At 46.6% G+C, this 57,671-nt stretch carries 55 protein-coding genes, 1 pseudogene and 1 riboswitch (1 of these 57 running past the window's edge); of the genes and pseudogenes, 32 read left to right on the forward strand and 24 right to left on the reverse strand.

Translation table 11 applies throughout. The features are described from left to right. Nucleotides 1-122: 122 nt before the first annotated feature. Both MO387_RS14605 and MO387_RS14610 read left to right on the forward strand, forming a co-directional pair. Nucleotides 123-569: pseudogene (locus tag MO387_RS14605) on the forward strand (FAD-binding protein); the annotation flags it as partial. A 27-nt stretch (nt 570-596) separates the two neighbouring features. Further along, on the forward strand, nt 597-950 hold the full coding sequence (locus tag MO387_RS14610) for a cytochrome c3 family protein (protein WP_107949719.1): 354 nt from the start codon (nt 597-599) through the stop codon (nt 948-950). A 156-nt stretch (nt 951-1,106) separates the two neighbouring features. On the opposite strand, the gene MO387_RS14615 is transcribed toward MO387_RS14610, so the two are convergent. Continuing rightward, entirely contained in the window at nt 1,107-1,976 is an 870-nt protein-coding gene (locus MO387_RS14615) for a LysR family transcriptional regulator (RefSeq protein WP_107949717.1), read from the reverse strand. A gap of 121 nt (nt 1,977-2,097) precedes the next feature. Between MO387_RS14615 and MO387_RS14620 the strand changes: the two genes are divergently transcribed. Further along, complete coding sequence (locus tag MO387_RS14620) at nt 2,098-2,751, forward strand: TetR/AcrR family transcriptional regulator (protein WP_107949715.1); 654 nt, start codon at nt 2,098-2,100, stop codon at nt 2,749-2,751. Here the strand turns inward: MO387_RS14620 and MO387_RS14625 are convergent. Both MO387_RS14625 and MO387_RS14630 read right to left on the reverse strand, forming a co-directional pair. Next, a complete protein-coding gene (locus MO387_RS14625) occupies nt 2,735-4,099 on the reverse strand; it encodes an ATP-binding protein (protein WP_199908770.1) in 1,365 nt (454 codons plus the stop codon). The two genes, MO387_RS14620 and MO387_RS14625, sit on opposite strands and share 17 nt — an antisense overlap. Then, entirely contained in the window at nt 4,099-4,785 is a 687-nt protein-coding gene (locus tag MO387_RS14630) for a response regulator (protein WP_107949713.1), read from the reverse strand. Before MO387_RS14630 ends, MO387_RS14625 begins: the two co-directional genes overlap by 1 nt. A 380-nt stretch (nt 4,786-5,165) precedes the next feature. Between MO387_RS14630 and MO387_RS14635 the strand changes: the two genes are divergently transcribed. The 4 genes from MO387_RS14635 (at nt 5,166) to MO387_RS14645 (ending at nt 7,850) form a co-directional block, all read left to right on the forward strand. Further along, the gene (locus MO387_RS14635; RefSeq protein WP_107403272.1) at nt 5,166-5,675 is read left to right on the forward strand and encodes a Spy/CpxP family protein refolding chaperone; all 510 of its coding nucleotides are present in this window, start codon (nt 5,166-5,168) and stop codon (nt 5,673-5,675) included. A 51-nt stretch (nt 5,676-5,726) separates the two neighbouring features. After that, nucleotides 5,727-6,617: a cation diffusion facilitator family transporter gene (locus MO387_RS14640; RefSeq protein WP_107949711.1), complete on the forward strand. Its 891-nt coding sequence runs from the start codon at nt 5,727-5,729 to the stop codon at nt 6,615-6,617. A gap of 14 nt (nt 6,618-6,631) precedes the next feature. After that, the gene (locus MO387_RS21340) at nt 6,632-7,084 is read left to right on the forward strand and encodes a hypothetical protein (protein WP_107949709.1); all 453 of its coding nucleotides are present in this window, start codon (nt 6,632-6,634) and stop codon (nt 7,082-7,084) included. Nucleotides 7,085-7,292: 208 nt separating this feature from the next. Continuing rightward, nucleotides 7,293-7,850 carry a porin family protein gene (locus MO387_RS14645; protein WP_071940491.1) on the forward strand — a complete coding sequence of 186 codons (558 nt, stop codon included), beginning with the start codon at nt 7,293-7,295 and terminating at the stop codon, nt 7,848-7,850. 175 nt (nt 7,851-8,025) lie between these two features. Here MO387_RS14645 and glnG read toward each other — a convergent pair whose 3' ends face one another. The 8 genes from glnG to MO387_RS14685 form a co-directional block, all read right to left on the reverse strand. Beyond that, nucleotides 8,026-9,438, reverse strand: coding sequence for a nitrogen regulation protein NR(I) (gene glnG, locus MO387_RS14650; RefSeq protein ID WP_006079736.1), 1,413 nt, complete (start codon nt 9,436-9,438; stop codon nt 8,026-8,028). Nucleotides 9,439-9,465: 27 nt separating this feature from the next. Beyond that, nucleotides 9,466-10,512: a nitrogen regulation protein NR(II) gene (glnL, locus tag MO387_RS14655; protein WP_107949707.1), complete on the reverse strand. Its 1,047-nt coding sequence runs from the start codon at nt 10,510-10,512 to the stop codon at nt 9,466-9,468. A gap of 153 nt (nt 10,513-10,665) precedes the next feature. Continuing rightward, the gene (locus MO387_RS14660; protein ID WP_107949705.1) at nt 10,666-11,172 is read right to left on the reverse strand and encodes a DUF4124 domain-containing protein; all 507 of its coding nucleotides are present in this window, start codon (nt 11,170-11,172) and stop codon (nt 10,666-10,668) included. Between the two features lie 191 nt (nt 11,173-11,363). After that, the gene (locus MO387_RS14665) at nt 11,364-11,990 is read right to left on the reverse strand and encodes a glutathione S-transferase (protein ID WP_107949703.1); all 627 of its coding nucleotides are present in this window, start codon (nt 11,988-11,990) and stop codon (nt 11,364-11,366) included. A 135-nt stretch (nt 11,991-12,125) separates the two neighbouring features. Beyond that, nucleotides 12,126-12,818: a type 1 glutamine amidotransferase domain-containing protein gene (locus tag MO387_RS14670; RefSeq protein WP_107949701.1), complete on the reverse strand. Its 693-nt coding sequence runs from the start codon at nt 12,816-12,818 to the stop codon at nt 12,126-12,128. A 71-nt stretch (nt 12,819-12,889) separates the two neighbouring features. Continuing rightward, nucleotides 12,890-14,047 (reverse strand): iron-containing alcohol dehydrogenase, encoded by a 1,158-nt coding sequence (locus tag MO387_RS14675; RefSeq protein ID WP_107949699.1) that lies wholly within the window; start codon nt 14,045-14,047, stop codon nt 12,890-12,892. 183 nt (nt 14,048-14,230) lie between these two features. Continuing rightward, nucleotides 14,231-14,827 carry a TetR/AcrR family transcriptional regulator gene (locus MO387_RS14680; RefSeq protein ID WP_107949697.1) on the reverse strand — a complete coding sequence of 199 codons (597 nt, stop codon included), beginning with the start codon at nt 14,825-14,827 and terminating at the stop codon, nt 14,231-14,233. A gap of 287 nt (nt 14,828-15,114) precedes the next feature. After that, nucleotides 15,115-15,426, reverse strand: coding sequence for a pyrimidine/purine nucleoside phosphorylase (locus MO387_RS14685; RefSeq protein ID WP_063884943.1), 312 nt, complete (start codon nt 15,424-15,426; stop codon nt 15,115-15,117). 358 nt (nt 15,427-15,784) lie between these two features. Here MO387_RS14685 and MO387_RS14690 point away from each other — a divergent pair, with 358 nt between their 5' ends. Then, complete coding sequence (locus MO387_RS14690; RefSeq protein ID WP_107949695.1) at nt 15,785-17,740, forward strand: methyl-accepting chemotaxis protein; 1,956 nt, start codon at nt 15,785-15,787, stop codon at nt 17,738-17,740. 139 nt (nt 17,741-17,879) lie between these two features. Here the strand turns inward: MO387_RS14690 and ovoA are convergent, their stop codons facing one another. Then, the gene (ovoA, locus tag MO387_RS14695; protein ID WP_107949693.1) at nt 17,880-19,994 is read right to left on the reverse strand and encodes a 5-histidylcysteine sulfoxide synthase; all 2,115 of its coding nucleotides are present in this window, start codon (nt 19,992-19,994) and stop codon (nt 17,880-17,882) included. Between the two features lie 362 nt (nt 19,995-20,356). Here ovoA and MO387_RS14700 point away from each other — a divergent pair, with 362 nt between their 5' ends. Next, nucleotides 20,357-20,752, forward strand: a complete 396-nt coding sequence (locus MO387_RS14700; RefSeq protein ID WP_012586505.1) for a hypothetical protein — start codon at nt 20,357-20,359, stop codon at nt 20,750-20,752. Between the two features lie 40 nt (nt 20,753-20,792). On the opposite strand, the gene MO387_RS14705 is transcribed toward MO387_RS14700, so the two are convergent. Further along, nucleotides 20,793-20,975 (reverse strand): hypothetical protein, encoded by a 183-nt coding sequence (locus MO387_RS14705; RefSeq protein WP_107950374.1) that lies wholly within the window; start codon nt 20,973-20,975, stop codon nt 20,793-20,795. 360 nt (nt 20,976-21,335) lie between these two features. Here MO387_RS14705 and MO387_RS14710 point away from each other — a divergent pair, with 360 nt between their 5' ends. The 4 genes from MO387_RS14710 to MO387_RS14725 all read left to right on the forward strand — a co-directional run bounded on the left by MO387_RS14710 (nt 21,336) and on the right by MO387_RS14725 (nt 25,190). After that, a complete protein-coding gene (locus tag MO387_RS14710; RefSeq protein ID WP_107949690.1) occupies nt 21,336-22,187 on the forward strand; it encodes a PfkB family carbohydrate kinase in 852 nt (283 codons plus the stop codon). A 317-nt stretch (nt 22,188-22,504) separates the two neighbouring features. Next, complete coding sequence (locus MO387_RS14715) at nt 22,505-23,965, forward strand: diguanylate cyclase (protein WP_107949688.1); 1,461 nt, start codon at nt 22,505-22,507, stop codon at nt 23,963-23,965. A 135-nt stretch (nt 23,966-24,100) separates the two neighbouring features. Next, nucleotides 24,101-24,796, forward strand: coding sequence for an MOSC domain-containing protein (locus MO387_RS14720; RefSeq protein WP_107949686.1), 696 nt, complete (start codon nt 24,101-24,103; stop codon nt 24,794-24,796). Nucleotides 24,797-24,833: 37 nt separating this feature from the next. Beyond that, the gene (locus MO387_RS14725; protein WP_006079751.1) at nt 24,834-25,190 is read left to right on the forward strand and encodes a DUF4870 domain-containing protein; all 357 of its coding nucleotides are present in this window, start codon (nt 24,834-24,836) and stop codon (nt 25,188-25,190) included. 75 nt (nt 25,191-25,265) lie between these two features. On the opposite strand, the gene MO387_RS14730 is transcribed toward MO387_RS14725, so the two are convergent. Next, on the reverse strand, nt 25,266-27,182 hold the full coding sequence (locus MO387_RS14730; RefSeq protein WP_107949684.1) for a methyl-accepting chemotaxis protein: 1,917 nt from the start codon (nt 27,180-27,182) through the stop codon (nt 25,266-25,268). A 348-nt stretch (nt 27,183-27,530) separates the two neighbouring features. Next, nucleotides 27,531-29,180: an electron transfer flavoprotein-ubiquinone oxidoreductase gene (locus MO387_RS14735; protein WP_107949682.1), complete on the reverse strand. Its 1,650-nt coding sequence runs from the start codon at nt 29,178-29,180 to the stop codon at nt 27,531-27,533. A 247-nt stretch (nt 29,181-29,427) separates the two neighbouring features. Then, a riboswitch (molybdenum cofactor riboswitch) is annotated at nt 29,428-29,561 on the forward strand. Between MO387_RS14735 and moaA the strand changes: the two genes are divergently transcribed. The 7 genes from moaA to MO387_RS14770 all read left to right on the forward strand — a co-directional run bounded on the left by moaA (nt 29,549) and on the right by MO387_RS14770 (nt 34,591). After that, on the forward strand, nt 29,549-30,529 hold the full coding sequence (gene moaA / locus MO387_RS14740; RefSeq protein ID WP_107949680.1) for a GTP 3',8-cyclase MoaA: 981 nt from the start codon (nt 29,549-29,551) through the stop codon (nt 30,527-30,529). It overlaps the preceding riboswitch by 13 nt. 97 nt (nt 30,530-30,626) lie before the next feature. After that, the gene (gene moaC / locus MO387_RS14745) at nt 30,627-31,103 is read left to right on the forward strand and encodes a cyclic pyranopterin monophosphate synthase MoaC (RefSeq protein WP_006079755.1); all 477 of its coding nucleotides are present in this window, start codon (nt 30,627-30,629) and stop codon (nt 31,101-31,103) included. Nucleotides 31,104-31,219: 116 nt separating this feature from the next. Beyond that, nucleotides 31,220-31,471, forward strand: coding sequence for a molybdopterin synthase sulfur carrier subunit (moaD, locus tag MO387_RS14750; RefSeq protein ID WP_006079756.1), 252 nt, complete (start codon nt 31,220-31,222; stop codon nt 31,469-31,471). 1 nt (nt 31,472) lies between these two features. Then, entirely contained in the window at nt 31,473-31,940 is a 468-nt protein-coding gene (gene moaE, locus MO387_RS14755; protein WP_063884948.1) for a molybdopterin synthase catalytic subunit MoaE, read from the forward strand. Nucleotides 31,941-32,017: 77 nt separating this feature from the next. Next, the gene (modA, locus tag MO387_RS14760) at nt 32,018-32,818 is read left to right on the forward strand and encodes a molybdate ABC transporter substrate-binding protein (RefSeq protein WP_107949677.1); all 801 of its coding nucleotides are present in this window, start codon (nt 32,018-32,020) and stop codon (nt 32,816-32,818) included. A gap of 8 nt (nt 32,819-32,826) precedes the next feature. After that, nucleotides 32,827-33,507, forward strand: a complete 681-nt coding sequence (gene modB, locus MO387_RS14765) for a molybdate ABC transporter permease subunit (protein ID WP_107949675.1) — start codon at nt 32,827-32,829, stop codon at nt 33,505-33,507. Then, nucleotides 33,488-34,591, forward strand: coding sequence for an ABC transporter ATP-binding protein (locus tag MO387_RS14770; RefSeq protein WP_107949673.1), 1,104 nt, complete (start codon nt 33,488-33,490; stop codon nt 34,589-34,591). The genes modB and MO387_RS14770 overlap by 20 nt, the downstream gene beginning before the upstream one ends. 14 nt (nt 34,592-34,605) lie before the next feature. Here the strand turns inward: MO387_RS14770 and MO387_RS14775 are convergent, their stop codons facing one another. Beyond that, a complete protein-coding gene (locus MO387_RS14775) occupies nt 34,606-34,767 on the reverse strand; it encodes a hypothetical protein (RefSeq protein WP_107949671.1) in 162 nt (53 codons plus the stop codon). Between the two features lie 492 nt (nt 34,768-35,259). On the opposite strand from MO387_RS14775, the gene MO387_RS14780 reads away from it, so the two are divergent. The 4 genes from MO387_RS14780 to MO387_RS14795 are packed head-to-tail and all read left to right on the forward strand — an operon-like array spanning nt 35,260 to nt 38,551. After that, nucleotides 35,260-35,781 carry a hypothetical protein gene (locus MO387_RS14780; RefSeq protein ID WP_006079762.1) on the forward strand — a complete coding sequence of 174 codons (522 nt, stop codon included), beginning with the start codon at nt 35,260-35,262 and terminating at the stop codon, nt 35,779-35,781. A gap of 60 nt (nt 35,782-35,841) precedes the next feature. Further along, nucleotides 35,842-36,519, forward strand: a complete 678-nt coding sequence (locus MO387_RS14785; protein WP_006079763.1) for a response regulator transcription factor — start codon at nt 35,842-35,844, stop codon at nt 36,517-36,519. A 49-nt stretch (nt 36,520-36,568) separates the two neighbouring features. Continuing rightward, on the forward strand, nt 36,569-37,825 hold the full coding sequence (locus tag MO387_RS14790; RefSeq protein WP_107949668.1) for a HAMP domain-containing histidine kinase: 1,257 nt from the start codon (nt 36,569-36,571) through the stop codon (nt 37,823-37,825). Nucleotides 37,826-37,858: 33 nt separating this feature from the next. Continuing rightward, nucleotides 37,859-38,551, forward strand: coding sequence for a TIGR01621 family pseudouridine synthase (locus MO387_RS14795; RefSeq protein ID WP_107949666.1), 693 nt, complete (start codon nt 37,859-37,861; stop codon nt 38,549-38,551). A gap of 48 nt (nt 38,552-38,599) precedes the next feature. On the opposite strand, the gene MO387_RS14800 is transcribed toward MO387_RS14795, so the two are convergent. After that, nucleotides 38,600-39,769 carry a GGDEF domain-containing protein gene (locus MO387_RS14800; protein WP_107949664.1) on the reverse strand — a complete coding sequence of 390 codons (1,170 nt, stop codon included), beginning with the start codon at nt 39,767-39,769 and terminating at the stop codon, nt 38,600-38,602. A gap of 263 nt (nt 39,770-40,032) precedes the next feature. On the opposite strand from MO387_RS14800, the gene MO387_RS14805 reads away from it, so the two are divergent. Continuing rightward, nucleotides 40,033-40,200 (forward strand): YqaE/Pmp3 family membrane protein, encoded by a 168-nt coding sequence (locus MO387_RS14805; protein WP_006079767.1) that lies wholly within the window; start codon nt 40,033-40,035, stop codon nt 40,198-40,200. A gap of 72 nt (nt 40,201-40,272) precedes the next feature. Here the strand turns inward: MO387_RS14805 and MO387_RS14810 are convergent, their stop codons facing one another. Next, nucleotides 40,273-42,450 (reverse strand): TonB-dependent receptor, encoded by a 2,178-nt coding sequence (locus MO387_RS14810; protein ID WP_107949662.1) that lies wholly within the window; start codon nt 42,448-42,450, stop codon nt 40,273-40,275. Between the two features lie 380 nt (nt 42,451-42,830). On the opposite strand from MO387_RS14810, the gene MO387_RS14815 reads away from it, so the two are divergent. Further along, nucleotides 42,831-43,100 carry a DUF2986 domain-containing protein gene (locus tag MO387_RS14815; protein WP_325050860.1) on the forward strand — a complete coding sequence of 90 codons (270 nt, stop codon included), beginning with the start codon at nt 42,831-42,833 and terminating at the stop codon, nt 43,098-43,100. 133 nt (nt 43,101-43,233) lie between these two features. Here the strand turns inward: MO387_RS14815 and MO387_RS14820 are convergent, their stop codons facing one another. The 3 genes from MO387_RS14820 to MO387_RS14830 all read right to left on the reverse strand — a co-directional run bounded on the left by MO387_RS14820 (nt 43,234) and on the right by MO387_RS14830 (nt 45,829). After that, complete coding sequence (locus tag MO387_RS14820) at nt 43,234-43,746, reverse strand: M23 family metallopeptidase (protein ID WP_107949659.1); 513 nt, start codon at nt 43,744-43,746, stop codon at nt 43,234-43,236. A gap of 39 nt (nt 43,747-43,785) precedes the next feature. Next, entirely contained in the window at nt 43,786-44,376 is a 591-nt protein-coding gene (locus MO387_RS14825; protein WP_107949657.1) for a hypothetical protein, read from the reverse strand. 367 nt (nt 44,377-44,743) lie between these two features. Continuing rightward, nucleotides 44,744-45,829 (reverse strand): MBL fold metallo-hydrolase, encoded by a 1,086-nt coding sequence (locus tag MO387_RS14830; protein WP_107949655.1) that lies wholly within the window; start codon nt 45,827-45,829, stop codon nt 44,744-44,746. A gap of 156 nt (nt 45,830-45,985) precedes the next feature. On the opposite strand from MO387_RS14830, the gene MO387_RS14835 reads away from it, so the two are divergent. After that, on the forward strand, nt 45,986-46,597 hold the full coding sequence (locus MO387_RS14835; RefSeq protein ID WP_107949653.1) for a TetR/AcrR family transcriptional regulator: 612 nt from the start codon (nt 45,986-45,988) through the stop codon (nt 46,595-46,597). 67 nt (nt 46,598-46,664) lie between these two features. On the opposite strand, the gene MO387_RS14840 is transcribed toward MO387_RS14835, so the two are convergent. After that, the gene (locus tag MO387_RS14840) at nt 46,665-48,008 is read right to left on the reverse strand and encodes an anaerobic C4-dicarboxylate transporter (RefSeq protein ID WP_006086569.1); all 1,344 of its coding nucleotides are present in this window, start codon (nt 48,006-48,008) and stop codon (nt 46,665-46,667) included. A gap of 265 nt (nt 48,009-48,273) precedes the next feature. On the opposite strand from MO387_RS14840, the gene MO387_RS14845 reads away from it, so the two are divergent. Then, nucleotides 48,274-49,452 carry a monodechloroaminopyrrolnitrin synthase PrnB family protein gene (locus MO387_RS14845; protein WP_107949651.1) on the forward strand — a complete coding sequence of 393 codons (1,179 nt, stop codon included), beginning with the start codon at nt 48,274-48,276 and terminating at the stop codon, nt 49,450-49,452. A gap of 4 nt (nt 49,453-49,456) precedes the next feature. Further along, a complete protein-coding gene (locus tag MO387_RS14850) occupies nt 49,457-50,578 on the forward strand; it encodes an aminotransferase class V-fold PLP-dependent enzyme (RefSeq protein ID WP_107949649.1) in 1,122 nt (373 codons plus the stop codon). A gap of 179 nt (nt 50,579-50,757) precedes the next feature. Here MO387_RS14850 and MO387_RS14855 read toward each other — a convergent pair whose 3' ends face one another. Then, the gene (locus MO387_RS14855; RefSeq protein WP_105251113.1) at nt 50,758-51,081 is read right to left on the reverse strand and encodes a YceK/YidQ family lipoprotein; all 324 of its coding nucleotides are present in this window, start codon (nt 51,079-51,081) and stop codon (nt 50,758-50,760) included. A gap of 491 nt (nt 51,082-51,572) precedes the next feature. On the opposite strand from MO387_RS14855, the gene MO387_RS14860 reads away from it, so the two are divergent. Beyond that, a complete protein-coding gene (locus MO387_RS14860) occupies nt 51,573-52,445 on the forward strand; it encodes a hypothetical protein (protein ID WP_107949647.1) in 873 nt (290 codons plus the stop codon). A gap of 183 nt (nt 52,446-52,628) precedes the next feature. Further along, complete coding sequence (locus tag MO387_RS14865; RefSeq protein WP_107949645.1) at nt 52,629-53,501, forward strand: hypothetical protein; 873 nt, start codon at nt 52,629-52,631, stop codon at nt 53,499-53,501. Between the two features lie 316 nt (nt 53,502-53,817). Here MO387_RS14865 and glnA read toward each other — a convergent pair whose 3' ends face one another. Continuing rightward, nucleotides 53,818-55,227 carry a glutamate--ammonia ligase gene (glnA, locus tag MO387_RS14870; RefSeq protein WP_006079778.1) on the reverse strand — a complete coding sequence of 470 codons (1,410 nt, stop codon included), beginning with the start codon at nt 55,225-55,227 and terminating at the stop codon, nt 53,818-53,820. Between the two features lie 1,023 nt (nt 55,228-56,250). Between glnA and typA the strand changes: the two genes are divergently transcribed. Then, nucleotides 56,251-57,671, forward strand: partial view of a translational GTPase TypA gene (gene typA, locus MO387_RS14875; protein WP_012196535.1) — the 5' portion only. It continues 391 nt past the right edge of the window; only the first 1,421 of its 1,812 coding nucleotides appear in the window; the start codon lies at nt 56,251-56,253; the stop codon falls past the right edge of the window.

Genomic DNA, 57,671 nt, shown 5'->3' on the forward strand with positions numbered 1-57,671 from the left:
CGAGGTTACGAATAGCGATAGCTGGAGTAGTCATAATGATCTACCTGCAAAAAGTAGTAATAGATCAGAATGACCGATCGCCGTCAAGTTTTTTAAATCGAAAATTAGGTGCGGAATGACGGTTTAAAGACTCTAAGCAGCATCCTAATACTGCCAAAGTACTTAAATATAACGTGGGTTGGAAGTTCGACACTCTTGAGGAATTAGCGAAACACTTTGGCGTACCACTCGAACCATTAAAAGCGCAGATTGAAGAATACAACAGCTATGTCAAAACGGGTGTTGATAAGCAATTTAGCAAGAACATGACAAAAGCCAAGGATAAATATATTGAAGCGCCATTTACCGTAGTTCGTTTATGGCCAAAAGTGCATTACTGCCAAGGTGGTGTGCAGGTCAATACTAAGGCGGAAGTGAAAGATAGCCTTACAGGTCAGCCTATCCCTGGTTTGTATGCTGCAGGCGAAGTCTGCGGCGGTATTCACGGCGTTAGCCGTTTGGGTAGCTGCTCAATTCCAGAATGTATGGTGATGGGTATGACTGCCGCCCGTAGCATGATGCAAGCCTAAGTGGCCAGTAAATAAGAGGAATCAATAATGAAAATGCTAAATATTGTACTCGCGCTGGTCTTAGGTGGCTTGGTGAGTCTGTCAGCTCAAGCCGTTGAGCAACGCCCTTGGCATAAAGAAGTCATTGGCAAAGATTGTAAGGTATGTCACGACAATGGCATCAAACAGTTCCCGTCGGATCAAGCCTGTTTACAGTGCCATGATGTGGACGATTTAGCCAAGAAAACGGCTCGTAGTGAAGAGGATAAGTGGCAGAATCCACATAATAACCTTCACTATGGCAAAGACTTACCTTGCCAAGAGTGTCATGGTGAGCATAAAGCTAAAAAGCCATTATGCAGCAACTGCCATACATTTAAGTTTGATAAGCACCAAGAGTAATCTCTACCTCTAGGCCCATTGAGAAATGGGCCTATCTTCGATTTTCTCCTCCACCTCAGGAATGGGGTTTACTATAAAATGCAACGCCTTCCGCAACAGTCGTTTAAGTAAGCCGAAGTGCCCGATAGCGGCACTTCATCGTCTCTTACGCAAGGGCTAGTTGTCATTGGCTTCCGCTAGATTTTCGACGTTGGCTTTGATTAGTGTAATTAACTGCTGGGTAGCGTTAGTTTGCGTGTTGGGATTGAGATACAGGGCTTCGTTAAACACTGGTAGCACAGGCAGGTGGTGCTCGACAGGATCTAAGATCTGCATATTGTTATCAATGCGAAACTCGGCAATGGGCGCAATTGCGAGATCGTTTTCTACCGCCATACATAAGGCCTGTGGCGATGGTGTCGATAACAATACATTTATCGGCCGCATCGTGAGCTGATGATTCGCAAATACTTGCGCACGAATGGGGCAATTCTCTGGGTACAGTGCCATCGGAATCGTTTCGCGCTTGTGGGCATTGCCCGCTTTAGCTGCGACCCAGTGAAACTTACGCTCAAACAGCAGTTCACCATGGGCAGGTGGCAGCCAGTGAGTGGCTACAATTAAGTCAAATTCCCCTTGGTGGAGGCGTTTAAATAGATTACCACTGACATCGGTATCTATTACCAACTCTATACAGGTGAACTCTCGTATAAATTCCAATAAGCAGCTACTGAGGTAGCGCTTAATATAATCGGTCGGCACCCCAAGGCGGATTATCTCTCGGTTTTGGCAATCTTTAAGATCGTCTAGCGCTTGGGAGTTGAGCTGCATCATTTTGTATGCGTAGTTAAGTAGCGTTTTACCCGAATCGGTGAGCGTTACGCCTTTATTGTCGCGCAGCAATAGAGGCTGTCCGACACTCTCTTCCAGTTTTTTTATCTGCAAGCTTAATGTCGATTGCGTTCGACAGATCTGATCGGCAGCTTTAGATAAATTGCCGCATTCTGCAACAGCGATAAAACTTTCGAGTAATTCGATTTTTAACATGGGGTATTGAGTTTGCTCATAGTGGTATCAGTATTACTCAATATCGACTGGTCACAAACCCTGTTATCGTTTGATTGTGAGGTTGCAATGTTTTTGTTTATTGAAATGTGACGGGGTCGCTATGAGTAGCTGGGAACAAAGAACGGATTATCTTGTTGAGGTTGCGCAGCGATGCCTTAGGGGGCATCAAAGTTTTGATTTGTACCGTTCTCATCTTGTTGCTGCGAGTCAAATTTCCAAAGGAACCATCTATAATCATTTTACAACAGAGGCTGATCTAGTGGTCGCTGTTGCTTGTGCTCAATATCAGGATTGGTTGATTTCGGCAGCGCAGGATCGGCAACAATATAGTGATCCTTTTGAGTGTTATCTGTTTCATCATTGCCAGCGCTTACATGATGTTTTAGCCCATAAGCGTTTCGTGATAGAACGCGTAATGCCTAATCAAGAGTTGTTGCAGCAAGCCTCGGAGGTTTATCGTCATCGATTTAATGATTTGCTGGATCAATATAAAAAATGGAATAAAAACATAATTTTATCCGTTGGTGAACGCCCCGGGTTTGATCGTTATGAATTACTCAAAAATTATATTCGCGGTACGATGATCAACAGCGATGATGGCAGCAAACAGTGCGGCGATGTGCAGACCTATTATCAATTTAGCTATGCGATGGGTCAGCTGATGGGACATTCGGATAAGCGAATTCCCACCAAACAAAAATTTACCGATTGGCTATTACAGCTACATGGTCAAGCTGCTACCTCGGCAGCGTGATCGTCACTTTAAGGCCTGTTGGTATAAGGTTCTCGGCTTTAATCTTACCCTTGTGGGCGGTAATTGCCGCTTCAGTGATTGCCAGTCCAAGTCCCCAGCCGCCGCTCTCTCTCTGTCTTGCCGAGTCTGGGCGGTAGAAAGGTTTAAAGATGGCATCGAGTTCAGCGGCATCTATGCCTGGACCATCGTCTTTTATTGTAATTTGTACTTGATCATCAGTCGCACTCGCCTGCAGGTGAATGTCGCTTGCGGCATAACGAATTGCATTACGCAGCAGATTTTCAATCGCGCGGGAAAGTGATTTAGGAAAATGCGCTAACTCAATTTCTTCATCTATATCGATAGTAATGCTTTTACCTTGCTGTTCTGCTTCAAATTCCGCATCGTCTAAAACTTGGCTCAGGGATTCGGCCAAGCCTAAATGTACTTTGGTTTCGTTAGTGCTGAGCTTGACCCGCGAGAGTTCTAACAATTCACTGATAAGCTTTTCGAGTTGCTCTGCTTCATAGCCGATACGATCCGTTTCTGCCGTTTGCTGGCCCTTTTTACGGGCGAGGGCTAACGACAATTGTAAACGGGTGAGCGGGGTACGTAGCTCATGGGAAATATCGCCCATCAATCTCTGTTGATTGTTCATCATAGATTCGATGGAGTCGGCCATGCTATTGAAGGCCTTAGCTAATTGGCCTATTTCATCTTTACGCTGTGTAGTGGACTTATCGACTCGGTGACTTAAGTCACCCTCTGCGAGGGCATTAGCACTCTTTTTAAGTGAATTTAATGCCTTACCTAAATGCCACGCGAGCAGGCCACATAATAATCCCGATAGGAAAATTGCTAAGCTTAAAGTTAATAACTTATTTTCGGCGAAGAAGAAAAACCAAGGCCGCGGATGGTTATCCGGCAAGCGGCCGTAGAGTGAATAGGTTTCAGCGCCCAGATTAAATTGATAGGGACCAAACACCAACTCATCTTTAAATTGATGGCTAATCGGTTGTTTTTCTTCATCTGCCATCAGCATAAAGCTGCGCACACCGCGACTCACTCTGTGGGTGTTGACCACTTGACCTTGGCTGTTGACAAGATAGACCCGTAGCGGCTTGCCTTCCATGTCTCGATGTCTTTCCCAGCGGCGAAGAAAATCGGACTCCAGTAAGGCGGGGTTTTCTTGAATGCGCTTAGCTATAGTCGATAGGACTTTTTCAAGGTGAGGTGGCAGCGGCGCACGGTCGTGACTCTGTTGCAGCAATGGCAACAGACCGACCAAGGCAATGATCAGCGAGCTGCAGAGCCAGAATCCGAGCAATAATTTGATAAATAAACGATTAGGCACAGTCGATACCGCCATTAAGGGAGCCAAATATAACCTTTGCCACGGATGGTTTTCACCCTTGGCCGACCATCGCTACGCTCGGGGAGTTTTTTACGTAGATTCGATAAATGCATGTCTAAGCTGCGATCGAAGGGCATGAGTTTTTTGCCGAGTACTTTCTCGTTCAACTCTTCCTTATTCATCAACTCTCCCGCGTGCAGCGCAAGGGTGTGCAGCAGATTGAATTCTGTGCCTGTGAGTATGATTAATTGCTCATTACAGTAAGCTTCTTGGCGCGATGGATCTAAGCGCAGATCGCCAAACTCTTGGGCTGGTGCGGCATGGATTTCTTGGGTTGTTAAGTTCGAACGACGAATAATGGCGCGGATACGGGCGATTAACTCTCTGTCATTAAACGGCTTTGGCAGATAATCATCGGCGCCAATTTCAAGCCCAACAACGCGATCGATTTCATCGCCGCGAGCGGTCAGCATTAATACTGGCGTTTGCTTGTGCTGACGCAGTGCACGCAGGACTTCAAAACCGTTCAATTTAGGTAGCATGACATCGAGTAAGATTAGATCGTAATCCGCATTTAGTGCCAGATCTAAACCCTGTTTACCATCGTAAGCCAAGGTTAACTGAAACCCTTCTAACTCGAGCAGTTGCCCTAGCAGCTCAGATAAACCCAGATCGTCATCGATTAATAATATCCGACTCATATTGTTCCTTAATCTCTGTAATATGGCCTTATGCGCCCATGTAATACTGGCACTTTTAGCGCTTTGGCTGAGTATACCTGTTTTGATGTCAATTGCTGTGTAGCAATGTAAGCCAAAGTAAAGAATAGAGAATCTGTTATACCCAAGCAGCCTCAGGATAAGAGTTTCAGAGCGTCTAGGGTGATTCAATTCAAGGCGCATCAATGACAGAATGTCGGCCACCTTTTGAATTGATGCAACTTTACAGTGATTTACTCAGGCAACGTCCTCACTTACATATAGGGGTTTAGACTGGAAGGGTCGAAAGTGACTCGGCTTAAAAGGGTCGTCACTGTATCTTTTATTTGCCATATTAAAGTTGAACCACTGAGGTTAACACTATGAAAACATTATCACCTTTGAAAGCGAGCCTGTTTGCCATTCTAGCGAGTTCTGCGGTTTTAGCGACAACAGTCAATGCCGAACCGACAGACGGTGGCTGTGATTTCTCCCGTTCTGAATTCCACAAAGGCGACCGTATGGAACATGGCGGCCGACACATGGATAAGCGTGGCATGCATCGTATGTTTGAAGGGCTAGATTTAACCGATGCCCAAAAAGCTGATATCAAAAAGCTGTTTGCCGATCAGAAAGCCGCGCGTGCCGATAGCCGCCCAACGAAAGAGCAGCGTTTGGCCCATCGCACTGAAATGCAGGCCTTGATGACGGCCCCTAATTTTGATGAAGTGCAAGCCAAGGCACTGATGAGCGCGCAGCAAGAACAGCGTCAAGCTCAAGCCATTGAACGTATGAAGCTGCATAATCAAATCTACAATCTGTTGACACCAGAGCAGCAAGCTAAGTTTAAAGCGCGATTTGAAGCACAAGCTGGTAAAGAACCTCGCGGTTAAGTGTCTTAGCTGATATACAATAGGGTCATAGCTTCCCAAGATAGATCCCTTATGACTCAGACTTCCCAATACGATTTTTGGGTCAAACTGGCTAGCCGCGCTTCCGTGGCTACCGCTTTGATCCTTATTCTTATCAAGCTGTTCGCTTGGCTTTATTCCGGCTCTGCCAGTATGTTGGCATCTTTGACGGATTCCTTTGCCGACGCACTCGCTTCCATCATCAACTTTATTGCGATTCGTTACGCGCTTGTGCCGCCGGATCATGACCACAGATATGGCCATGGTAAGGCTGAGCCGTTAGCGTCTTTAGCGCAATCCGCCTTTATTATGGGCTCCGCGTTCCTGTTACTTTTCTATGGTGGCGAGCGGTTATTAACGCCCGTTCCCGTCGAAAATGCCACCATAGGTGTGGTGGTTTCCGTTATCGCGATTATTATGACGTTAGCTTTAGTGACGTTGCAAAAACGCGCATTAGCGGCGACAAAAAGCACTGTGGTCGAAGCCGATTCACTGCATTACAAGTCAGACTTATTCCTTAATGGTGCTGTACTGTTAGCACTCGTCCTATCCCAGTATGGTTGGTGGTGGGCTGACGGTTTATTTGCAGTAATGATTGCATTCTATATTGGTCATCAAGCCTTTGGCTTGGGCTATCGCTCAATTCAAGCCTTGTTAGACCGAGAGTTAGACGAAGAAACTCGCCAGCAAATCACGCAAATCGCGATGGAAGATCCACGGGTGCAAGGGCTGCATGACTTACGTACTCGTCAGGCTGGCAAAACCGTTTTTATCCAATTCCATTTAGAGCTTGATGGCAATCTGAGTTTGAATGAAGCCCACAGTATTGCCGATACGACAGGAATAAGAGTCAAAGCAGCCTTCGAAGATGCCGAGGTGATTATTCACCAAGATCCAGTCAAACCTGAAGTCAACGAAACATAAAGTGAGAGCAAGCGATGGCATGGATGCAGAAGCAAGGTCACAGATGGGATCATTCCACTCGATTGATATGTCGCTATCAGAGGCTATCGACTCGCTTTGAGTTGATAGTCGAATCTGAGATTCGTGATGTGAACGTTCCTGCCGATGCGGAAATTACGGTCTCAACTCAAGCGCAGTCCTCGAGAGTGAATCAAGCAGATAGTACAGTCACTCCTGTGATTGCGGGGGCTTGGAGTCAGTTAGTCCTGCGTAAACATCTTTATTACCTACCGCAGAAAATTGATTTTGAAATATCTAACCAAACTTATCGAGTCCATATCTGGCCATTGTTCCTTTGGCGCACCCGTATTATTTGTCTAGCGACTGGCCGAGTTGTCGTATCCGAATGTTTAGATGTCAGACGGCGTCGTTCCCTCATACGTTGGCTATATGCTAGTTTTATAGGATTGTTGCGGGTGCTAAGTTAACATCGTTAATTGTTTCAATTTTTTAAAAAATACTTACAGTAAGTATGGTTTTGCTACATAGCGAATAACTAAAACTTCCATTTTTCGACTTAAGCTGAATCAATGCTGTATGGTTTGTACTTTGATAATTTAAACCATGACACTTCTTAATCGCTTATTGTAATATCCGCGCTGTCTAATACTTACGTTAAATCATTAGGGAAATATGATGAATAAGTTATCAATTGTTGCTATCTCTTTACTATCAGCATTCGCGGCTACTCAAGTATCTGCTGCAACCGACACGACAGGATTTTATGTGGGTGGCGCATTAAATAGAGTCACAGCTGATGCTTTTGATGGTTCAGAAACCGGTACTGGTGTGGGCGTATACGGTGGCTATAACTTCAATGAGTGGTTTGGTTTAGAAGCTAACCTGTTCGCCACTGGCGACTTAGGCGATAAGGATGTTGATATTAGTGCTGGCGCGTTAAGTTTCACACCTAAATTTACTGCACAAATCAATGATATTTTCTCTGCCTATGCCAAAGTGGGTATCGCATCTATGGCTGTGAATGTTGATGGCTATGGTTACGATGAAGACTTTACTGGTTTTGGTTGGACTTACGGTGTAGGTGTGAATGCCGCCGTAACAGAACACTTAAATATCCGTGTAAGCTATGATGTCACTACGGGCGATTTAGATGCAGACCGTAGCTATTTAGGATTAAAAGATATAGACACCGATATTAAGCAATTCGCTGTAGGTGTGCATTATCAATTCTAATTTCTTTATATTTGGCATATTTAATTAATGCCAATGAAAATGAAATGAATTTCAAATAAAAAGGGATATGAAAATATCCCTTTTTATAGTTATTATTAATATCTCTGTATCTCTGTATCTCTGTATCTCTGTATCTCTGTATCGCTATAACGAGTAATAACGTTATTTTATTTACTCAATCCATCGACAGTTCTTTAAGTTTTCGCGTTAAGGTATTTCGTCCCCAGCCTAAACGTTTCGCCGCTTCTTGTTTATGGCCTTGAGTATGGCGCAGTGCAGTTTCTAGCAGTATGCGTTCGAATGCGGGCTGCACCTCAGTTAATAGATCGCTGTTTCCTTCCGAGAGTTTTTGATCTATCCACTCAGTCAGTGCCGATTGCCAATCTTGGCTGCCTTTCGCCGTGTGGGTGACACTCACAGGATCTTTCAGTAATTCTGGCGGTAAATCTTGGGGTAAAATTTCTTGCCCCGATGCCATAACGGTTAACCAGCGGCAGGTGTTTTCGAGTTGTCTGACATTACCGGGCCAAGGCAATTGGGAGAGTTTTACCGCGGTTTCCTTGGTCATTATTTTAGTTTCTACACCAATTTCCTTTGCTGCCGAGGCGAGGAAATGGGTGGCGAGTTGGGGAATGTCCTCCCGTCTTTGTGACAGTGGCGGCAAGTGCACGCGGATAACGTTGAGACGATGGAACAAGTCTTCTCTAAAGCCGCCTTTTTGCACTAATAATTCAAGATCTTGGTGGGTCGCCGCTATGATACGCACATCCACTTGCACCGCATTATGGCCACCGACGCGGTAGAACTGGCCATCGGCAAGTACTCTGAGTAACCGTGTTTGTACATCTAGCGGCATATCGCCGATTTCATCTAAAAAGAGCGTGCCGCCGTTCGCTTGTTCGAAGCGACCTTGGCGCACATTGGCTGCGCCAGTGAAGGCACCTTTTTCGTGGCCGAATAGCTCAGATTCGATCAAATCCTTAGGGATCGCAGCCATGTTCAGCGCGATAAACGGCTTATCTTTACGTGGGCTGTGTTTGTGTAATGCACCCGCCACGAGTTCTTTACCTGTCCCAGATTGACCATTAATCAGCACGCTGATCGACGAGCGTGAAAGCCTGCCTATGGCGCGAAACACTTCCTGCATCGCTGGCGCTTCACCTATGATTTCGGGTGTTTTTACTTGGGCTTCCTGCGCGGGTGCTGGGCTCTGTTCAGTGGCGTGTGTCAGTGCGCGCTCGACCAGAGAGATAGCCTCATCGATATCGAAGGGTTTAGGCAGATACTCAAATGCGCCCGCTTGATAGGCACTGACTGCGCTGTCTAAGTCTGAGTGCGCCGTCATAATGATCACGGGAATATGGGGATAATGCACCTGCAATCGTTCTAGCAGGCTTAACCCGTCCGTGCCGGGCATACGGATGTCCGACACTATCACGTGCGGTTGCGATATTTCTAAGGCCTGCCACAGGGATTCGGCGGCGGCAAAGCTGGCGGTACTGAGCTTGGCACCTTGAAGTGCCTTTTCGAGTACCCAACGTATCGAGCTGTCATCGTCGAGGATCCACACTTGTTCACTAATTCGCATCTTGCTTCCTCATACGGTATGTCGAAATTATTTCGCGCCTAAAATCGGTAATGAAATGATGAATTCGGTGTGCCCAGCGCTGGAGAGGCAATCGATTCTTCCCGCGTGTAAACGGGCAATATTATGGGCAATTGAGAGGCCTAAACCTGAACCTTGCTCACGACCTGTCACCATTGGATAAAATAATGTGTCCATCAGCTCGGGCGGTATGCCGGGGCCGTTGTCGATAATCGATAGGGTTAACACTAGCTTGTGGCGCTGTGAACCTATAGTGACTTGGTGCTGAGTACGAGTGCGGATCAAAATCTCGCCGCCCGTATGCTCAAGCGCTTGCACCGCATTTTGTAAAATGTTCAGCACAGCTTGCTGCATTTGGTCAGGGTCCATCTCGATATCGGGAATGGATGGGTCGTAATCCCGTTTGAGCTGGATGTTGGCGGGCAGCGCCATTTCAACTAATTTATAGACCTTTTGCACCACTTGATGGATGTTGTGCAGACTGTGCTGTGTTGGCCTTTGGGGGCCGAGCAGGCGATCCACTAAATTACGCAGTCGATCGGCCTGCTCTATGATGAGGGTAGTGAATTCCTTCAGCGCCGGATCATCCAGCTCCCGCGATAACAATTGCGCTGCACCGCGCAGGCCGCCTAAAGGATTTTTGATTTCATGGGCTAAGTTGCGCACTAAAAACTGCGCCGCTTGCTGCTGGGCATCTTGGCTCAGTTGCTGATGAATGCGTCTTTGTTGATCGACTTGGCGCAGTTCGAGCAGGCTGAGTTCAGCCTCGTCATCGAGGGGAATAAGCGTTAAATCAACGGTATGGTGCTGGCCATCGAGCGTGACTAGGGCCGCTGTATTGACCGTTAAGCCTTGGCCAGCTTTTACCGCATCCCTCAATAACTGGGCTTCGACACCGAGGATTTGATAATGCTCAGGCAAAGCTTGTTCTACGAGTCTATGGCTGCCAACACCTAATAATTGCTCTGCTGCTGCGTTGGCATAACAAGGCTTAAGATCCTTATCGATGACAAGTACAGCGGTAACTAAATGATTGAGCAGTGTCTCTTTATCCATTGACCGTTCCTAGAAATAGGGTTGCACCACCATGGTGCACCAATCTGGTGCAAGCTGCAACTTGTCTTCATCAAACGGTTTAGTCTGGGGCGGTTAATCTAACTCTATGTATTTAAAGTTCTTATACTAACTCTAACTATACAAATAGCGACATTAACGCTTAGCAGCTTGATGAAGAAATATCTTTCTTGGTGAACTTGATGCAAAGACTTTGCCGTTTTGAGTCAAAGCGTCAACGACTAAGGTATGTTCACCCCGGTCGATGTTTTTGAGTTTGAACGTACCGCCAATTTGCGGCTGACCGACTGGGGTGCCATCGAGTTTGAGGACCATTAAATACTGGCTTTTTAGCTCTGGGGTGATAGTCGCAACGACGTCGAAATCACCATTATTATCTCTGACGGTTTCTTCTTCTGCTGGGGAAGTGATATTAACTTGATATTGAATAGATTCAATTACTTGGTTTGCGTTATTAGAGTCTGTCTTAGGTGGAGGAAGGGCAATTTGATTTAAGGTCTTCTCTTTTAGCTCAACGACTTGGGCATTTGGCTGCGGCTCATCTGAGTAATGGACTTTACCATCTTTATCGACCCATTTATAAACCGTCGCTTGCGCTAACATGCTAAATAGCACTAAGCCGATGAGTGTGAGTGAACGCATGCTAAAGTCCCTGTAGCCTTGAGAGAGTTAATCAAGATTAGTCTCTTTTACATCAAAAATCATGGTGTTTGTTATGCGGCGTCGCTACATGGAAGGCGTAAAACGCGACAGGAAAGGGGGAGCTAGAAATCGGACTGGGTTGAACGAACTGAAGTTCGGGCACACTCATGTACCCGAACTCGAGTTGTAAATTACACGCTTGCGTCGAGTTGTTTCTCGATCTCACTCGCTTTAACCCAAGCGGTATGTTGGGATAATTGAGTGGCATAGCGTTGAATGTGTTCGAATTTTTCGAGGTCGCCACTGTTATCTAGTAGCTCCACCACGAAGGACATCATGATATCCGCACCTGTGAGCTTGTCTGCAACCAGGTAGGTTTTACCGGCCAACATATCATTGAAATAGTGGCTTATCTTACTGACTTCTATCGCGGCATAACCTTCAAGGAAGTTGGTTTTACAACCATCCTTTTGCACGAACATACGCAGTAACAAAGGTAGCATGGCTGAGCTTTCGGCAAAGTGTAGCCATTGCAGATAATCGATGTAGTCAGCGCTGTCTCTAGCGGGGGCTAAGGTGTCTGCCGCATATTTTTCAATCAGATACTCAGTGATCGCGCCTGACTCGGCAATCACTTGACCGTCCATTTCGATAACGGGTGATTTGCCCAACGGATGAATTTGCTTGAGTTCGGGTGGTGCGAGAAAAGTCTGGCTATCACGCTGATAACTCTTAATTTGATAAGGTTGACCGAGTTCTTCTAGCAACCAGATGATACGTTTAGAGCGTGATTTATTGAGATGGTGCAAGGTGATCATTGGCTTCCCTTTCGACTGTGAGAGTACATTTTTAGCTATCGCACCATTATGGTGCGATAGCTATTTCTACCGCATTTAGCACACTCGAGCTTGTCATTATTCACTTCAAGCTAAGTGTGTCGCGTCATTTATCGCTTAGCCTCTGGCGTTCAGTTGCGCGACGATGGCTTGAGCAACGGCTTCGGATGATCCTGGGTTTTGACCTGTGATCAAATGGCCATCTGCGACAACAAAGCTTGTCCAATCATCACCTTTGACATAAGTGCCGCCGTTTTTCTGCAGCATGTCTTCGACTAAAAATGGCACGATATGAGTAAGTTGCACGGCTTCTTCTTCAGAATTACTGAAACCGGTAACGCGCTTGCCGCTAACCAATGGCTTACCATCACTGGCTTTAGGGTGCAGCAGTGCCGCAGGTGCATGACAGACGAGCCCTAGGGGTTTATTCGCTTGATAGAACTGTTCAATCAAGGCGATAGAATGTTTATCTTCGGCAAGATCCCACAGTGGGCCGTGGCCGCCTGGATAGAAAACCGCATCATAATCAGCTGCGTTAATTTCACTTAAGCGAGTGGTATTTGCTAGCAGTGTTTGTGCCTCAGGATCTTTGCTAAAGCGCGCAGTGGCTTCGGTTTGAAAGTCTGGCTCATCACTTTTTGGATCGAGCGGTGGTTGACCGCCCAATGGCGAGGCTAAGGTAATGTCAAAACCTTTATCTTTAAACTCATAAAAAGGTGAGGCGAATTCTTCGAGCCAAAAGCCGGTTTTTAAACCTGTGTCGCCGAGTTTATCGTGTGAAGTTAGTACCATTAATATATTCATTTTCATACCTTTACCTAAGTTGCTCACATCAATACGTGTGAGCTTTGGGTTTAGTTCAATCAGGATACCATTTGACGTTATAGGGCTAAGGTCAAAATGTCACGGCTCATTGCTGGGTTAATGTTGCCATGTTCGCCGAGTGCCACCATGCCGTGCAGTTCAAGCTGTTTCACTACGGTATCAACGTGGCTGGCATCGAGATCATAGGCAGATAAATGTGTCGGTATGCCCATGGCTTCGAAGAAAGCCTTAGTTTTTGCAATAGCGGCATCGATGCGCTCGTCATCGGTACCTGTGTTGATGTGCCACACTCGGTCTGCGTACTGGAGTAACTTTTCGCGCTTAGCCTCTTTGGTACATTGCAGCAGGGCAGGCAATACGATTGCCAATGTACGCGCATGGTCGATGTCGTAAAGCGCAGTCAGTTCATGGCCTATCATGTGGGTTGCCCAATCATGGGGAATGCCTACGCCAATCGTGCCGTTGAGGGCCATAGTGGCAACCCACATTAAGTTAGCGCGAATGTCGTAGTCTTCGGGTTGAGCCAGTACCTGTGGACCAAGCTCAACCAAGGTTTGTAACAGACCTTCGGCAAATCTGTCCTGTACGGCGGCGTTGACTGGGTAAGTGAGGTATTGCTCTGTGATATGCACAAAAGCATCGACGACACCGTTTGCCACTTGGCGTTCTGGCAGGGTGAAGGTTTTCGTCGGATCGAGTATTGAGAATTGTGGATAAACCAAGTCATTACGGAATGGCAGCTTAGCTTGCAGTGATTTTCTGGTCACTACGCTGGCGTTGTTCATTTCTGAACCCGTCGCAGGCAAGGTTAATACTGAGCCAAAAGGCATAGCTTGAGTCACTTTTGCGCCCCAACTAGTGAGAATGTCCCAAGGTTCGCCTTCGAATACCGCAGCCGCGGCAACAAATTTAGTGCCATCGATAACCGAACCACCACCCACTGCAAGGAGGAAGTCGATCTTCTGTTCGCGCACTTGGGCGACGGCTTTCATTAAGGTTTCATAGGTTGGGTTTGGCTCAATACCATCGAACTCGACAACGAAACGATTGCCCAATGATTGTTTAACTTCATCTAGCGTGCCGGTTTTTCTGGCGCTGCTGCCGCCAAATAGGATCATGACTTTAGCATCGCTCGGTACTAAAGCATCAATTTCGGCGATAGTGTCTTTACCAAAACGGATACGGGTTGGGTTGTAATAGTTAAAATTTAGCATGGATGATTTATCCCTTATTACTTTAAGTGAGCTACTTTAAATTAGCAGTGTTAAATGCGCTGCGTTAATTAATCGCTCGTTAAATTAGTAGACCAGTCGTCTAATTTTGTGGCGTGAAAATGTATTCTTTAAAAATCTAGGCTGACTGATATCAGCAAATATTGGTCTTGAATCGGTATTAAGTTAAAGGGCCGTTTTAGGCGTTAAAATAGCTTTAGTCGTCACGATCGCACGTTCAAGTGCCGCGGGGCTGTGGCCTAACTTGTTCATTAAGCTGGCACCTAACCACATGTGATACAACATTTCAGCGGTCGATTGCGGATCTTGCTCGGCGATTGAACTGTCGTTTATGCCAACTTGAACACAAGTGGTTAACCTGTCTATGATGCCGGCGGAACCTTTAAGTAAGGCAACTCGCATGGCTTCGGATAAATCGGCCACTTCAGCACTGAGTTTCACGACGAGGCATTTTTGATCTACGCAGCCATCGGCTTGTACGTGCAACCATTGTTGCCAGTACTGCATCAAGCGTTGATAGCCCGTCAGCGTCGAGTCATTGAATAATGCGTCTAAATCTAACTGATATTTTTCGAAATAATCAGTTATGAGCGCTTCGCCAAATTGTTCTTTGGATTTGAAGTAATGATAAAACGAGCCTTTAGGCACTTCGGCGGCTTGCAGCAGTAGCGATAAGCCGACGCTGGAGAAGCCTTTACGTACGATCAGCTTGTAGCCGATGTCGAGAATGTGCTGGCGAGTGGATTGAGTTTCAATTTTCATGTGGGTTAGAATAAAACAAATTAGACCGGTCGTCTAGTGTTGTTTTTATCGGCGATATCAACACGCCCAATTTAGTCTTCTTTAAGTCGCGAGGTTTAAACTCTCTTGGGTCTGCCTAATAAAGCTATCAAATTGATAAAAAGCCAGACGGATAAAGCATGCAGAGGGTGAAATTGTGGTAAGGAGAAATGGTTCGGTAAGACAAAATACCCACAGTGCTGAGATAAACCGTCACTGTGAGCATTAGATTCATAATTGATATTGAAACTTTTACTCAATCAAGATGATTAGAGGTAACTGCAACAATATTCTGCAATGGCTGTGTTACGAATTTTAAAGCTGACATTTGCAGCCAGTTCAAATTGAGTTCCTTCGCTAAATTCTTGCCAAGTTGTTGTTTCTGGCAGTAACACCTCAAAACGGCCGCTAGTCACTTCCATGATTTCGCCTTGGGAGGTTGAGAACTCATATTCCCCTGGTAATACAACACCTAAGGTTTGCTTGCTGCCATCGGCAAAAAATACGCTACGGCTAGCCACTTTGCCATCAAAGTAGATGTTGGCTTTTTTAGATACTGACACTTGCTCGAGTAAACTCATTATTAATCCTCTATAAATTGGCTTGGGATGAATTTATATGCATATTTAATAAATTTCAATGCATCATTTGTCGCATGGATGTGCGCATTGAATATAAGTTGATGCTAACGTTCGGTTTATCGCTTATTTCCCACTATATCATTTTGTTTGAAATGGTCGGTATGGCTTGGTTGTCATTTAAAGTTATTAATCATTTTTCTACTTAAAAATAATGAGTTGTCGGAATTTTAGTGAACTTTTGATGAAAATAGTCGGCACCGCTTTGTTTAGCTGAGATTCTTCTCCTATAGTTTTAAGGCAGGTTTGATTCTGCAAAGATTGAAGGAATGGAATTCGACGCGCGACAAGGAGTCTCACCATGGGTTTTACTCGTAAAATTCAGCTTATCAGTTTATTGATTGTCCTATTACCCCTCATATTTGCCACCGCAATAGTGACTTACATTGCTCGGGATGAATTGTTTGCCGAGGCTCAGTCTCGTTTAGTGGCTGTACGTGAGATCAAGCAACGGCAGATTGTTGGCATGTTTCAGGACTTTTCCGATAACCTGCAGGCCGTCAGCGCCGTAATTGCCAGCCAAAAAAGCCTCGATACTCTTACTGACATAGATCAAACCTTGCAGTCATTAAATAAATCCCTCGGTTTTTATGACCTATTTATTATTAGTGACGACGGCACCGTTTTATATACAGTGGCGAAGGAGTCTGATTTCGGCACCAATTTGCGTACTGGGCCCTTCCATGATTCGGGATTAGCACAGTTATTCAATAAGGCATTGGGATCGGCTGGCACTGTATTACTTCAAGATTTCTCCGCATACGCGCCTTCAAACGGTCAACCTGCGGCATTTATTGGCCAGTCGATTCAGTTTAATCAACAAAGATTGGTGGTGGCGGCTCAAGTATCAATCGATCGCATCAACAGAGTTATGCAAATTCGTGAGGGTATGGGGCAAAGTGGTGAAACTTATCTCATTGGCCCAAATAATCGTATGCGTTCTGATTCTTTTCTCGACCCCATTAATCGTACTGTTACGGCTTCGTTTGCGGGAACGGTAGCTCAGAATGGTGTTGATACGCTGGCGGTAAAGGAGGCGCTGGCTGGTAAATCGGGGGTGATGCAAGTGAATGACTATAACAATAATCCCGTTTTATCCGCTTATTCTCCTGTCGTTGAGCTCGGTTTACGTTGGGGTTTGATGGCTGAAATTGATGTGAGTGAAATTGCTGCTCCCGCCTACCGTATGATGTTTATCGGTTTATCTGTTTGTGCAGCAGCCTTAGTGTTGGCGTTCGCTGCCGCTAAGTTAGTTACAGGGTTTGTATTAAAGCCGCTCGGCGGTGAGCCTGAGGACATGTGTAACTTGACCAGTATGATCGCCTCTGGCGATTTAACTCATAATTTACCGCATGTTCAAACGGATAATCACCTGATGAGTTGGTTGGCGCGGATGCAAACTAAGCTCAAAGAAATCATCAGTCAGCTGGTGGGCGTTGGGCATGAACTTGAATCTGCCGCCGAACAAAACTCTGCCGCTATGACCCAAGCCGATTGCAGTATTCAGATGCAGGCGAAAGAAACCGATATGTTAGCAACCGCAGTCGAAGAAATGAGTTATGCCGCCGCGGAAATCAGCACGAATACGCTTAAATCCTCTGATGAAGTCTCTGCCTGTACTCATTCGAGTGAAATTCTTTCGCAAAATTTAGCCAGCACACGTAAAAGCTTGAAAGTGACCTTGAGCAGTTTTGCGACCATACATCAGCAAGTGGGCAGCCTTGAGGCCGACAGTCAGAAAATCGGTTCGGTATTGGCTGTGATTAATGCCATAGCCGAACAAACGAATCTGCTGTCACTTAATGCGGCGATTGAAGCGGCGAGAGCTGGTGAACATGGTCGTGGCTTTGCCGTAGTTGCCGATGAGGTGCGCCAGTTAGCGGTTAAGGTTCAGTTGGCTACTCAGGATATTGGTCAAGTGTTAAAAGGCATTCAGCAGCAATCTGGCGTGTTGGCGCTGCATAGTGTGACTTGTACTACTGAAGCCTCTAAAACAGCAGAAGATGCCGATGGCATGCAAGCCGCAGTGGATGACATCGCTTTACGTTTAGAAACCTTAAAGGCATTAATGATCCAAACCGCCACCGCCGCGGAGGAGCAAACAACGGTTTCGGCAACGATTGCACAGGGGATTGCGGGCTTGAGCGTGGCGGCGGAAGAAAATAGCGCGGCGATCAGCCAAGTGGCAGCGAGTACGCGCAGTTTGTTAGGGTTAGCAAATCAGCTTGGTTTAACAACGGCACAGTTTAAGGTGTAGGTATTTGCGCTGTATTTGCCGTGTTCAACTTTAGTTGATGCTGCAAAGATGACTGAGCTTGATGTTACACATCCGCCAGAAATGGATTTCTGGCGGATATTTTTATTGAGACTTCAGCGGTTTATTCCATGAGAGAGCATTAACGCTTACGCCAAATTGTCATTTCGGAGATGGAATGTTGGAATTTACGTTTTGTCTCGCGGATGACGAAGGGAATCTCCTTCACTGCGACCAGCTCAAATTGGCCGATCAAGGTTTCGGTCAAGCCATCTAAGGTGGTGAAGTTCTCTCCTTTGACTTTAACACCACCGAGCCATTTATCCTTCGGCGTATAATCCTCCAGCCAAGTGTACGGCGAAGCAATAACAAGGTATCCACCTTGATTAATCCGCTGGGCAATACTGGTTAAAAAGTGTTTAGGATCGTTCAGTCTGTCGATAAGGTTTGAGGCATAAACCAAGTCATAACCTGTGTAGAGCGGCTTTAAATTACAGGCATCACCCTGCATAAAGTTGACTTTTTTCGCCTCAAGGCCATATCCAAGCTTAGCCAGACTCGCACTCTTAAATTCCTGTAAATCGCCTTCGGTACGTATGGTGTAACGTTTTTCACCTTGTTCAGTTAGGGCATAGGCCTGTTGAATAAAGCGTGCCGAAAAGTCAATACCATCAACATGATCAAACACTTTTGCCAGTTCAAAACTCGCTCGACCTACGGAGCAGCCGATGTCGAGGGCTTTGGCGGTATGGGTGAGTTGAATTTCACTGAGTGCTTGCTGCACGCCATTGACACAGAAGTTAGCAACCCCGAAATATTCGGCGCCATAGTGGAATTCAAGGTATTGGGAAATCAGTTCATCAGTTTCGTACACATTGACCTCGGCCATTTGGGCGGGATTTTGCGTGGATTCCACATAGCGGAAGCCAGCGTGTTGATAAAAATGTCGACGAAACGCATAGCGTGACGAAGCAATGGCTTCATTACCTGTGGAGATCCACGAACCACCTTTGATGAGATTATGCTTACCATCGAAGGTTGGAGTAGAAAAATCATCGTAGAGTGGATGCACGGCAAAACCGTTAAAACCGTCGATTGCGGTTTCTGTCCATTGCCAAACATTACCGACAATATCGAAAAAGCCATTATGTTCGAAGCGATTCACTGGGCAAGAAGAGGCGTAATAAGCCAAAGCAATATTGCCCGGCACTTCGTGCCAATCGGGCGCATCGGCGGGCACATTCTCGCGTAAGATGTACCATTCGGCTTCCGTCAGTAGGCGAATGTTGCTTTGATTTTGCTCGGTTTTCCAATTGCAGAATGCCTTAGCTTCGAGTTGATTCACTTCTACAGGCCAGTTTAATGGCAGCGGGATTTCTTCCGCTAAGTTACGTTGCCACCATTTATCTTGTTTTAAGCGCCAAAAGCGCGGCATTTGAGCTTGGGTGTAAGCGAGCCAAGCTTGGCCTTCTTCATTCCAAAATTGAGGTGAGCGATAGCCGCCAGCTTCGACGAATGCGAGGTACTCTTGATTCGAGACTAAGAATTTAGAGGCCTTAAAGTCGGCAACATTAAAGATTTCATGGCCGTATTCGTTATCCCAGCCGTAGGTTTCATCTTGTTCAGTTTTACCTAAGGTCACTTTTTGCCCTTTTACTGCCAGTAAACTGTTGGCTTCGGCGACGGTGAAGTCTTGGCACGCAGCCCAGAGGCTGTTGGGGGCGACATGTTCCAGCGGTAACTGACGGATGATAACCGATGAGGTTTCTAAGTGAATACGCTCGTGTTCAACGCCCATCAAAATGATCCAAGCTGGGCTGTCTTGAGTGATCGGCAGCGTTAGAGGCATTTCATCAATCACGCGATTGACGACAGCATTAACTTGTTGGCGATAGCTGCGCACTTCTGCCACGTTCGGCCATGGGTAATGTTGCTCGTTCAGATCGTCCCAAGACATCTCATCGACACCAATGGCAAACATGGATTCGAAGTTATCGTTTACCCGTTCGTCGAGAAATTTGCCGAGTTTGAGTTTGTTGATATAGAAAGTGGCCGTATGGCCAAAATAAAAGATCAACGGATGGCGCAGCGGCTCGGCTTTGAGGTAATAGGCGCTATCTTCTTGGATCAAATCAAACAGTGACTCGTACAGAGCCCATGTCTGATTAAAGTACTGCTTAAGCTCTAGACGCTTTCCTGCCTCAGTTTCACCAATTAGCTTAAGGGTTTGAGGGGGTTGCGTTATGGGCTTATCCATAGGCAAGTAAACTCCGTATTTATCGGCCTGCGGTGCAAGCATGGGAACATGAATCTATCGTGTGTGACTCTATACGCGATTACTGGGCTCAGGATCACTTTGTCAGCTTAATGTGTCGATTTGAGGCAAAGTGTTTTACAAACTAACAGAAACACGAATTGAGTCCAACATCAGCCACTGGCACTAAAACATCTCAGACATGACCTTTGGAGTTAAGATTATCTTACAAAGGAAGTGAGCACTGCGTTTCGTGTGCCATCCTTTTTAGGATTAAAATTATTTTATCCCTGAAGAGTATTTTCTCTGTCGGGGTTAAGGCAGAATGATCCCGTCCGTAAAATTATTATGCAGGATATAACGGGATGACAATTAACGCATTATGGATACCCGCCTGGTACGAACTTGATCAATCGATCGTAGTAGGTGTGACTGAGGAGTTTGTCTTTCATAAGACTGTCGCAAACGAGGCGTTAACGTTTTACAGCGGTGCAAAGGGGAGCGATGCCGTTAAGGCAACGGGAACCATTTCGGCCATTAAACATAATGTCTTGGGGGACATTGAAAGTGTCGATGCACAGGGGCTCGATTATACGCTGGTATTGCAAGATGGACGGCGTTTATTAGTCAATGCTGAGGAAAATCCAGGATTGATTTATGAGTGGGTTGATGACAGTTGGCAGCCGTCAGATATGGTCATCACAGATTGGACGTTGGCAGTACAATTTGCGTCTTTATCACCATTGACGCCAATAAAGTAATTGAAGATATATCGTTAAGTGACTAAATAGGTAAGTGCAGTTAACGTTCGGGAGCTGACGTTGACTGCACTTTTACTAGCTCTGCAAGTTGTTGGTATTCTTGTTTTATTTCTGCCACATACACATCGTGAAAATCTAACTCATTAAACTCATCTAGGCAGAGCTGATAACGGCGTAGCTGCTCTGTTTTTTCTTCAGCGGTATCCCATTTTTCCATTAGCATAGCGTTTGATTCCATTCATAAATTTAATTCCTTATTCACTTCACATATTTTAACGACAGTTATTGCTATTTAACTGAGCTGGTTTGAAGTTTGTTGTATGCATTTATGCCGTTGGGCGTCATGCAATATAGAAATCTATTTTAAACAGAGGGTTGAGCTGAAATAGTCAGTTTTACCGTATGGTGATGGACTTTTCTCCTTATCTTATTCGGGACAAATGCTTACACAGGCGTCAGCCATAGCCTGATTGTGTTGCTATCTTGATGATTGGATTGTACCAGTGAGCATTTTGCTCTAGATTGATATTTCTTTGTTTTTATCTTCTAGCCTTGAGTCTTTTTTGTCCTTTGGAGCCGCGTAATGGCGAATATTCTGTTAGTTGCCAATCTCAACTGTGATCGGATCTTATTGCTTGATAAACCTTTAAAAACAGGTGGGCGTTTCCATTATCAAGATGGTGGGCAAAGGCTAGGTGGTGGCGGGGCAAATACCGGATTAGGTTTAGTTTGGGCTGGGCATAGCGTCGCCTTGGTGAGTCAAGTTGGTCGTGATGATATGGGGGATTGGTTGATTGCAGAAGCTAGCACTCAAGGGCTCGATTGCCGTTTAGTGCAGCGCCGTGCCGGTAACACTTGCGAAATGCTGCTCGTAATGACGCCAGACGGCGAGCGAACAATTATTCGGCCACAAAGACCCATATTTGAATTATCGGTACCGCCGAAATGGCAACCATGGGATGCGTTATATTTTAATACTTCCGCTGAAGGCACTGTTAGTTGGGCAAAAACAGCTTTAGAACATTGCCTAGTGGTCGCGCAATTAGCCAAGGATGATAGGCAGAGACCTTGTCATATTTTGCTGGCCTCTATGAGCGATATGCAGGGGAGGTGTGAAGCGGCATTCTGGGAGTATGGTGTGAGTATTGCTGGCAATTCATTAGGTTATTTTATTGTCACCGATGGCATCAATGGGGCTAAGGTTTACACGCACGATCAAGTGCAGCATGTTGCGGCTATCCCTGCCACTGTAGTTGATACTACAGGCGCTGGCGATGCCTATGCCGCAGGGCTTATTCATAGTCTATGCACAGGCCAGTCGATTACTGAGGCAATGGCAGAAGGCGCAGTGTGGGCGGCGTTTGCAGTGGCAACCGATAGTTCTATTCCTGGTGAGGCACTAAAACAGTATTTAGAGGCGAAGCAAATCGCATGAAAAATCTGTGGGCGAGCCGTTTGAGTCATCTTTCTGTCATACGCCCTTGCTAGAGTATGTCTTGTGGCGCATAGCTCTTGTCCCTTAACGTTTTCTTGTGCTTTTCTCCCATTTATTGGTTAGTATGTTTTTTGCCTCGTTTCCCCAACGAGGCATTTTTTTGCTCAAAATAAAGTTATTCCATCGCAGAACATTCATCAGGTTGAAATGTTGTGCGGCCATGGCGCAATTGCGTTAACATTTATTCAACTAAAATAGTTATCGTGACATTAAAATAATAAGCCACTCAAGGTGTTCTGTAGTCTTTGGAGTTGAGAATGGGCAATAACGCTTGGAATGATAAGAATAAATTTATTTGGTTGCTCTCTGTTCTGCTTTTGGTCGCCTTTTTAGTGACCAGTGGTATCAGTTACAAGGTGGCCCATGACTCACTGAGTCAACAAATCGAGAGTAATACCCTACCACTCACAAGTGACAATATTTACTCTGAAATTCAGCAGGATTTGCTGCGACCTATCTTTATTTCATCCTTGATGGCGCAGGATACCTTTGTTCGCGATTGGACATTAAGTCACGAGCAAGAGCCTGAAAAGCTGATCCGTTACCTTAAGGAAATCCAAGAAAAATACGATACTGTCACCAGTTTTTTTGTGTCAGAAAAGAGCCGAAATTATTACCACTCCACGGGGATTTTAAAACAAATCCAAGATGTTGAGCCAGATGATGCTTGGTACTTTCGAGTGCGATCTTTACCCGAATCTGAGCATTATGAGGTTAATATCGACGCCGATACGGCGGACCGCAGTAAAACAACCGTATTCGTAAACTATAAAGTTTTTGATTTTGAAGGCAAATTTATAGGCGTTACCGGTGTGGGTTTGGCGGTTGAAAAGGTTAAGTCTCTTATCGAGCTTTATCAAAAACGTTATAACCGTCGAGTGTTTTTTACCGATCGGCAGGGCAATGTCACTTTGCATGGCGATGAATATGATGGTGCGGATTCGCTGCAAAACAGTCCAGGTCTTGAAAATTTAGCGACGCGTATTTTAACCAGTCCAAGTGCGGCTTTTAGCTACCAGAGAAATGGTAAAACCGTTTATCTCAACAGCCGCCTAGTCCCTGAGTTTAAGTGGTATTTGATTGTTGAGCAGGAAGATGCGCCTCAGGAGCGGGAGTTACTAAATACTTTTTGGGGCAACTTGGCGTTAAGCCTAATGGTGACCCTAGGGATTTTATTCATCTCCAACATGACCTTAGGCCGTTATCAGCGCAAATTAGAAGTAATGGCGTCTACCGATAAGCTTACTGGCGCCGCTAACCGTCAGGTATTTGATGAGTACTTTAGGCAGGCGTTAGATAAGGCTAAGTTGGCACAATCGCCGATTTCAATACTCTTGCTGGATATTGACCACTTCAAAAAAGTGAACGACAGCTATGGGCATGGGATTGGTGATCTAGTATTAAAAACCATGACGAATATGCTGCGTGGCGCGCTGCAGCAACAGGATATCTTATGTCGCTGGGGCGGTGAGGAGTTCTTGATTTTACTTCCGGGGATGGATTTAACCCGAGCGGCAGAACTGGCTGAACAGATCCGTGAGCTTATTTTTCAGCGGGAAATTAAAGTGAATGGATTACATATTTCTATTACTGCCAGTATTGGCGTCGCCGAGCATCAGGCGCAAGAGCCTGCAGAAGATCTGATCAAGCGTGCCGATTTGGCCTTGTATCAGGCTAAGGAAGCCGGTCGAAATCAAGTGGTGTTAAATCATTCATAGATTTAGCCCCGTGCTTACTGGCGGCAAGATGTCGTCTACATTTATGAGTTATTGAGTGAGTTGATTGTGTTATTGGCGCATCGCAGTTTACACTCTGGCGGTAATGCGAGATGGGTTATGGATTGGGAGTGACAGATGTCAAAGTTGTTGATCAATAAGTTATCAGGATTGTACTTAGGAACCCATCTTCAAGACATGTCCGGTGTTGCTACTGGGATTGATGGCAAGCAAGCGGCTCAACAACTGTTAGTGCATATCGACCATGTAGACGGGGACGCACAGGCCGATCCTAAACACCATGGAGGACTCGATCGCGTGTTACATCATTTTCCCCGCGAGCATTACGGCCAATATCGTCGTTGGGATTTAATCACTCAACTCGAAGATGCGCCCAGCATGGGAGAGAACATCAGTACCGTTGGGCTGAACGAAACCCAAGTTAATATTGGTGATATCTTACAAATTGGCGCCGTAACATTGCAGGTCACTCAGCCGCGTTCACCTTGCTTTAAGTTGAATCTGCAATTTGGGCACATAGAATTTGCCCTCGCCATGCAGCAGAGCCAGTTATGTGGTTGGTTTTATCGAGTATTAACGCCTGGGATTATTCAGTTAAACGATAAGATTGAACTGGTTGAGCGCCGTACGGACATCAGTGTCGCCGAGGCTATGGCACTCTATTTTTCACCCACCTTTAATGCCAGCGGCTATGATCGTCTAGCTTGCTGCGAGGGATTAGCGCAGAGTTGGGTTAATAGCCTACAACGCCGCTTAGCATCACAGACAGTAGAAGATTGGCAAATGCGCTTATATGGGCCGAGCGGTAAATAAGTATTTATATTCATAATGATAAAACAGGGATGACCTTATGATTGAACCCGTTACAAAAAGTGATAAAGATTTTGGCTTGTTGGTATACGCCTCAAGCTTTGTTGGATACTTAGTGCCGCTGGGCTCGATTCTTGGTCCTTTGATTATCTGGCTGATGAAGCGCGAAGAGTCCGCATTTGTCGATCAATGTGGCCGTAGTTGTTTGAACTTTAAATTGAGCCTGCTGATTTATGTGATCATCAGCGGCGTACTCGCTTTGGTCGGGATAGGTTTTATCTTTTTAGCCATACTCGGCATATTCGATTTGGTGTGCACTGTGCTGGCGATTATTAAGGCCAGTGAGGGTAAGGTATATAAATATCCATTAACGATTAAATTTATTGCTATGGATTAATCGCCTCATTGAATTAAAGAAAAACGCCTTAGATGTTTCCATCTAAGGCGTTTTTTATGGTGTAAGTTTAAGGTTTTACACCTTAAACTTGGCCACTAAGGTATCTAAGCGGTGTGACAGTTGATTCAAGGCTAAACTCGCCTGTGCTGCCGCTTGTGCAGTATTGGCTGTACGCTGAGTAATATCGTTGATTTCTGTGACGTTACGGTTGATGTCCTCCACAACTGTGGATTGCTCTTCCGTTGCCGCAGCAACTTGGATGTTCATGTCGCTGATAAGACCAATGCGATCGCTAATACCAATCAACGATTTGCTGGCTTCATCGACGGCCACAACACCTTCATGGGAGCGGGTACGACTCTGGGCCATCGCATTAACTGCGCGGCTGGCTTCCGATTGCAACTTGTCGATCATGCCTTGCACTTCATTAGTCGATGCTGCTGTGCGTGATGCTAAGTTACGCACTTCATCGGCGACGACAGCAAAACCGCGCCCAGCTTCACCGGCACGTGCCGCTTCAATTGCCGCGTTGAGGGCTAACAAGTTTGTCTGTTCAGAGATAGCGCGGATCACATCTAAAATCCCACCAATGGATTTAGTGTGGGTCGCGAGGGACTCAATCACTTCACCTACTTGGCCAACGTCCTTCGACAATTGGTTAATGGTATCGCGGGCACGGGTTACCACAACTTGGCCACTGCTGGCTTCAGTGTCAGCATCTCTTGCAGCAACCGCAGCTTGAGCGGCATTACTGGCAATTTCGTTAACCGTCGCGCCCATTTCATTAATGGCTGTTACCACCATCATAGTGCGATCTTTCTGCTCGTGGCTGTCTTCTAAGGTTTGCTGTGCCTGATTCGACACATCCTTAGCGGAGAAACCGAGCTGTTCGCTGGTTTGCGCCACTTCGATGACCGAATCTTGGATCTTGCTGATAAAGCTGTTAAATCCCTTAGCGAGTTGCGCAATCTCATCTTCACCATTGACGGGTAAGCGTTGGCGTAAGTCACCTTCACCTTCGCCTATGTCGCGGAACATAGCGGCAACTTGGGCGATGGGACGACTCACAGAACCTGCAACAACGATAGCGAGGACGATAAAGCCCGCTGCAATCAACAGTGTCCAGATTAAGATCTGATAAGCCGCTTCGGTTAATAGCGCAAACACTTCGGCTTCTGGCACTTGTGCCACTAAGTACCAATCCATAGACGCGATATAACTACTGGCAACCAGCATGTTTTCGCCATTGATCTTGGTATTGATCAGATTGAAATCACCGCGGTTTAGTAAGGCGCTTGAGTTCGCATCTTTGTATAAGTTGCTTAGGTTGCTCTTACCAATTTGGCTCGTATCTGGGTGGAGTTTCACTTCTCCCTTGGCATCCACTAAGTAAACAAATCCCGTTTCTTCAATCTTAAACGAGCTCAGCAAGCGCACCATATCATCGAGTGATTTAGCTAGCCCGACTAAGCCGCGACCATTGGGTTGCTGGTAGTTGATGAAGAGTTTGACTTCGCCGTTGGCCTCAGTGAATACGTTCAACATACGTTCTTGGCCACTGTCGCGGTAACCAAAAAACCAGCCATCCTGCGCGGGGGTGAGCACGCGCAAAAATCCATCCTGAGTGTAATAGACGGCAGTTTGTCTGTCGGCGTAGGAGGCTTGCGCTAGCTTATATTGACGCGTGATGTCTTTCAGTTGGGCAACCACTTGGGTTTCTTGGGCCTGTGGTCTGCCGTCTTCGAGCCATTGCAGTAACATGCGGCTGCTGGCCAATTGCTCTGCAGCATTCATTAAAGTGGAGATGTCGAGATCGATCTTATTGCGGATCTGCATCATCAAACTCGGCAGTTCCGAACCTAACATCCGTTGTTGTACGACATTTTTAGCGCTACGTTGGCTTAATACGCCGACGAGTATGGTCGACAGCAGTACTGCAAATGTCACTGTTAGCAGAATTTTCTGCTTAATGGTGAGGTTATTAAATATCATAAATATCAATATGCCTGTGTTGGACTGTTTTGCGTTATCGGTCAACGCACTCTTGTACGGTAAAAGATTATCGGACAGGAATGTGAAAAGTTAACCTTAGTCTAGGCCGAATGCCGAATAAAACAGCGTATAAAACATTTATTTGGCCTAACCCGTTGGTCTTGCAGTAGATCTAATTATGTAGAGTATAGATGGAAATGGGATGGTGATTGAAAACGAACTCTTTTATGTGTGGCAATTGTGGCCAATGTCGTAGATAAGGGCAAGCAAAAAAAGTGAGATATTTGTGTCAAAGGTGAAAAAAAGGCGCTCTATTGAGCGCCGTTATTAACATTTATTGGTGACAAGTTACATATTGGGGTAGTTAGGACCACCACCGCCTTCTGGCGTAACCCAAGTGATGTTTTGGCTAGGATCTTTAATGTCGCAGGTTTTGCAGTGAATGCAGTTTTGCGCATTGATCACAAACTTGGGCTGACCCGCCTCTTCGACGATTTCATACACACCGGCAGGGCAATAACGTTGTGCTGGCTCATTAAACTGAGTCAGGTTAATACCCAGTGGAATGCTGCTGTCTTTAAGACGTAAATGGCAGGGCTGATCTTCTTCATGATAAGTGCTCGACAGATACACAGAGGACAGTTTGTCGAAACTGAGTTTGCCATCGGGTTTTGGGTAATCAATCTTGCTGTAAGCGCTCACGGAGGCCATTTGCGCATAGTCTGGGTGTTCATCACGCAGCGTGATCGGGAACTTTCCACCAAACCAGTTTTGATCTATGTAATTGAAGGCGCCGCCTAAATAGGTGCCAAACTTATGCATCGCAGGGCCAAAGTTGCGCGATTTATGCAGTTCTTCATGCAGCCAGCTTTCTTCGATATGAGTTTGGTAACAGTCGAGATCTTTACCGCCTTCAACACCCGCCATCATGGCTTTGCCTAAGGTTTCTGCCGCAACGATACCGCTCTTCATCGCAGTGTGAGTGCCTTTGATTTTAGCGAAGTTCAAAGTTCCAGCGTTACAGCCGATGATCAGGCCGCCGGGGAAGCTCATCTTAGGAAGCGAGTTCAAGCCGCCTTTAGTAATCGCACGGGCGCCGTAACTGAGGCGTTCGCCGCCGGTTAAATACTTTGCAATCACAGGATGAGTTTTATAGCGCTGGAATTCGTCAAATGGACTCAGATGCGGATTCTTGTAGTTCAAATCGATAATGAGGCCGACAGCAATCTGGTTGTCTTCCATGTGATACAGAAAGCCGCCACCCGATGCGCCCTCGGTTAATGGCCAGCCACCAGTGTGCACCACTTTGCCTTGCTCGTGTTGCTCGGCGGGGACTTTCCAAATTTCTTTGAAGCCTAAGCCGTAATGCTGGGGTGTTTTACCATTATCTAAATGGTATTTTTCGATCAGTTGCTTGCCTAAGTGGCCGCGGCAACCCTCTGAGAAAACAGTATATTTAGCGTGCAGTTCCATACCGGGCATAAAGCTGTCTTTAGGCTCACCATCGGCGCCCACGCCCATATCGCCAATCAAAATACCTTTAACGCTGTTATCGGCATTAAATAGCAATTCACTGGCGGCAAAGCCGGGGAATATTTCGACACCGAGTTCTTCGGCGCGATTAGCAAGCCAGCGGGATAGATTACCGACACTGATAATAAAATTGCCGTCGTTGTGCATGGTTTTTGGCACAAAGGCATTAGGCATCACTCGGCCGTCGGTGGCTGAGCTGAGTAGGTAGATTTCGTCGTGGGTGACAGCGGTTTTCACTGGAGCGTCTTTCTCGCGCCAGTCGCTGAATAGCTCGTCTAGCACTTTTGGCTCGAACACTGCGCCTGACAGAATATGCGCGCCCACTTCTGAGCCTTTTTCGACCACACAGACGGTAATTTCTTTACCTGAATCCTGTGATATTTGCATTAATCGACACGCGGTGGCCAAGCCTGCTGGACCTGCGCCGACGATAACAACATCGAATTCCATTGATTCGCGTTCCATCAGTTCACCTCTTCCTTCACGTTTCCCCGATTTTTATCGAGTGTTGTAGTTTGTAAACGGGCGTTTTATTGCTTGTACCACCTTACCTGAAAATAAGATAAGGTCACAGTGGATTAAGCGGCTGTTTAGTCTAATTCAGTACAAATCTTTAGGTGAGGACTGTCACAGATTATTCACGCTAGCGTGATCTAGGTTAATAAATACCTGTTTAGGGGTATAGCTAGTGAGTACTTTCGGCCTATAATCACCGGTGACGGTTCTCCGAGCTTGCCTACCTAAGTCGAAAGATATGGAGGTGTAGCCGTGGTAATAATGCCACCGGGGTGGGATAAGAAATGCTCTCACCTCCCACACTTGGAAAGGTGATCATGTCTCAATTACAAGACAGCTTTGGTCGAAAATTTCACTATTTGCGGATGTCAGTCACTGATGTTTGTAACTTCAAATGCAGTTATTGCCTCCCCGACGGTTATCATCCTGACGGCAAGCCAAAATTCTTATCTCTCAATGAGATAGAAAACTTAGTCTCTGCATTTAGCCAAGTCGGCACCCAAAAAATCCGCATAACAGGCGGCGAACCCACCCTGCGTAAAGACTTTACCGACATCATCCGTGTCGTCGCCGATAACCCGCGCATTCACACCATAGCGACAACCACTAATGGCTATAGACTCGAAAAGCATGCCAAAGAATGGTTCGATGCGGGCTTGCGCCGTATCAATGTGTCTGTGGATAGTTTAGATCCCAAAATGTTTTACCAAATCACCGGCGAGAATAAATTCGACGAAGTGATGCGGGGGATCGATGCTGCCTTGTCGGCGGGTTTTGAGCGCGTAAAAATCAATGCTGTCCTGCTTAAAGGCCTAAACGATAAAGATTTACCGCGCTTTTTGCATTGGATTAAAAACACGCCAATCGATTTACGTTTCATCGAGTTGATGGAAACGGGTTTAGGCCGTGAGTATTTTGAAGCACATCATTTAGCGGGCGCTGACATTAAAGCGCAGTTATTGGCAGATGGCTGGCAATTAGATACGCCAAGTGCCTCCGATGGTCCTGCGCAAAATTTTAGCCGCAGCGATTATCAGGGCCGTATCGGTTTGATCATGCCTTACGCCAATAATTTTTGTGCTACCTGTAACCGTTTACGGGTATCTGCTAAGGGTAAGTTACACTTGTGCCTCTTTACCGAATCCGGTGTCGATTTACGTGATCTGTTGCAGCATTCCAGTCAACAAGCGGAATTGATTGAGCGTTTGCACGGTCAATTAGCCCAGAAGAAAGAAACCCATTATTTGCATCAAGGCATCACAGGTGTCACTCAGCATCTTGCCTCTATTGGCGGCTAGACCAGGTTTTAGGTCTGTTGCCATAGCCAATTTAGCGCGAGTATAAGCACAATTTCCCTTGCACTTTGTTTTGACCTCAAACGGAAGGATCGCTCCAATGAGCAATGTATTTACCCATATTAATGCCGATGGCAACGCCCATATGGTCGATGTCACCGAAAAAGCCGTTACCGAGCGCGAAGCCCGTGCCGAAGCGTTTATCGAGATGGCGAGCACGACACTTGAGATGATCATGAGCGGCAGCCACCACAAGGGTGATGTGTTTGCCACTGCACGTATTGCGGGTATTCAAGCCGCGAAAAAAACCTCAGATCTTATCCCTTTATGCCATCCACTGATGTTGACTAAGGTTGAAGTCGATTTAGAAGCGCAGCCTGAACATAACCGCGTGCGTATCACCAGTCTGTGTAAATTATCCGGCAAAACAGGCGTAGAGATGGAAGCCTTAACTGCGGCCTCAGTGGCAGCATTGACTATCTACGATATGTGCAAAGCCGTGCAAAAAGATATGGTGATCTCCCAAGTCCGTTTGCTAGAAAAGCGTGGCGGCAAATCGGGACATTTTAAGGTTTAGCCTGACAGAATAGGCTTTAGCCACTCGGCAGATTAGCAAGTGAGCGAAGCTGTCCAAGCTTAAGTCTGACGCGCTATTGGTGAGTCAGTTAAGCGGATCAAAAACGAGAGAAGATTATGATTAACGTGTTGTTTTTTGCTCAAGTTCGAGAATTATTGGGCACAGCTAAATTAAGCCTAGAGGCGAGCGAGCAGACACAAACCGCTGAAGCGTTACGTGCGACGCTGGCCGCCACCGACGATAAATGGGCTAAAGTATTAACCTCAGACAAATTACTGGTGGCGGTAAATCAGACCATTAGCCAATGGGATACGCCTGTAAACGATGGTGATGAAGTCGCCTTTTTCCCACCCGTTACCGGAGGTTAATATGCGCTTATTACCCGCAGTTCGAGTACAAGAAGTCGATTTTAGTGTGGCCGACGAATATCGGCAGTTAGCTCAAGATGATAGCGATGGTGCCGTAGTCACTTTCGTCGGTAAAGTGCGTGATTTTAATGATGGCGCCGCGGTGACTGACTTAACCTTAGAGCACTATCCGGGCATGACAGAAGCCGTGCTAGAACAAATCGTTGTCGAGGCGCGCAGTCGCTGGCCACTGAACAAAGTCACTGTTATCCACCGCGTGGGCACTATGGCCTTAGGTGAGCAAATTGTATTTATCGGCGTAACCAGCGCCCATCGCAAAGCCGCCTTCGCGGCCTGTGAATTCTTAATCGACTTTTTAAAAACCAAGGCGCCATTCTGGAAATTAGAAGCTGGCGAGCAAGGTAAAAGCTGGGTTGAGGCGAAAGATGCCGATGAACAAGCTGCCAAAATGTGGCAACACAAAGATTAGTTGCAGCAAAAATACGCGCAGTGGCAAGGCAGCTTGCTAGCTCTACATGAACGAAAAAACGGCACTGAGGTGACCCAATGCAGAGTTTGACCCGTTTGTTCCATGCCTTTGGTTTTGCATTGCTTTTTTGTTTGGCAGTCGTGCCATCGACCAGTCGCGCAGCGGATAATGCGCCGATTCCTGCCATCGCCGCGGCGGCTAATATCAAGTTTGCCTTGGATGACATTGTTAAAAACTTCACCGCAGAAACGGGTCTCAAAGTACGGGTCTCTTATGGTTCATCGGGAAATTTTGTCGCTCAAATTCAACACGGTGCGCCGTTTGAAATGCTGCTGAGCGCCGATGAGCGTTATATTGCCGAGCTGAACAAAGTCGGTTTTACCCAAGGCGAGGGCGTGCAGTATGCCGTTGGCCGTTTAGCCTTAGTCGCCCCTAAAAATTCACCGCTCGCACTAGATATCGAACTCAATGGCCTAAAAGCATTATTGGCAGCGGGCCAGCTAGAGCGCTTTGCGATCGCCAATCCTGACCATGCGCCCTACGGCGAACGCGCCCGTGAGTTATTGAAAAAACTCGGATTATGGGATGAGCTACAAACTAAGTTGATCTTAGGCGAAAATGCCTCCCAAGCGGCGCAGTTTGCGATCAGCGGCTCGACTCAAGGCGGAATTATTCCTTTATCACTGGCGATTGCGCCGCAGTTTCAAGCCCTCGGTCATTATTTAGCTTTACCCACAGATCTCCACGGTCCGCTGAATCAACGTATGGCGTTAATGCCTAATGCGAGCTCAACCGCCGAGCGTTTCTACCAATATCTACAGTCAGACGCCGCCCGCGCCGTATTCACTCAATACGGTTTTGGTTTGCCAGTAAGTTAAGGATTTCAATGGATTGGCAGGCGCTGTGGTTATCGGTCAAACTCAGCAGCATCACAGTATTGGTGCTGATCCCCCTTGCGATACTCGCGGGGCGAGCCTTGGCCTATCGTCAATTTGTCGGCAAATCTTGGGTCGAGGCACTCATCATGGTGCCTTTAGTGTTACCGCCGACCGTGATTGGCTATTACTTGCTGGTGGGGCTCGGTAGTCAGAGTTGGCTCGGACGATGGATAGAGCAATTGACGGGCCAGCAGCTCGTGTTTCATTTTTCAGGCCTGGTTATCGCTTCTGTGTTCGTCAATATCCCCTTCGCGGTGCAGCCAATCCAACGGGCCTTTGAAGCTGTGCCGAATGATGTCCGCGATGCCGCAGCTTGTTGTGGCATGAGCCGACTTAAAATATTGCTTAAGATTGAATTGCCTATGGTGTGGCCGGGTGTGCTGACCGCGCTGGTGTTGTGTTTCTCCCATGTGCTCGGCGAGTTTGGCGTCGTGTTGATGATGGGCGGCAATATCGCTGGCGAGACTAAGACAATTTCGATTTCTATCTACGACAGTGTGCAAGCCTTCGATTTTAATGCCGCAGGCACTATGTCATTAGTGTTATTACTGTTTGCGGTAACGGCTTTGGCGCTCACTACCAGTTTGTCACGGCGTTTAGGAGGTCAGCGTGGCGCAAATCATCGCTGATCTGCAGTGTCAGATCCAAAACCATAAACACATTAAACTCAACGCGGATTTTCGCTGCAAGGCTGGCGAAGTGCTCGCTGTGGTGGGGCCGTCTGGCGGTGGCAAAACGACCTTGCTACGGATGATCGCTGGGTTGAATCATCCCGATACGGGACAAATCCATTTTGGCGATCGGCCTTGGTTTGATGATAAAGCGCGCATCGCCTTAAGCCCGCAGCAACGCCATATCGGTTATATGCCGCAGCATTTTGGCTTATTTCCGAATCTCACTGCCTTAGAGAATGTAGTCGCTGGGCTTGATCATATCCCTAAATCGGAGCGTATTGTGCGCGCTAAAGATTGGCTTGAGCGAGTCAACCTACAAGGTTTACCTGATAGATTGCCGGCGCATTTATCTGGCGGTCAGCGTCAGCGTGTTGCGCTTGCCCGTGCACTTGCCCGCGAACCTTCAGTGTTATTACTCGATGAGCCTTTCTCGGCAGTTGATCGGGAAACCCGCGAGCGTTTATATCTCGAACTGGCGCGCCTCAAAGAGCAGTTACTCTGCCCAGTAATTATGGTTACTCACGACTTAAATGAAGCTTTGTTGCTGGCTGATTCGATGATTTTGATCAGCCAAGGGAAGATGCTACAGCAGGGCGCACCTTTTGAAGTGTTGTCGCGGCCCCGCAATGAAGCGGTGGCGCGGCAGATGGGGCTAAGGAATATTTTCGACGGTGAAGTGGTGTTTCAAGACAGCACAAAAGACCTCACTTGGCTTAAGTTTGGCGAGCAGTTGATCGCCTGCGACTATGGCAAAGACCGCGCCGTTGGCAGCAAAGTGCGTTGGGTGATCCCCAACCAAGGCATTCGCTTTAACTCGATATCTAACGGACGTTTATGCCGCAGTTTTAATAAGTTAGATGTCACTATCGACGCTATGCTGGTGATGGGGGAATCGGTCAGACTTATTTGCTATGTCACAGGTACTCAGTTACAACTTAACACCGAAGTCTCGCTGCATTTTGCCCAAAAGCTTGCACTCACAAAAGGAATGCAAACCACAGTGGCACTCAAATCAGAACAAATTCATATTTTGGAATAATGTGATATCGCACTCTAATGACGTTTTTTACCCAGCAATCCAATCCAAAATGTTCCTTCCAACAGCATGCCTAAGATGATAAATGCCATGGCGCTTGTGGCGCTGCCATAGGCGTAGGCGTTTAATGCTGCGACGAGTAGCAAGCTCAAGCTTATCCATCGTGTGACTGGTTTCATATTCGCTCCGATTAAAAATGCCATTACTTGACGCTTGGTTATCAGACTGACTTTAGTTGAGTGCGGTCTATTTGCCAATCGTACTTTTTGACGACACAGATGCACTTAAATATCCGCTAGAATTCAATCAGCTTGATTTTAAATGGCTAAATTATGGTTTTTCACTGGAAGTGTCATTCTTCAAAATCCCCAGATGATCAAAGCTTAATCTTGTTTCCATCGGTGTTTCAGCTGGTATTAGGTAGACTTAACACATTAGCCACAAAATGATTGAGTGTTTGGCTTAAAAGCTAATAACTTAGGTGATGTTGAAAGGGAATTTTCGTTCCATTTATGACCAAACCTGAGTTAAGGCTAACGCAGTGTGATGCTATATCCAGTGGTAGATTATGGGAGATTGGCTTGGAATCGCGCGCTGGGACAATTGGTCCCATCGACTTCTAACTGATTGTCTCATAAGATACAAACTTAGCTGATTTATATGGAGGAGCCATGAGACTATGGTTGCTAGGATTCATGTTGGTATCTGGCGTCGCAACTGCGGCTCAGAGCATGTATTCGATGTTTGCGGGTGGAGACTATGTACCGCCGCTGAGCGTTATGCAGCAGATCGAAAAAGGGTTCTCCGGCGTGATTGCCGAATTTAATATGGAAGAGCAAGAGGGTGAATTAGTCTACCAATTTGAGTTGATTAATCCCTTGGCCAATTCTATAACGCGGTTTGAATATCGTGCCCGCGATGGTAAGTTGCTGAAACAAAAGGCGAGTAAAGTGAGCGCGGATGATCTCGGTGAGGTTGAGGCGACACGTTTGATCGCAGCAAAAGATCAAACATTTTCAGGCTTAATCGCTAAGGCCACTAAAGATCATAAAGCCTTCTTAACCGAGGCAAAGTTAGATCACGACTTAGGTATCAGTTATTTAGAACTTAAGCTGCTAGACGATACGGGTAAGTTTAAATTGGCTTTTGATGTCGAAAATTTACGCCCGTTACCTTTACTCAAGTGGGATTGAAACATCTAAGTCAATCGAGTGCTCAAACGAGTATTTAGGATTGAGGAGCGCAACATACAGATGAAAATACTTTTAGTTGAAGATGATGCGACGACGATTGATTACATCGTCAAAGGATTTCTTGAGCAGGGCCACAATATCGAAACGGCGAGCGATGGCCACCAAGGTTTGTCACTCGCCACGAGTAGTCAGTACGATCTCGTGATCCTCGACCGCATGTTACCCCAGCTCGATGGCTTAAAATTATTGGCCGCCTTAAGGGCAACGGGCAATCAAACCCCAGTGCTGATTTTATCTGCCTTAGCGCACGTTGATGAGCGAGTGAAAGGCCTGCGCGCGGGCGGCGATGACTATATGACTAAGCCGTTTGCCTTCTCTGAGTTATTAGTGCGCGCCGAAAAACTTATGCACCGTGGTCAATCTGTGCCGGTCACCACAGATCTCGTTGTCGGTGGTTTGAAGATGGAGTTACTGACCCGTAATGTGACCTTAGACGGGCAAGAGTTGATGCTGCAGCCGAAAGAATTCCAGTTACTTAAGTATCTGATGGAACATGCGAATCAAGTGATTAGCCGCACCTTATTGTTTGAAGCAGTGTGGGATTATCACTTCGACCCGCGCACGAACGTTATCGATGTGCATATCGCAAAATTACGCCGTAAATTTGAAGAGTTAGGCCATGGCGAGCTTATCGAAACCGTGAGGGGAGCGGGTTATCGCTTACGACAAAGGCATTAAGCCTTACCAAAGCAGCGCCTGGCGCATCACAATCGTCTTTTCGACCTTAGTGACGGTGATCATTGGGGCGCTGCTATTTGCCCTCTATCGACAGTTGATCATCGAGCAACAGTATCAAGTGACTCAATATTTAGAGTCAGAGACACAACGTTATCAGCAACTTGCCCTAACGGTTGACCGCCGTAGTTTTGCCGCTCAAATCCGCGCCGCCGATCCACAAACCGCTCTGATCGCTTGGCGTAATAGCTACGATATGGTCGGTGCCTTGAGCTTTATGCCCGAAGGCATGCCCATGCTGCCGCAAACGCGGGATTTCCCCATCTTAACCGGTGGTCCGGATAAGCTGCATATTCTTACCGGCGGGCTGGTGATGACCCGCTACGGCCCAGTGTTGATTGCGACCCGTACCGATAACTTAGCGACATTAATCGATAAGTTTATCAGCGCCGCAGCGACAGCCGTGATGCTTACCATAGTGTTGACCTTAGCGCTTGGCTATCTGTTTTCTAAGGCGATTTTACGTCGATTAGTGCAATACAACCGCTTGAGTGAACAGATTGAACGCGGCCACTATGACACCCGCTTGCCGTTGAGTTGGCGTCAGGATGAGTTTGATATGTTGGCGCTACAGTTTAATAATGTGCTGGATATCCTCGAAAATAACCTGATGGCAGTGCGCGGCGCGACCGATAATATCGCCCATGATTTACGTACTCCACTGTCACATATCCGCATTGGTCTTGAAGAGCTGGCGAGTAAGCCGAGTGATGAGATTAGCGAAGGTTGCGCCATTTTGACCGAGGAGCTCGACCATTGTTTAGCGACATTTGATGCCATGTTGTCACTCACGCGTATCGAAGAAGGTCAGCAGACGCTCGATTTACAGGAGTTAAGCCTAGCGCAACTGTGTACCGATTTGTTGGACATGGCCGATGCCGTGGCAGAATCCAATGAGCAAACCTTGAGTTTGTCGCTGTTGGCTGACCATAAGGTATTTGGTGATAAATACTTATTATTCCAAGCTTTATATAATCTCGTCGATAACGCGATGAAGTATTCTGGCCAAGGTGCGCGGATTGAAATTATCCAATCAGGCCCACAAATTCAGATCCGCGATAATGGCCCTGGTATTCCAGACGAGAGTAAAGAAAGAGTGTTCGAACGCTTAGTGCGCCTCGACCCTAGCCGGCATTTACAGGGTACAGGTTTAGGATTATCTATGGTCAAAGCGATTCTCTCACGGCACAATGCCAAAATTAATCTCACGGATAATCATCCCGGCTTAGTGGTCACTATTAAGTTTTAAGTCGATGATCCGCATTACAGCGTCGAGAACTCCATGTATCGAATCATAGCCGATGAGGCTGACTTCCTTGTTATCTCCAAATCAGCCAAAGTGCATTTTCACAGTCAGGATGGAACGGCGGGCGTGGTGGCGCAGGCTGAGCAAGATTTAGGGATTAAGCTTTTTGCCGTGCATAGATTAGACACACCCACGTCTGGTCTGTTGATTCTGGCCAAAAGCGCTGTCGCCGCTAAGCAATTTACTGAGCTATTTACCGCCCATAAAGTGCAGAAATATTACCTCGCCCTCGCGAAAGGTAAGCCGAAGAAGAAGCAAGGCTGGGTGATTGGTGACATGGCAAAGTCGCGGCGTAGCATGTTTAAACTGCTGCGCACTAAAGAGAATCCAGCGATTACGCAGTTTTTTTCATTAAGTGTCAGTGAGGGATTGCGTTTATATTTACTTAAACCCCATTCGGGTAAAACCCATCAATTAAGAGTCGCCTTGGCAAGTTTAGGCGTACCGATTTTAGGCGATGATTTATACGGTGGCACGGCGGCGGATCGTTGTTATCTGCATGCCTACTGTCTGCATTTTCGCTATGGCGATGAAGCGACTGGCTGGCGTGATTATGCGTATAGGGATGTGCCGACTCAAGGTGAACATTTTGCCGCTGAAGGTGTGACTGAAGCGCTGATTGAGTGGTCTGAACCCGATACTTTGGCTTGGCCGGCGAAAGGGGATTAATACGAGTCGCGTTATTCTTGCGTAAGGCTAGCAAGATTTTGCGAAAGCCTAGCAAGCTTGGCAAATACGGTCTCGGCCTTCGGATTTGGCGCGGTACATGGCTTGGTCCGCTTGAATGAGTAGCTTGTCGGGCTGGCATCCTTGATAGATAGTGGCGTAACCTAAACTGGCATGGATTTTTATCGTAACACCTTGCCAAATAAATGAATTGTCCTTAAGTACTTGATGCAATTTCTCGGCCACGGCTCTGGCGGCGGGTGCATCGGTCGCGGGCAAAATCACCAGAAACTCCTCTCCACCGTGACGACATAGGGCATCATTTTCTCGCAATACCGATCCGAACAGTCTCGCCGCCGTCAGCAGGGCGAGATCACCCGCATCGTGACCGTATTGATCGTTAATCTCTTTAAAATGGTCAAGATCCAATAAAATCATACTGTAAGGCACACTATCCCTTAGCCAGCGTTGATGGATATTGTTGAGAAACTTATGCATAGCCCGGCGATTCCACAGGCCTGTGAGTTGATCCCGCTCCGCTAACATACGGATTTTACTGACGAGTCGCGTCATGGCATTACCTATCATCACGATATTGATCAATAGGGTTAGAAATACATAAAACCACAGCACAGGTATGGCTTCGTGCGTGTGCATGGCGATAAACATCGGACTTTCTTCTGGGGAAAGCAGGGCGATAAAGATGCGAATGATAAAAATACCCACCATAGCGACTAAAGGCATGACCATAGCGATGGCGACTCGATTCCCCGTATCGCGTTTAATGGCCTGATAGTTATCCCGCGTTAGCATGGTAAAAATCAGCGCGGCGCAGGCGGAGAAAACAACGGCTAAAGTACGTTCTGAGCTGAAGTTGGGGGGAACCGAGAGCATCACACTGGCCGTGATTGCCAAGAGAAAAAGATCGGATTTAACGCTGGGACTCAGCCTGAAAAGTGCCTTAGTACCCCAGCGTAATAGGATGAATCCAAACAAAATCGCCATATCGGAGCAGAACCAAAAAAGGTAACTGGAGGCTTCGGAGCGTTGGCTGTTGAGTATGATGCCAAGGAGGACGAACAAGTTCGCCAGAGAAAAGCGCATACTGGCCCGAGTGGCAATTTGTAAGGGTTTAGCAATGAGTCCCCATGCCACGGCTGCGGTGCTGGCCAGTAGGCAAATAAATTTGATGAGTAATAGGGCTTGGGGATCAAATATCATTCTTTTACTTCATATTTTTCTTTAACTATAGATGCTTTTAGGCATTTTCGGTTGAAGTTTATAGGATATCTTAACCTGTATTTATCGGCAGGAGGTGGGCTGTATCCTCTTTTGAATTTATGGCGATATTAAGTGCCTTTATTTGGAGAATAACTTGGGTTATTTGCTGTCTTGTAAGCTAAAATGTTTGCAAATTCTGAGTCTTCCTGCGAAGTTAGACCCTGTTGATTCGCCTACAATCTCCGTTTTAAGGATGCCCTGTTATGGATACAAATAAATTACTCTTAGTCATTATTGCGATTCTATTGCCTCCTGTTGCCGTATTTTTGAAGGCAGGAGCGGGTAAAGATCTGCTGATAAACATAGTGTTGTGTTTACTGTTCTGGTTCCCCGGTTTATTACATGCTCTCTGGGTCGTGACCAAGGCATAAATTGCTTTCTTCCACACAATAAAAAAGCGCAATTTAATTGCGCTTTTTTATGCTTCAAAATGAGCCTTTCACTTAGAAAGGCAAGGTGTAGCCTATTGTCGCAGTACGTCCCATGCCTTTGAAATAACGATCATTTGTACCCATGGTTTGTGAGTAATAATTGAAATAATCCTTATTAAACAGGTTTTGCAGACCTAAGCTCAGGGTGCCAGTGTAAAGCGGCATAGAGAAGGAAGCATCGACTGTGGTATAGCCATCAAACTCAGCGTACTTGTTGCCCGCGGCATTTTTAAAGTCGCGGTCCATGTAGTAGTTGGCTTGAACGCGGGTCGACATGTCATTATCGAAGTTATGGGTCCAGAACAGGTTGATACGGTTGGGCGAAATATTTGCGCCATCGAGATCGGTATCGACTTTATTATCACCATTTGAATCGTATTCGCCCTGTTGAATGGCGATGTTCATGCCAAGATCATCATTGCTGGTGAGGTAGGCGGTAACATTGGCTTCGATACCCTCGATGACACTTTTTTCCCGCTTCACGTCGTAGAAACCATCGCCATTTAAGGCTAAACGTGAGCCAAAATCAGTGGCCGAACGATAATACGCAAACTTAGCGCTTAAGTATTTACCTTGATAATCGGCACCAACTTCGACGTTATCTGTGACGATCGGCGTGAGCGCCAATGAGTCATCTATGCTGGGATTGTCGCCTGGGAAGCTTTTACCATCACGCAGAATACGGCCGATATCTGGCATACCAAAACCTTGGTTATAGCTGGTATAAACGCGAATGTCTGGGGTGATTTTGTAGGAGATACCGACGTTGAATAAGGTTTCATCGAAGGTGGCCGAACCGCCTGCAATTTGCTTGTTGCCCGCACCCCATAGGGTTTTGTAGTCATCGACACTTAATTCGGCATGTTCGTAACGAACACCGGTCGATAAGGTTAGATTTTCAATTAAATCATAATCTAACTGCAAGTATGGCGCGACGTTGTCATAGGTGCTTTCCGGAACCCACGAAAAACCCGTTTTCACTAAATCTTGCTCTGTGGTATCGCGGAAAAGGTCGACACCGTAGGCCGCATCAATCCCTGAACCCGCAATATCTTTAGCAATCAATGAGCTTTTTAACCCCCATTTAACTGAAGCATTACGCGATTGCTCGTAGTACAAGCTTTCGCCTTTACTGCCGACACCGCACTGGATCACTTGGTCGCTACCTTCGAAGGATGGATCGTAGAAACTGTCGAAACAGCCGCCACCATAAACCGCTTTAAAATCTTGATTAAAGAGTTGCAGGTTAAGTTGTTGGCCACCAATGTTGGCGTGGGTATAAGTCAAACTGGTGGTGGTCACTTGATTGTTGGCCGCTTCCCATGGCTGGGTTTCTTTAACTGCGCCCGTGGGCACGCCATTGGGTTTGTCGCCTGCAACTGGCATCCAATCGCCATTATTGTCTGCGGTGTAATGGTTAACCATTAACTCAAGGCGCGACTCGTCGAAGTTGTGGCCAAGCTTAATGAAGAAGTCTTTGCTTTGGCTGTCCATCGACTCGCCTTGAGTCGTGTCCACACCAACGACGTTATGGTTGGCATCGTAATAGACGCCATTATTGCGATAGCTAACCGAGCCTATCATGTCGATAAATTCTGACTCGCCAGAAAACGCATAGCTGGCACCAAAGCTTAAGCCGTTGGATTTCATCGAATCAGGAACTGTCACATCGAAACTTGCAACCTGTTCGCTGTCGCCCGTCGGTTTTTTAGTTATGTAATTGATGATGCCGCCTTGGGCACCAAGACCGTGCATTGCATTGGCACCGTGAATGATTTCGATACGCTCAATCATGGCTGGATCTATGGTTTGACCCGAGCGACCCCCACTGCGAAGTGGGTTTGATTGCGGTACGCCGTCGATCATGATCAGCGGCGGACGACCACGCAGGGTTTCGCCTGTGTTACTCATCTTCTGGCGGCTTGGCGAAAAGCTTGGGGCCAAGTTACCGATAATGGTCGATAAATCTTTAGTGGTGCGGAACTGTTCTTCTAACTGGGCGCGGTCGATGATAGTGACGGTGTTGGGGATTGAGCTGGGGGATTTATCCATCCGACTCGCGGTGACAGTGATTTTTTCTATGTCTTTATTTTTGTTGTTTGAACTGCTGTCGGGGGCATCTTGAGCCGCTGCGGATTGGCTTAGCGCTGTAAATACGGCTAAAGCAACAAACGAGGTTTTGAATGTCATATAACTTCCTGCTAAGGGCGAATGAGTTTGCTACACCGGCTCCTTTGGCATAAGTCCATATTCCATTAAACGGCATTACAAATGATAACGATTTTTATTCTTTCGCGATTTTAGGGGAGGAATAACGGCTTGTCTAGTCGTGTCATACAGGAAATTGCGCGATTTTGCGGCAGTATTGATAAATTGCGACACAGCACTCGGTATCAAGATTTAACCCCAAGGGTTACCTAGTGCGAGTTCATGTTGTTAAGGCTGTGCCTTATTTAGCGTTTGGCATGGCTTTCGCGATCTGATGGTTTGGTCGCAGGCTTGATGACTTGGGGATTACTAACTGAGCTAACATGAGTCGCGGGTTGGGCGATCTGACTTAGTGCTTTCGATTGTCTGGCGTGCAGGTGGAAGGCTATAATCGCGCCCCTTTATTCCGTATCCGCATTGGTGCCTTGATGAACCGCAAAAAGAAGATAAACCAAACCTTGAAGAGCAAGGCGAAAAAGGCCAATGCCAAACTGCAATCGAGCAATAAACCTAAATACATTGCGAAGGCGGATAGGGAAGCATTAGCTGCAGAGGCCAATAGCGAGTCGCATGCTGTGGATACTGCGGCAGTTAATTCTGTGACTCTTGATAGCGAGTCTGCAGAATCATAAGTCTCCGTTCATTTCTTCGTATAATGTGACGGCCATGCTGGCATTCAGTGAGTTTGCCTACATGGCGAGTTGCTGAACCCTCATTTGTAGTTGATATTGTCGTGAAGCCGCTATGTTACTCATCACCTAAGTCTTAGTGTGTTTCTAAGTAGCTGATGGGATTTTGATAAAAGGCCTTTTTATATCCTTGGGTTGAAGTATCTATCAGCCAAGGTTTAGGCAATAAGCTCAAAATGGAATAATGCAAATGTGGCGGTTTACCTTGAGCATTACCCGTATCGCCGACAGTACCCAGCGTTTCACCTTGGTGGGCAATTAATCCCGTGGCTGATTCAATTTGTGCTAAATGGGCAAAGTAATGAATTTGCCATTTAGGACCTAGACCAACGACCACATTGCCTCCTTTAAAGAAGTCGCCTCGATAGAAGATCAGCATAGGCGTTGGCGCAATCACGGCGGTGTTTTTGGCGGCGAAAATATCTATCCCCTTATGTACGCCCGATGGCCCCCAAGGTTCATACCAAAAGGTTTGGCTGTTCCAATCTTTACTGCTGGCGCCTTTTACCGGGATCACCGGTGACTCAGGGATCAGATAACCACCAAGTAGCAGTAACGCGAGTGCTAATCCAACATATGTTAACTTCATTTTTTATCCTGCATTAAGCCTTAGTGCTTTTCTCAAGCTCTAATGAAAATCACTGAATTCCTGCCAATTTACGGGGTACTGCAAGCGCTCAGATGCTGAAAGTGACAGCCAATAGGGGCGCCAAAAATAGTTGCACCAAAAATCGATATTCCCTTGAAGACTGCAGAGTGTATCGGGATCGACATCGGGAAAGCTTTCCCAAGGGTGAGGTAAAGTCGATTTGAACGCAATCAGTTGTTCTAATAGTGCTTTGTCGTTGCTGATTAAACTGACGCAGATCCCCGCAAAATCGGCATATTGGTGGAGCTGCAAACTGGTTGCTTGGCTCGGATGGATTATCAGACCATTAAAGCTGGCGGCATGTTCGGGCAATACCGCAAAACCTGCATTGCTGATTAACCTATCTAAGGTTTGCTTGCCTTCTAAGGTCAGTAAGCCGTGAACTTGATAGGCATAAATATCGGCCTGTACTATTGGTGTCACTAGCGGATAGGCTTGGTTTGTCGGCAAGTCGATGTCGGGCATTTGCGCGGGATGAAAAATGGCGGCTAAGTCAGCTTGTCGCTCTAGTGTGCTGTTGCCATGAAAGGCGCGATGAAGATACTTCTTAAGCCAAGTGAGCAAAGACATTGGCGTGACCCTTCAGGAGAATGTTAATTGATCATGGCGTTCTAAAGATTCAAATCACCAATCTACTTCTTGTACCCGCGATTTTACTCATCCGTATACGGCCAGCTTGAAGGATTAATACCGTTAATTCAGTTGGATATTTAAAATGACAAGGTAAGTGATTTTATGCCTGTAACTAAGCTGTCGTCTAGGGTTTAGCGTTAGCTGGAAGAAGCTTAATACTTAAGTTGTGAGCTTTTGATCGCCGACAAATGGGAATCTGTCGAATGGTAAACCGCAGTGGCTCTCTTCTGTTGGAGAGCCACTGATTCAACGTTTTTAAGCGTACTGATAAAGGTTTAGATACACGTGCTGATAAGAGTTCAGCTTAGAATTTATCTGAACTCATACGCGCCGGAATGATTTCAAACTCGGTTCTGTCTTTGGGTAAATAGGCTTTCCACCAAGCGTGATTCAAAGCTGGGCTATGGGCTAATTCACTCAGGTTGATCCCTTGACCAAATTCCGGCGTAAGCAGCGGCACGTCATAGGCCTTGGCGGCTACGGCTATGCGTTCCAATGGCTCGTACCAACTATGTAGCGCGAGATCGAAGCTGCTGTTATGTATCGGAATTAAGTGTCGTCCCCGCAGATCTAAATGCGCCCGCAGTGATTGCTCTGGCTGCATGTGGATATCTGCCCACATCTCATCGTAGGCACCTGTTTCGATTAAGGTTAAATCGAAAGGCCCAAGTCTGTCGCCAATCTTTTTAAAGCCGTCGAAGTAACCGGAATCACCGCTGAAAAACAGTTTTAGTTCAGGGGACTGAATAACCCAAGATGCCCACAGGGTTTGGTTTTTGTCCGTGATACCACGGCCTGAAAAGTGCTGTGCCGGCGTCGCGGTAAACCTCAGACCCGCATGTTGGGTTTCTTGCCACCAATCGAGCGCGATTATCTTGCTGGCAGGCACGCCCCACGCGAGTAAATGTTTATCTACGCCCAGTGGCACGATAAATTTTTGCGTGCGCTCTGCGAGGGCTAAAATGCTGTGTTTATCTAAATGATCATAATGATCGTGGGACAAAATAATCCCTGCGAGCACTGGAATATTATCGAGTTCGATCGGCAACTCGTGGAATCGTTTTGGCCCAAACATTTGGCTTGGCGAGGCGCGTTTCGAAAACACAGGATCGGTTAACCAATATTGACCGTTGAGTTGTAACAGCACTGTTGAATGGCTGATTTTATACAGCATAGGTGTCGCATCGACCGTTGGGTTTAGCTGCATTTTTTGGATCGGTAATGGCTGGTTTGGGCTCTTATCTGGAATACTTTCAGTCATGTAACGCCATAAAATAGAAAGTAAATTACCTTCACCACCGTGGGTATTGGGAGCTTCATTGCTGAATTTGTCACCCTCAACATGGGCCGAAGTCTTAGTGTTTGCGCCAGTATTTGTTTGAGTGGCCATGATAAAGCTCCCGAGTCGTAGTAAGGTCAAGACAATCTTAAATCGCGTTTACAACATTAAAAAAGTAAACTACACAGTGTAGTTTACATATGGCGGTGTAAAAGTAAACTGGATAGTGTAAAATGTCGACAAATGATTTTTATGACGTAGGAAAACATGGCAGACAAACCCATTAAATTGACAAACTCTCAGCAGAAACGTGTGGCGATTCTGCGTGCCTCGCGGGAAGAGTTTATGGTCAATGGCTTTGCGGGTGCCAGTATGGACAGGATCGCCCAGCGGGCTAATGTTTCTAAACGTACTGTGTATAACCATTTTCCGAGCAAGGAAGTGCTGTTTGATACCACAACCACAGAGTTGTGGGCGCGGACGAAAGAAGCGGCGACCTTAGTTTACAATCCGGCGCAGAGTCTTGAAGATCAGTTGCAGCAAATTGCGCATCGATGCTGGGCTTTGTATCAGCAGCCTGAGTTTCTCGATGTGGCGCGGGTGGTGATGGCAGAGTTTATTCGCTCGCCTGTCCAAGCGACTGAAGCGATGGAGAAGCTTGCGAAGCAAGAAGGTGGACTCGAAGCTTGGCTTGCGGGAGCGGTAGAACACAAGGCGCTGAATATCGAAGATATTGCAATGGCGTCGACTCAGTTTTGGGGCATGTTTAAGGCGTTTGCATTCTGGCCTAAGCTGTTCCATATGCAAAATAATGATGAGCACCAGCAAGCGATTATCGACGCCAATATCAAGATGTTTTTGGCCATGTATCGCGCTTAAACTTAGCGTTCCATGCTATTCAACATAAAGGCCGCATCTGCGGCCTTTGTTATTTATGTCATACAGACTAGAGCAAGGCTGTCGCCAGTAGATAACCGACGGTTGATGCGGTACCCACGCCGATAAAACCTGGAATAATAAAGCTGTGGTTAATAATGAACTTACCTATTTTAGTTGTACCTGAACGGTCAAAGCCGATACAGGCCAGATCGCTTGGATAGGTAGGCAGTACAAAATACCCGTAGCTTGCAGGGAGGAAAGCGATCAAGAGTTTTGGATCGACTCCTAATGCGAGACCCATAGGCGCAATGGCAGTCAGCGCCGCCGCTTGGCTATTAACAAGCTTAGAGATGAGGAACAGCACTAAGGCATAGGTCCAAGGCTGGCTTTGCACCACGTGGGATAGGTTTTCCTTAAGCACATCCATATGGCTGATGAAGAAAGTATCACTCATCCACGCCACCCCAAATACTGAGAAAATCGCCACCATGCCCGCTTTAAAGACCGGGCCATTAGAGATGTTTGTCGGCTTGACTTTGCAGGTCATTAGGATAAATGCCCCCGCAATTAACATCATCATCTGGATGACTAAGTTCATCGATAATAAGGTCGTTTTCCCTTTAACTTCAAAGGCAGGGCGCAGTTCACTAAAGGAACCTAACAGCACCACAGCTGCAATAGCCGCAAAGAAAATCCCCGTTGCCCAGTAAGCTTCCTTAGGAAAACGTTGGTTTAGCAGGGTTTCGCTCTTGTCATAGATAAAAGCTCTTTGGACAGGATCTTGAATCCGTTCTTGGAACTCTTCGTCTTTATCTAAATCTTTACCGCGACGTAGACTCCAAAGTGCGGCGGCCATCACACCGCAAAGCGATGCAGGTACGGATACCATTAAAATTTCGAGCAGATTGTAGGCGCGGCCTACACCTTGTTGCGATGCGAGAATCGACACCATAGACACAACCGCTACCGACACGGGCGAAGCACAAATTGCCATTTGCGAGGCGACGGATGCCACAGCCATTGGGCGTTCTGGGCGAATATTTTTCTTCAGCGCGATATCGGAAATAATCGGAAACATGGTGTAAACCACATGGCCTGTACCGCAAAGGAAGGTCAGCGTCCAAGTGGTCAGCGGCGCCAGAATGGTGATGTATTGTGGATGGCGGCGCAGTAGGCGCTCGGCAAACTGCATCATCACATCCAAACCGCCTGCGGTTTGTAATACGGCCGCACAGCCGATCACCGCAAGAATCGTTAGCATAACTTGTACTGGTGGTTGTCCCGGCGCTAAACCAAAGACAAATATCAGTAAAAACAAACCTATGCCGCTGATGAGGCCGAGTCCCATACCGCCGTAGCGGGTACCTAGTAGTAGGCAACTAAGCACTACTATAAATTCCATTAAAATCATCCGATTTACCTCTGCGGAATCTACCGCTTAGCGATTTGTTGAGTGATGAGTATTTTCAGGGACATTTTGCGGAGGAAAAGCGTTTGAAAAATTGCGCTGGCGCATGGTGTAAATAAAAAATGGCATGAGATTTTTCGGAAATTTGACCTAGCGCTAGAAACACGTGGCGATAAGTTGCATTCTGGTTAACGAGTTTTATGGATTGAGCTAAGACTTTGAGCTCGCTCCGTTTACAAGAACGATAACAATACTCAAGGATAAGCCCGTGAAACCAGCCACCTTTAATACCGAAGCCTTCGATGATTGGATCCGCAGTCGCTTTGTCGAACTCAACTCAGAGCTCGAACAGCTTTACTACCAACAAGCGGATCGGGCCAATGTGCTTGATATCGGCGCAGAAGCTAAGTTGGCGCTGGAGAGTGAAGGGCGAGAGTTGATTAAGGCCTTGCTCGATGAGGGCAATACCGACGAAGGGTTCGACAGTGCTTTTGATTTACTCGGCAATGTGGGCCTGTATATGGCGGCCTGTCGACGCCATGAGATTACCGAGCCTTCGCGGGAAACCACATCGCCATTAGCCGAAGCCTCCGCGCTTGCCATGCACATCGGCGCTTCAATAGGCGTCACGCCGCGCTTTGCTACCGCACATTTAACTACGCACAATCGTGCCCACAATGGCATTTATAAGCGCTTTACCGATCTTCCCGCTGAAAAGTTGTTTGTGGATTACAACACTAAAGGCATTTTGGCCTATAAACGCGCCGCCGATGCGCTATTGAAGATCCAGCCTTTGGGTATTTCCCATCCCATCAGTCACGATTTACTGCGAGTCGCTAAACAGGCATTGCAGGATGTGATTGAGTCGAATACTCAATTATTCAATCGATTAGATACGGATCGTTTCTTTTACTGTGTTCGCCCTTACTACAAACCTTATCGGGTGGGCTCGGTCATTTATCGCGGTGCCAACGCCGGGGATTTTGCGGGGATTAATGTGATCGATTTAACACTAGGTCTTTGTTTCGCCAATGAAGCTTCCTACTCGCAAATGCTGGTGGACAAGTTTTTGTACATGATGCCAGAGGATCAGCAGATATTACGTGAGTGCATGCGTCGACCGAATTTGATGGATGATTTCCTGCAGGCAAAAGACAGTGCGAACCAAACTTGGTATCAAGAAAATTTGCGACTCTTTATCGAAGTCTGCGAATTACATGGCGAGACTGCGATTCAGCACCATAATGAGTTAGTGACTAAATATATTGCCGAGCCTTCGACAAGTATGGAGCAGCAGCATTTAGCTAAGGTTACCGCCAGTGGTCCGCCACTGCATGTGCTACTCGGTTCATTGGAGCGACTCAGAGATAGGCGCGCCGCCGCTCAGCGCAGCGACATTCGGACGCGTTATTATGAGATTAAAAAATTAAAAGAGAGTTTGAGATAACACTATGTTTGAAGACTTTAAAAAGGACTTTTACCTCGCGGGTCCAGGATATCTATTGAACCATTCCGTCGGTCGACCGTTAAAATCGGCCGAACAGGTCTTCAAAGAAGCCTTTTTTGCGCCTTGGCAGGAATCGGGGCGTGAGCCTTGGGGTCAGTGGCTGAGTGTGATTGATGATTTTACCTTTGCTTTATCCAAACTGTTTAACGGCCACCAAAAGGACTTTTGCCCTCAGGTAAATCTTTCCAGTGCACTGACTAAAATCGTTATGTCACTCGACCGATTAAATCGCGAACACGCCGTTGTGTTAATGAGTGAGATTGATTTCCCCAGCATGGGTTTCGCCCTTAAAAAAGCGCTGCCAGCTAGCTGCGAAGTGCGTTTTATTCCTAAGGGACTCGATGTCACTGACCCTAATGTGTGGGACGCGCATATCAGTCGCGATGTGGATCTGGTGTTTGTCAGCCATGCTTACTCGAATACGGGGCAGCAGGCGCCATTAGCCAATATTTTCACCATAGCCCGTGAGCGAGGCTGTTTGAGCTTAGTGGATGTGGCACAATCGGCAGGGATTATTCCGCTGGATCTCGCGCGCCTACAACCTGATTTTTTAATCGGGTCGAGTGTGAAATGGCTCTGCGGCGGCCCTGGTGCCGCCTATCTTTGGGTTAATCCTGCCATATTGGAGAGTTGCCAGCCCAAGGATGTGGGGTGGTTTAGCCACGAGAATCCGTTCGAGTTCGATATCCATGATTTTCGTTACCAGCATTCCGCAATGCGCTTCTGGGGTGGAACGCCTTCAATCGCCCCCTATGCCATTGCCGCCCACAGCATTCATTACCTTGCAGGTCTAGGCATCCCCTTGCTGCGTAAATGTAATCAGCAGTTAATTGATGCCGTGGCGCAAGAGCTCGAATATGAGTTTGTGTCGCCACGGGATGTTGAAAAGCGCAGCGGTACGCTGATTTTGCAGTTTGGTGAGCAACAACATCAAATCATGACGGCATTAGCGAACGCGAATATCAGCGTCGATGCTCGCAGCATGGGGATCCGTATTTCGCCGCATATCTACAACAATATGGCCGATATCAAGCTGTTACTGGATGTGATAAAAGCTAATCGCTAACTTAAATGATTTAAAATGGCTTACTAGGCTAGGTTGTACTACGTAACTGCAACTAACAAGGCATAACTAACAAGACACAACACTCAGGGAGGCAAACCGCGACATGGTCGTTCCCGTATGTCGGCGCTAATTCACCGCCACACAGGCAACTTGAGGTTATTTATTGGGTGCGATCATGCTTAAATCTTGTAGTCATAGCGGCAGACCATAGGCCGCGGGGTGTGGAGCTTGGGATCGCTGGGCGTGATCGCTAAATCTGCAGGTAGCATAACAGTATCGATGATCAACGCACTGCTCATATCAACAAGTGTCAGCGGGATGGTAAAGAGCAGCAAGGGCGGGGCCGCCAACGCGGAGATAATCATACACTCCTCGCCATTATCAACAGCCGTTTGCACACTTGAGAAAGAATGACCCCAAGTTGAATCTTCTCCCATCCTCGACGTTATCGTTGCACATCCCGTGAGAGAACAGCACACGACCAACCAAGTCAACCAACGCATAATCACTCCATTGTTTATATGTGAAAAACTGCATTGCTTCGGTATGATCTACTCACTTGATCAACTGAGATCGTTAGTGATGTGGAACCAGACCAGGTTTCATTTGATGCCAACCTGTTCTGTTTCAACAGCTTGGCATTCTAACTATATGATTATATCTGTCAATTATTCATCAACAGAAACGAGATACAACCAAGCTCAATAACCTAGTTGTTAACGGCGACTCTTGTTTTGGATAAGTATTAATCATGGAGGTTTGTATGCCGTGCCTTCGCAGAACCCTGATGAGTTTTGAACATACTCTTTAAAATCAGTCTCCACTTCCCTCACTGGCCATCTAGCTACTTTTATTACCTTCCTTAAAACTGTTTCAGTAAATATTCGCTTGAGGGTAGGCCGAGAGCATATTATGTTGCTGATTTAAAATGGATGACTGGATTTACGCTTGGCGATGCCCACGCTACAAGTAGAGTCTACCGAGAGGTAACAGGATGAACAATAAAGCAGCGCCGCAGCAGTTGGCGTCGACAGAGCAAGACACACAACCGTTGAACGACAGCCGGTATGAAGATTTGCCACACAGTGAGTTCCTGCAATTCCCTAAAGAGGAGCAAGACCGGCTCAATAAGCTACGTCAGCAGCGGGTGCGTGAGGCACCCACCCTTTATGAGTGGGATATTAAGGTAGCGACCGTGTATGGCATAGGGTGGCTCGTTGTCATTATTCCCTGCGGGATAATGGTGCTGATTGGCTTGGTGGCGCACTGGTATGAGTCTGACCAATGGTATGGTTTTTTTTTCATGGCATTGATTTTTGCGCCATTTATCCGCTACCTCTGGTTGGCCGACAAACAGTACCATTATCGGCTCACCACCGAGGGTTTAGTTACTACCTATCATGACGCGATTCCGGATGCAGCCTACGCGGTAGTGCGGGGGCTGGCTTGGTTTGGAGTGGTGGTTTGTATTGTCGGGGTGGCTTTTTTAGGCCCAGCAGCGCTGATTGGTGCAGGCGGAATGGCTCTGGGGGCATTTTTCTTTACTGGTTTTAAAAATGTAGAGACTACTTACGAGAGACCTGTAAAAAATGGGCATCGTCATTTGATTAAGGTAACGCGGAATCGTCCATTTATTGCCTGCCAATCGGATGTACTAACAATGGGCTTACGTGCAAGTATTCGTCTTCATTGCCCATTGGATAAGATGCACACTATCTTGTCATTACTGATGACGCAGTTACCTGATTCTGAAATCCGTGTATTTAAAAATGAGCGCGTGTTAGATGGCGTACCATTTGCGTCATTTGAGTCAGGCGAACCAGCCCAACTATCAGATTTTTCCCCTGAGAATACCCAGCCCAGTTAACATTTTTTCTCGCGCCGATTATTGGCGCGAGATTCGATGTTCATCAGTGGCTGCTTTGCCACCAAGATGCTAACAGGCCTTATAGCGGCAAGATCGTCAAGGGCGAGAAGACATTAAGTACGAGCTGTGTGGGTAGGTTAACGATGACCGTGCAGTCCGTAGGCACAGCAAAGGAATAGCTATATGAATAAGAGAGCAGCGCCGCAGCAGTTGGCGTCGACAGAGCAAGAGACAAAACTGTTGGACGACAGTCGGTATGAAGACCTGCCGCGCAGTGAGTTCCTGCAATTACCCCAAGAGGAGCAAAGCCGGCTCAATAAGCTACGTCAGCAGCGGGTGCGTGAGGCGCCCACGCTTTATGAGTGGGATATTCGGGTGGCGACTGTCTATGGTCTATTTTGGTTAACCTTCCTGATCCCGTGTGGTTGCTTAGCACTTATAGGGTGCTATTTGCTATCTGGCGATACTAGCTTGGGTATCGGGTTAATCATCATGGCTTTAATTATGTGCTTATCTGCTCGTTACCTCTGGTTTGCAGACAAACAGTACCACTATCGGCTCACCACCGAGGGGTTAGTTACTACCTATCATGACGCTATTCCGGATGTCGCCTACGCGGTAGTGCGGGGGCTGGCTTGGTTTGGGGTGGTGGTTTGTATTGTCGGAGTGGCTTTTTTAGGCCCAGCAGCGCTGATTGGTGCAGGCGGAATGGCTCTGGGGGCATTTTTCTTCACCGGTTTTAAAAATGTAGAAACAACTTATGAGAGCCCTATAAAAAATGGGCATCGCCATTTGATTAAGGTAACGCGGAATCGTCCATTTATTGCCTGCCAATCGGATGTACGAACAATGGGCTTACGCGCAAGTATTCGTCTTCATTGCCCATTGGATAAGATGCACATTATCTTGTCATTACAGATGACGCAGTTACCTGATTCTGAAATCCGTGTATTTAAAAATGAGCGGGTGTTAGATGGCGTACCATTCGCGTCATTTGAGTCAGGCGAACCTGCTCAACTGTCAGATTTTTCCCCTGACAATAACCTGCCTAGTTGAATAAAGCGTGGACACTTAACAATAATGGCGCGGTAGTTAACTTCCTACTATATAGGTGGTTTTTCTGCTGCATCCTCGTTTAGTTTAGATTTTTTTTAACCATTTATCTCTATTGTTGCTGTTGCCGCGGTGTCTGGCGTGCCTTCTCTGAATGATAAAAGAGTGGTTGGCGATGATGCCTATTTAGAGAACAACGCGATGATTGAATCAGAATAAAAGTTGTATATACCTTCAAAATACAAAAAGCCCCGATAGCGTTGCTATCGAGGCTTTTATATCAATTACATAAAGCGAGCTGGTTGTATAGCGCTAGCCATTACAGGCTGTAGTACATTTCAAACTCAAGTGGGTGAGTTGTACGTGCTACGCGCTCAGCTTCTGCTGTTTTCAGTACGATATAAGATTGGATGAAATCTTCACTGAACACGCCGCCTTTAGTCAGGAACTCATGATCAGCTTGCAGGTTTTCAAGGGCGTTTTCTAATGACGTTGCCACTTGTGGGATTTCAGCCGCTTCTTCTGGAGGCAGATCGTACAGATCTTTGTCCATCGCTTCACCTGGGTGGATCTTGTTTTGGATACCGTCAAGACCGGCCATCAGCAGCGCTGCGAAACCTAAGTATGGGTTTGCATGTGGATCTGGGAAACGCGCTTCGATACGACGGCCTTTAGGGCTTGGTACCACTGGAATACGGATTGATGCAGAGCGGTTACGGGCAGAGTAGGCCAACATAACAGGTGCTTCAAAGTGTGGCACTAAACGTTTGTAAGAGTTAGTGCTTGGGTTAGTGAAAGCGTTCAGCGCGCGAGCGTGCTTGATGATACCACCTATGTAGTACAGAGCCGTTTCACTTAAACCCGCGTATTTGTCGCCAGCGAACAAGTTAACACCGTCTTTCGCCAGAGATTGGTGAACGTGCATGCCGCTACCGTTGTCGCCAACGATGGGTTTAGGCATGAAAGTCGCCGTCTTACCGTAAGCGTGTGCCATGTTGTGCACTACGTACTTCAGAATTTGGATTTCATCCGCTTTTTTAGTTAACGTGTTGAAGCGAGTTGCGATTTCGTTTTGACCCGCAGTCGCCACTTCGTGGTGATGCGCTTCAACCACTTGACCCATTTCTTCAAGCACTAAACACATAGCGCTACGTAGGTCTTGTGATGAGTCAACCGGTGCAACTGGGAAGTAACCGCCTTTAGTGAATGGACGGTGACCTGTGTTGCCGCCTTCGTAGCTAGTGCCTGAGTTCCAAGCCGCTTCTTTAGCGTCGATCTTAACGAAACAACCTGACATGTCAGTACCGAAACGGACATCATCAAATAGGAAGAATTCTGGTTCTGGGCCAATCAAAACAGTATCAGCGATACCAGTAGAGATTAGGTAAGCTTCTGCTTTTTTAGCAATTGAACGTGGATCACGGTCATAACCCGTCATAGTACCTGGTTCAAGAATGTCACAACGGATCAGTGCTGTGGTTTCTTCGGTGAAAGGATCCAGTACGAATGTCGTTGGATCTGGCATCAGTACCATGTCTGATTCGTTAATGCCCTTCCAACCTGCGATAGAAGAACCGTCAAACATTTTGCCGTCTTCGAAGAAATCAGCATCTACCTGATGAGAAGGAATAGATACGTGCTGCTCTTTACCTTTAGTGTCGGTAAAACGTAAATCAACGAACTTAACTTCTAATTCTTCAAGTTGCTTTAAAACTGATTCAACTGACATTCTCAAGCCTCCGGTAGGGTAAAGGGATGCCCCTTCTATAATCTTTTAACTCAAGTTATTTATCTTGAGCCAAACTTACGAGCGATAAAGCGATATCCATGCCAATAATTTAACTAGCTGATTAACATGGTTTAAAATCTTTGTTGCACTTAATTGGATTCGTGTTTGCACCACTATGGTGCTTTTGGCTGTGGCATTTTGGTGCATCAATCCATTTTGGTGCGCACTGAATTGATTCATGCAAACCTAGGCTGGGATCCAAAGTAATAACATGCACTGCTTATGTGGCAGTGAGATGGCAGTGACGCCTTGGCTCACATTAGTCCCATAAGGACAGCAGCACTGAATCTAGCACATCTTTTCAGCACAGAACTGGACTATTTCTCTGGGCTGTTTCGCCGCCGCAAAATTGTCATAAAACCACGCTAGTCTGTCCAACTATGCCACGCATTCTCAATCCAATAGTGGTTTATTATCATATTATTAGGAAAGAGTTCGTTCTCATGTGCGAAATGTCTTTGCTGTTCACAGACCAAGTGAATCAATGATGCGTAATAAAGGTATAGCGTGACAATGAAGTGAGTCTTAAAGACATTCAGTTTTCGCGGTCATAAACGCCAATATGAATGCTCAGTTAAATGTACGCTAGAATTTATTGCTGTTTCTCGGCGAGATGATTTCATCGCGGTGACATCAATTTTAATTGATGTTTAAATCAGCAGAAATTGTTTGCGTCTAGAGTATGAAAAATAGCAAATTCAGCTGCTTAACTCGGATTTTCCCTACTAATATGGCAATTGAACAGTGCTTTAACTGTGGCGGTAGAGGATTTCACTCAATGGAATATTGGCAGGAATTACCCAAGGATCGGCGGATTGTTTTATAAGTGTTCAAAAATAATCCTGTGCGCCAAGGCCGCTCTGGAGTAGAATGGCACGCTTTTTATTGTGGCGGATCGAGCTAGATCGCCATAACGAATTACTGAAATATCCCTATTTTTGTTTGATGGTAAGAGGTTTATCCGTGCTAGAGAATTTACGTAACATCGCCATTATTGCACACGTTGACCATGGCAAAACGACCCTGGTAGACAAGTTGCTGTCACAGTCAGGCACCCTTGCAACCCGAGGAGAAGCCACTGAGCGGGTGATGGACTCCAACGATCTTGAAAAGGAACGTGGGATCACGATTCTGGCAAAGAATACTGCCATCAAGTGGAACGACTACCGTATTAACATCGTTGATACCCCAGGCCACGCCGATTTCGGTGGTGAGGTTGAGCGTGTTCTGTCTATGGTTGACTCAGTATTATTGCTGGTTGATGCTGTTGACGGTCCAATGCCACAAACTCGCTTCGTAACGAAGAAAGCGTTTGCTCAAGGCTTAAAGCCAATCGTTGTTATCAACAAGATTGACCGTCCAGGTGCACGCCCAGATTGGGTTATCGACCAAGTATTCGACCTGTTCGACAACTTAGGCGCAACCGACGAGCAGTTAGATTTCCCAATCGTTTACGCTTCTGCGTTAAACGGTTTTGCAACTTTAGATCCGGATGTAGCGAGCGATGATATGACGCCGCTGTTCCAAACTATCGTTGAAAAAGTATCTTTCCCAGATGCTGACGCCGAAGGTTCGTTCCAGATGCAAATTTCGCAAATCGACTACAACTCATACGTGGGTGTTATCGGTATCGGCCGCATCAAGCGTGGTAGCGTTAAAACTAACCAACAAGTGACCATTATTGGCGCTGATGGCAAAACTCGTAACGGTAAAATGGGCCAAGTATTAGGTTACATGGGTCTAGACCGTACTGAAGTTGAAATTGCTAACGCGGGCGACATCGTTGCTATCACAGGTTTAGGCGAGCTGAAAATTTCTGACACTATCTGTGCCGTTGGCGCAGTAGAAGCAATGCCTGCTTTGACTGTTGATGAACCCACTCTGACCATGACTTTCCAAGTTAACACTTCACCTTTTGCTGGTAAAGAAGGTAAGTATGTGACTTCACGTAACATTCTGGAACGTCTGCAAACAGAATTAGTCCACAACGTGGCACTGCGTGTTGAAGAAACAGAAAGTCCAGATCGCTTCCGCGTATCTGGTCGTGGTGAATTGCATTTATCAATCCTGATTGAAAACATGCGTCGTGAAGGTTACGAGTTAGCCGTATCACGTCCAGAAGTAATTCTGAAAACCATCGACGGTGAACTGTGTGAACCATATGAGACGTTGACTGTTGACGTTGAAGAAGAAGATCAAGGCACAGTGATCGAGAAGTTAGGTACCCGTAAAGCTGAAATGAAAGACATGCAGCTTGATGGTAAAGGTCGTGTACGTATCGACTTCATCATCCCAAGCCGTGGTTTAATCGGTTTCCAAACTGAATTCTTAACTGCGACTTCTGGTACTGGTCTAATCTACCACTCGTTCGACCATTACGGTCC

This window comes from Shewanella sp. N2AIL (assembly GCF_022690845.1).
Taxonomy (GTDB): Bacteria; Pseudomonadota; Gammaproteobacteria; order Enterobacterales; family Shewanellaceae; genus Shewanella; species Shewanella baltica.

Coding starts and splice junctions, on each gene's coding strand:
- MO387_RS14705 (WP_107950374.1), bottom strand. CDS start 20,975: ATGCTAATGGAAAAATGGGATACCGCTGAAGAAAAAACAGAGCAGCTA.
- MO387_RS14830 (WP_107949655.1), bottom strand. CDS start 45,829: ATGGCCACTCAAACAAATACTGGCGCAAACACTAAGACTTCGGCCCAT.
- MO387_RS14775 (WP_107949671.1), bottom strand. CDS start 34,767: ATGAAACCAGTCACACGATGGATAAGCTTGAGCTTGCTACTCGTCGCA.
- MO387_RS14680 (WP_107949697.1), bottom strand. CDS start 14,827: ATGAAAATTGAAACTCAATCCACTCGCCAGCACATTCTCGACATCGGC.
- MO387_RS14615 (WP_107949717.1), bottom strand. CDS start 1,976: ATGTTAAAAATCGAATTACTCGAAAGTTTTATCGCTGTTGCAGAATGC.
- MO387_RS14725 (WP_006079751.1), top strand. CDS start 24,834: ATGATTGAACCCGTTACAAAAAGTGATAAAGATTTTGGCTTGTTGGTA.
- MO387_RS14825 (WP_107949657.1), bottom strand. CDS start 44,376: ATGTCTTTGCTCACTTGGCTTAAGAAGTATCTTCATCGCGCCTTTCAT.
- MO387_RS14635 (WP_107403272.1), top strand. CDS start 5,166: ATGAAAACATTATCACCTTTGAAAGCGAGCCTGTTTGCCATTCTAGCG.
- MO387_RS14850 (WP_107949649.1), top strand. CDS start 49,457: ATGTTTGAAGACTTTAAAAAGGACTTTTACCTCGCGGGTCCAGGATAT.
- MO387_RS14640 (WP_107949711.1), top strand. CDS start 5,727: ATGACTCAGACTTCCCAATACGATTTTTGGGTCAAACTGGCTAGCCGC.
- MO387_RS14710 (WP_107949690.1), top strand. CDS start 21,336: ATGGCGAATATTCTGTTAGTTGCCAATCTCAACTGTGATCGGATCTTA.
- MO387_RS14785 (WP_006079763.1), top strand. CDS start 35,842: ATGAAAATACTTTTAGTTGAAGATGATGCGACGACGATTGATTACATC.
- ovoA (WP_107949693.1), bottom strand. CDS start 19,994: ATGGATAAGCCCATAACGCAACCCCCTCAAACCCTTAAGCTAATTGGT.
- MO387_RS14800 (WP_107949664.1), bottom strand. CDS start 39,769: ATGATATTTGATCCCCAAGCCCTATTACTCATCAAATTTATTTGCCTA.
- MO387_RS14865 (WP_107949645.1), top strand. CDS start 52,629: ATGAATAAGAGAGCAGCGCCGCAGCAGTTGGCGTCGACAGAGCAAGAG.
- MO387_RS14780 (WP_006079762.1), top strand. CDS start 35,260: ATGAGACTATGGTTGCTAGGATTCATGTTGGTATCTGGCGTCGCAACT.
- MO387_RS14660 (WP_107949705.1), bottom strand. CDS start 11,172: ATGCGTTCACTCACACTCATCGGCTTAGTGCTATTTAGCATGTTAGCG.
- MO387_RS14720 (WP_107949686.1), top strand. CDS start 24,101: ATGTCAAAGTTGTTGATCAATAAGTTATCAGGATTGTACTTAGGAACC.
- moaE (WP_063884948.1), top strand. CDS start 31,473: ATGCGCTTATTACCCGCAGTTCGAGTACAAGAAGTCGATTTTAGTGTG.
- MO387_RS14670 (WP_107949701.1), bottom strand. CDS start 12,818: ATGAAAATGAATATATTAATGGTACTAACTTCACACGATAAACTCGGC.
- MO387_RS14685 (WP_063884943.1), bottom strand. CDS start 15,426: ATGAGTTTACTCGAGCAAGTGTCAGTATCTAAAAAAGCCAACATCTAC.
- MO387_RS14805 (WP_006079767.1), top strand. CDS start 40,033: ATGGATACAAATAAATTACTCTTAGTCATTATTGCGATTCTATTGCCT.
- MO387_RS14855 (WP_105251113.1), bottom strand. CDS start 51,081: ATGCGTTGGTTGACTTGGTTGGTCGTGTGCTGTTCTCTCACGGGATGT.
- MO387_RS14735 (WP_107949682.1), bottom strand. CDS start 29,180: ATGGAACGCGAATCAATGGAATTCGATGTTGTTATCGTCGGCGCAGGT.
- MO387_RS14730 (WP_107949684.1), bottom strand. CDS start 27,182: ATGATATTTAATAACCTCACCATTAAGCAGAAAATTCTGCTAACAGTG.
- MO387_RS14810 (WP_107949662.1), bottom strand. CDS start 42,450: ATGACATTCAAAACCTCGTTTGTTGCTTTAGCCGTATTTACAGCGCTA.
- glnG (WP_006079736.1), bottom strand. CDS start 9,438: ATGCGAATTAGTGAACAAGTGTGGATCCTCGACGATGACAGCTCGATA.
- MO387_RS14820 (WP_107949659.1), bottom strand. CDS start 43,746: ATGAAGTTAACATATGTTGGATTAGCACTCGCGTTACTGCTACTTGGT.
- MO387_RS14690 (WP_107949695.1), top strand. CDS start 15,785: ATGGGTTTTACTCGTAAAATTCAGCTTATCAGTTTATTGATTGTCCTA.
- glnL (WP_107949707.1), bottom strand. CDS start 10,512: ATGGATAAAGAGACACTGCTCAATCATTTAGTTACCGCTGTACTTGTC.
- MO387_RS14675 (WP_107949699.1), bottom strand. CDS start 14,047: ATGCTAAATTTTAACTATTACAACCCAACCCGTATCCGTTTTGGTAAA.
- moaA (WP_107949680.1), top strand. CDS start 29,549: ATGTCTCAATTACAAGACAGCTTTGGTCGAAAATTTCACTATTTGCGG.
- moaC (WP_006079755.1), top strand. CDS start 30,627: ATGAGCAATGTATTTACCCATATTAATGCCGATGGCAACGCCCATATG.
- MO387_RS14665 (WP_107949703.1), bottom strand. CDS start 11,990: ATGATCACCTTGCACCATCTCAATAAATCACGCTCTAAACGTATCATC.
- moaD (WP_006079756.1), top strand. CDS start 31,220: ATGATTAACGTGTTGTTTTTTGCTCAAGTTCGAGAATTATTGGGCACA.
- glnA (WP_006079778.1), bottom strand. CDS start 55,227: ATGTCAGTTGAATCAGTTTTAAAGCAACTTGAAGAATTAGAAGTTAAG.
- MO387_RS14860 (WP_107949647.1), top strand. CDS start 51,573: ATGAACAATAAAGCAGCGCCGCAGCAGTTGGCGTCGACAGAGCAAGAC.
- modA (WP_107949677.1), top strand. CDS start 32,018: ATGCAGAGTTTGACCCGTTTGTTCCATGCCTTTGGTTTTGCATTGCTT.
- MO387_RS14610 (WP_107949719.1), top strand. CDS start 597: ATGAAAATGCTAAATATTGTACTCGCGCTGGTCTTAGGTGGCTTGGTG.
- MO387_RS14625 (WP_199908770.1), bottom strand. CDS start 4,099: ATGGCGGTATCGACTGTGCCTAATCGTTTATTTATCAAATTATTGCTC.
- MO387_RS14630 (WP_107949713.1), bottom strand. CDS start 4,785: ATGAGTCGGATATTATTAATCGATGACGATCTGGGTTTATCTGAGCTG.
- MO387_RS14840 (WP_006086569.1), bottom strand. CDS start 48,008: ATGATTTTAATGGAATTTATAGTAGTGCTTAGTTGCCTACTACTAGGT.
- MO387_RS14645 (WP_071940491.1), top strand. CDS start 7,293: ATGAATAAGTTATCAATTGTTGCTATCTCTTTACTATCAGCATTCGCG.
- modB (WP_107949675.1), top strand. CDS start 32,827: ATGGATTGGCAGGCGCTGTGGTTATCGGTCAAACTCAGCAGCATCACA.
- MO387_RS14715 (WP_107949688.1), top strand. CDS start 22,505: ATGGGCAATAACGCTTGGAATGATAAGAATAAATTTATTTGGTTGCTC.
- MO387_RS14620 (WP_107949715.1), top strand. CDS start 2,098: ATGAGTAGCTGGGAACAAAGAACGGATTATCTTGTTGAGGTTGCGCAG.
- MO387_RS14700 (WP_012586505.1), top strand. CDS start 20,357: ATGACAATTAACGCATTATGGATACCCGCCTGGTACGAACTTGATCAA.
- MO387_RS14835 (WP_107949653.1), top strand. CDS start 45,986: ATGGCAGACAAACCCATTAAATTGACAAACTCTCAGCAGAAACGTGTG.
- MO387_RS14795 (WP_107949666.1), top strand. CDS start 37,859: ATGTATCGAATCATAGCCGATGAGGCTGACTTCCTTGTTATCTCCAAA.
- MO387_RS21340 (WP_107949709.1), top strand. CDS start 6,632: ATGGCATGGATGCAGAAGCAAGGTCACAGATGGGATCATTCCACTCGA.